At 73.1% G+C, this 56,675-nt stretch carries 51 protein-coding genes and 1 pseudogene (1 of these 52 running past the window's edge); 23 read left to right on the top strand and 29 right to left on the bottom strand.

The features are described 5' to 3' along the window. Positions 1-1,248, top strand: the 3' portion of a protein-coding gene (locus HN013_RS17250; protein WP_171167098.1) for a glycoside hydrolase family 3 protein. 321 nt of this gene lie to the left of the window's left edge; the window shows 1,248 of its 1,569 coding nt (coding positions 322-1,569); its start codon lies off the left edge, out of view; its stop codon occupies positions 1,246-1,248. 233 nt (positions 1,249-1,481) lie between these two features. On the opposite strand, the gene nagB is transcribed toward HN013_RS17250, so the two are convergent. Both nagB and HN013_RS17240 read right to left on the bottom strand, forming a co-directional pair. After that, on the bottom strand, positions 1,482-2,264 hold the full coding sequence (gene nagB, locus HN013_RS17245) for a glucosamine-6-phosphate deaminase (RefSeq protein ID WP_171167096.1): 783 nt from the start codon (positions 2,262-2,264) through the stop codon (positions 1,482-1,484). Between the two features lie 79 nt (positions 2,265-2,343). Next, positions 2,344-3,105: an SDR family oxidoreductase gene (locus tag HN013_RS17240; RefSeq protein WP_171167094.1), complete on the bottom strand. Its 762-nt coding sequence runs from the start codon at positions 3,103-3,105 to the stop codon at positions 2,344-2,346. Between the two features lie 84 nt (positions 3,106-3,189). Here HN013_RS17240 and HN013_RS17235 point away from each other — a divergent pair, with 84 nt between their 5' ends. Together HN013_RS17235 and HN013_RS17230 are read left to right on the top strand one after the other, a co-directional pair. Beyond that, complete coding sequence (locus HN013_RS17235) at positions 3,190-3,816, top strand: TetR/AcrR family transcriptional regulator (protein ID WP_171167092.1); 627 nt, start codon at positions 3,190-3,192, stop codon at positions 3,814-3,816. 405 nt (positions 3,817-4,221) lie between these two features. Continuing rightward, entirely contained in the window at positions 4,222-5,691 is a 1,470-nt protein-coding gene (locus HN013_RS17230; RefSeq protein ID WP_171167237.1) for a sensor histidine kinase, read from the top strand. A 152-nt stretch (positions 5,692-5,843) separates the two neighbouring features. Here the strand turns inward: HN013_RS17230 and HN013_RS17225 are convergent, their stop codons facing one another. Continuing rightward, complete coding sequence (locus HN013_RS17225) at positions 5,844-6,101, bottom strand: WhiB family transcriptional regulator (RefSeq protein ID WP_004937597.1); 258 nt, start codon at positions 6,099-6,101, stop codon at positions 5,844-5,846. 320 nt (positions 6,102-6,421) lie between these two features. After that, positions 6,422-7,390, bottom strand: coding sequence for a diacylglycerol kinase family protein (locus HN013_RS17220; protein WP_171167090.1), 969 nt, complete (start codon positions 7,388-7,390; stop codon positions 6,422-6,424). Between the two features lie 121 nt (positions 7,391-7,511). On the opposite strand from HN013_RS17220, the gene HN013_RS17215 reads away from it, so the two are divergent. Further along, entirely contained in the window at positions 7,512-7,997 is a 486-nt protein-coding gene (locus HN013_RS17215; protein ID WP_171167088.1) for a hypothetical protein, read from the top strand. A gap of 75 nt (positions 7,998-8,072) precedes the next feature. Here HN013_RS17215 and HN013_RS17210 read toward each other — a convergent pair whose 3' ends face one another. From HN013_RS17210 to HN013_RS17195, 4 genes are all read right to left on the bottom strand, one after another. Further along, a complete protein-coding gene (locus HN013_RS17210; RefSeq protein ID WP_171167086.1) occupies positions 8,073-8,984 on the bottom strand; it encodes an RNA polymerase sigma factor SigF in 912 nt (303 codons plus the stop codon). Positions 8,985-9,000: 16 nt separating this feature from the next. Continuing rightward, positions 9,001-9,417, bottom strand: coding sequence for an anti-sigma regulatory factor (locus HN013_RS17205; protein WP_171167084.1), 417 nt, complete (start codon positions 9,415-9,417; stop codon positions 9,001-9,003). Between the two features lie 199 nt (positions 9,418-9,616). Continuing rightward, complete coding sequence (locus HN013_RS17200) at positions 9,617-10,162, bottom strand: GNAT family N-acetyltransferase (protein WP_171167081.1); 546 nt, start codon at positions 10,160-10,162, stop codon at positions 9,617-9,619. Positions 10,163-10,291: 129 nt separating this feature from the next. After that, positions 10,292-10,555: a UBP-type zinc finger domain-containing protein gene (locus tag HN013_RS17195; protein ID WP_171167079.1), complete on the bottom strand. Its 264-nt coding sequence runs from the start codon at positions 10,553-10,555 to the stop codon at positions 10,292-10,294. 50 nt (positions 10,556-10,605) lie between these two features. On the opposite strand from HN013_RS17195, the gene HN013_RS17190 reads away from it, so the two are divergent. Beyond that, positions 10,606-12,207, top strand: coding sequence for a Na+/H+ antiporter (locus HN013_RS17190; protein ID WP_171167077.1), 1,602 nt, complete (start codon positions 10,606-10,608; stop codon positions 12,205-12,207). 65 nt (positions 12,208-12,272) lie between these two features. Here the strand turns inward: HN013_RS17190 and HN013_RS17185 are convergent, their stop codons facing one another. Further along, positions 12,273-13,226 (bottom strand): 1-aminocyclopropane-1-carboxylate deaminase/D-cysteine desulfhydrase, encoded by a 954-nt coding sequence (locus tag HN013_RS17185; protein WP_171167075.1) that lies wholly within the window; start codon positions 13,224-13,226, stop codon positions 12,273-12,275. A 78-nt stretch (positions 13,227-13,304) separates the two neighbouring features. Then, positions 13,305-13,883 carry an N-acetylmuramoyl-L-alanine amidase gene (locus HN013_RS17180; RefSeq protein WP_171167235.1) on the bottom strand — a complete coding sequence of 193 codons (579 nt, stop codon included), beginning with the start codon at positions 13,881-13,883 and terminating at the stop codon, positions 13,305-13,307. A 180-nt stretch (positions 13,884-14,063) separates the two neighbouring features. On the opposite strand from HN013_RS17180, the gene HN013_RS17175 reads away from it, so the two are divergent. The 3 genes from HN013_RS17175 to HN013_RS17165 all read left to right on the top strand — a co-directional run bounded on the left by HN013_RS17175 (position 14,064) and on the right by HN013_RS17165 (position 15,986). Further along, positions 14,064-14,975, top strand: coding sequence for a glutaminase (locus HN013_RS17175; protein WP_171167073.1), 912 nt, complete (start codon positions 14,064-14,066; stop codon positions 14,973-14,975). A gap of 79 nt (positions 14,976-15,054) precedes the next feature. Next, positions 15,055-15,279: a hypothetical protein gene (locus HN013_RS17170; RefSeq protein ID WP_171167071.1), complete on the top strand. Its 225-nt coding sequence runs from the start codon at positions 15,055-15,057 to the stop codon at positions 15,277-15,279. After that, positions 15,279-15,986 carry a helix-turn-helix transcriptional regulator gene (locus HN013_RS17165; RefSeq protein ID WP_171167069.1) on the top strand — a complete coding sequence of 236 codons (708 nt, stop codon included), beginning with the start codon at positions 15,279-15,281 and terminating at the stop codon, positions 15,984-15,986. Before HN013_RS17170 ends, HN013_RS17165 begins: the two co-directional genes overlap by 1 nt. 219 nt (positions 15,987-16,205) lie before the next feature. On the opposite strand, the gene HN013_RS17155 is transcribed toward HN013_RS17165, so the two are convergent. The 4 genes from HN013_RS17155 to tatA form a co-directional block, all read right to left on the bottom strand. Continuing rightward, a complete protein-coding gene (locus HN013_RS17155) occupies positions 16,206-16,595 on the bottom strand; it encodes a VOC family protein (protein WP_171167065.1) in 390 nt (129 codons plus the stop codon). Positions 16,596-16,714: 119 nt separating this feature from the next. Then, entirely contained in the window at positions 16,715-17,653 is a 939-nt protein-coding gene (locus tag HN013_RS17150) for a beta-ketoacyl-ACP synthase III (protein ID WP_171167063.1), read from the bottom strand. A gap of 176 nt (positions 17,654-17,829) precedes the next feature. Beyond that, on the bottom strand, positions 17,830-19,209 hold the full coding sequence (locus HN013_RS17145; RefSeq protein ID WP_171167061.1) for an alkaline phosphatase: 1,380 nt from the start codon (positions 19,207-19,209) through the stop codon (positions 17,830-17,832). A 95-nt stretch (positions 19,210-19,304) separates the two neighbouring features. Then, positions 19,305-19,565, bottom strand: a complete 261-nt coding sequence (gene tatA / locus HN013_RS17140) for a Sec-independent protein translocase subunit TatA (protein WP_171167059.1) — start codon at positions 19,563-19,565, stop codon at positions 19,305-19,307. Positions 19,566-19,770: 205 nt separating this feature from the next. Here tatA and HN013_RS17135 point away from each other — a divergent pair, with 205 nt between their 5' ends. Then, entirely contained in the window at positions 19,771-21,219 is a 1,449-nt protein-coding gene (locus HN013_RS17135; protein WP_171167057.1) for an LCP family protein, read from the top strand. Positions 21,220-21,416: 197 nt separating this feature from the next. Next, entirely contained in the window at positions 21,417-22,796 is a 1,380-nt protein-coding gene (locus tag HN013_RS17130; RefSeq protein WP_171167056.1) for a hypothetical protein, read from the top strand. 1,485 nt (positions 22,797-24,281) lie between these two features. Here the strand turns inward: HN013_RS17130 and mgtA are convergent. The 5 genes from mgtA to HN013_RS17105 all read right to left on the bottom strand — a co-directional run bounded on the left by mgtA (position 24,282) and on the right by HN013_RS17105 (position 29,278). Then, on the bottom strand, positions 24,282-27,014 hold the full coding sequence (gene mgtA, locus HN013_RS17125; RefSeq protein ID WP_171167054.1) for a magnesium-translocating P-type ATPase: 2,733 nt from the start codon (positions 27,012-27,014) through the stop codon (positions 24,282-24,284). Beyond that, positions 26,998-27,414 carry a metalloregulator ArsR/SmtB family transcription factor gene (locus HN013_RS17120; RefSeq protein WP_171167053.1) on the bottom strand — a complete coding sequence of 139 codons (417 nt, stop codon included), beginning with the start codon at positions 27,412-27,414 and terminating at the stop codon, positions 26,998-27,000. The genes mgtA and HN013_RS17120 overlap by 17 nt, the downstream gene beginning before the upstream one ends. Before the next feature lie 97 nt (positions 27,415-27,511). Beyond that, positions 27,512-28,204, bottom strand: coding sequence for an HAD family acid phosphatase (locus tag HN013_RS17115; RefSeq protein ID WP_171167052.1), 693 nt, complete (start codon positions 28,202-28,204; stop codon positions 27,512-27,514). 184 nt (positions 28,205-28,388) lie between these two features. Further along, on the bottom strand, positions 28,389-28,604 hold the full coding sequence (locus HN013_RS17110; protein WP_171167051.1) for a DUF5133 domain-containing protein: 216 nt from the start codon (positions 28,602-28,604) through the stop codon (positions 28,389-28,391). A 170-nt stretch (positions 28,605-28,774) separates the two neighbouring features. Further along, positions 28,775-29,278, bottom strand: a complete 504-nt coding sequence (locus HN013_RS17105; protein ID WP_171167050.1) for a MarR family winged helix-turn-helix transcriptional regulator — start codon at positions 29,276-29,278, stop codon at positions 28,775-28,777. A 106-nt stretch (positions 29,279-29,384) separates the two neighbouring features. Here HN013_RS17105 and HN013_RS17100 point away from each other — a divergent pair, with 106 nt between their 5' ends. Then, the gene (locus HN013_RS17100; RefSeq protein ID WP_171167047.1) at positions 29,385-30,317 is read left to right on the top strand and encodes an EamA family transporter; all 933 of its coding nucleotides are present in this window, start codon (positions 29,385-29,387) and stop codon (positions 30,315-30,317) included. Between the two features lie 141 nt (positions 30,318-30,458). Here the strand turns inward: HN013_RS17100 and HN013_RS17095 are convergent, their stop codons facing one another. Continuing rightward, positions 30,459-32,057, bottom strand: a complete 1,599-nt coding sequence (locus tag HN013_RS17095; RefSeq protein WP_171167044.1) for a TROVE domain-containing protein — start codon at positions 32,055-32,057, stop codon at positions 30,459-30,461. Positions 32,058-32,966: 909 nt separating this feature from the next. Here HN013_RS17095 and HN013_RS33050 point away from each other — a divergent pair. Then, on the top strand, positions 32,967-33,647 hold the full coding sequence (locus HN013_RS33050; RefSeq protein ID WP_171167042.1) for a hypothetical protein: 681 nt from the start codon (positions 32,967-32,969) through the stop codon (positions 33,645-33,647). A gap of 178 nt (positions 33,648-33,825) precedes the next feature. Here HN013_RS33050 and sodN read toward each other — a convergent pair whose 3' ends face one another. After that, on the bottom strand, positions 33,826-34,221 hold the full coding sequence (gene sodN / locus HN013_RS17080) for a superoxide dismutase, Ni (RefSeq protein WP_171167040.1): 396 nt from the start codon (positions 34,219-34,221) through the stop codon (positions 33,826-33,828). 149 nt (positions 34,222-34,370) lie between these two features. Between sodN and sodX the strand changes: the two genes are divergently transcribed. Then, positions 34,371-34,835: a nickel-type superoxide dismutase maturation protease gene (sodX, locus tag HN013_RS17075; protein WP_171167038.1), complete on the top strand. Its 465-nt coding sequence runs from the start codon at positions 34,371-34,373 to the stop codon at positions 34,833-34,835. Here the strand turns inward: sodX and HN013_RS17070 are convergent. From HN013_RS17070 to HN013_RS17055, 4 genes are all read right to left on the bottom strand, one after another. After that, on the bottom strand, positions 34,727-35,368 hold the full coding sequence (locus tag HN013_RS17070) for a CGNR zinc finger domain-containing protein (RefSeq protein ID WP_171167037.1): 642 nt from the start codon (positions 35,366-35,368) through the stop codon (positions 34,727-34,729). The two genes, sodX and HN013_RS17070, sit on opposite strands and share 109 nt — an antisense overlap. Positions 35,369-35,614: 246 nt before the next feature. After that, positions 35,615-36,376 (bottom strand): amino acid ABC transporter ATP-binding protein, encoded by a 762-nt coding sequence (locus tag HN013_RS17065; protein ID WP_283247570.1) that lies wholly within the window; start codon positions 36,374-36,376, stop codon positions 35,615-35,617. Continuing rightward, entirely contained in the window at positions 36,373-37,323 is a 951-nt protein-coding gene (locus HN013_RS17060) for an amino acid ABC transporter permease (protein ID WP_171167035.1), read from the bottom strand. The genes HN013_RS17065 and HN013_RS17060 overlap by 4 nt, the downstream gene beginning before the upstream one ends. Positions 37,324-37,354: 31 nt before the next feature. Continuing rightward, positions 37,355-38,317, bottom strand: coding sequence for an ABC transporter substrate-binding protein (locus tag HN013_RS17055; protein ID WP_171167033.1), 963 nt, complete (start codon positions 38,315-38,317; stop codon positions 37,355-37,357). Between the two features lie 606 nt (positions 38,318-38,923). On the opposite strand from HN013_RS17055, the gene HN013_RS17050 reads away from it, so the two are divergent. The 3 genes from HN013_RS17050 (at position 38,924) to HN013_RS17040 (ending at position 42,798) form a co-directional block, all read left to right on the top strand. Next, entirely contained in the window at positions 38,924-40,138 is a 1,215-nt protein-coding gene (locus HN013_RS17050) for an NADP-dependent malic enzyme (protein WP_171167030.1), read from the top strand. 241 nt (positions 40,139-40,379) lie between these two features. After that, complete coding sequence (locus HN013_RS17045; protein WP_171167028.1) at positions 40,380-41,342, top strand: zinc-binding dehydrogenase; 963 nt, start codon at positions 40,380-40,382, stop codon at positions 41,340-41,342. Positions 41,343-41,349: 7 nt separating this feature from the next. Next, on the top strand, positions 41,350-42,798 hold the full coding sequence (locus HN013_RS17040; protein WP_171167026.1) for a cellulase family glycosylhydrolase: 1,449 nt from the start codon (positions 41,350-41,352) through the stop codon (positions 42,796-42,798). A 552-nt stretch (positions 42,799-43,350) separates the two neighbouring features. Here HN013_RS17040 and HN013_RS17035 read toward each other — a convergent pair. The 3 genes from HN013_RS17035 to HN013_RS17025 form a co-directional block, all read right to left on the bottom strand. Beyond that, positions 43,351-45,192, bottom strand: coding sequence for an acyl-CoA dehydrogenase (locus HN013_RS17035; RefSeq protein ID WP_171167024.1), 1,842 nt, complete (start codon positions 45,190-45,192; stop codon positions 43,351-43,353). Between the two features lie 111 nt (positions 45,193-45,303). After that, the gene (locus HN013_RS17030; protein ID WP_171167023.1) at positions 45,304-46,233 is read right to left on the bottom strand and encodes a PadR family transcriptional regulator; all 930 of its coding nucleotides are present in this window, start codon (positions 46,231-46,233) and stop codon (positions 45,304-45,306) included. After that, positions 46,233-47,117, bottom strand: coding sequence for a DUF4097 family beta strand repeat-containing protein (locus tag HN013_RS17025; RefSeq protein WP_171167021.1), 885 nt, complete (start codon positions 47,115-47,117; stop codon positions 46,233-46,235). Before HN013_RS17025 ends, HN013_RS17030 begins: the two co-directional genes overlap by 1 nt. A gap of 179 nt (positions 47,118-47,296) precedes the next feature. Between HN013_RS17025 and HN013_RS17020 the strand changes: the two genes are divergently transcribed. After that, positions 47,297-48,145, top strand: a complete 849-nt coding sequence (locus HN013_RS17020; RefSeq protein WP_171167019.1) for a hypothetical protein — start codon at positions 47,297-47,299, stop codon at positions 48,143-48,145. A gap of 54 nt (positions 48,146-48,199) precedes the next feature. Here HN013_RS17020 and HN013_RS17015 read toward each other — a convergent pair whose 3' ends face one another. Next, positions 48,200-48,379 carry a DUF6104 family protein gene (locus HN013_RS17015; protein ID WP_004937694.1) on the bottom strand — a complete coding sequence of 60 codons (180 nt, stop codon included), beginning with the start codon at positions 48,377-48,379 and terminating at the stop codon, positions 48,200-48,202. Between the two features lie 155 nt (positions 48,380-48,534). Here HN013_RS17015 and HN013_RS17010 point away from each other — a divergent pair, with 155 nt between their 5' ends. From HN013_RS17010 to HN013_RS16985, 6 genes and pseudogenes are all read left to right on the top strand, one after another. Beyond that, a complete protein-coding gene (locus tag HN013_RS17010) occupies positions 48,535-48,921 on the top strand; it encodes a CU044_2847 family protein (RefSeq protein ID WP_171167017.1) in 387 nt (128 codons plus the stop codon). Then, positions 48,918-51,083 (top strand): trypsin-like peptidase domain-containing protein, encoded by a 2,166-nt coding sequence (locus tag HN013_RS17005; protein ID WP_171167015.1) that lies wholly within the window; start codon positions 48,918-48,920, stop codon positions 51,081-51,083. Before HN013_RS17010 ends, HN013_RS17005 begins: the two co-directional genes overlap by 4 nt. Before the next feature lie 178 nt (positions 51,084-51,261). Beyond that, entirely contained in the window at positions 51,262-52,266 is a 1,005-nt protein-coding gene (locus HN013_RS17000; protein ID WP_171167013.1) for a MoxR family ATPase, read from the top strand. A gap of 6 nt (positions 52,267-52,272) precedes the next feature. Beyond that, positions 52,273-55,512, top strand: coding sequence for an SAV_2336 N-terminal domain-related protein (locus HN013_RS16995; RefSeq protein WP_171167011.1), 3,240 nt, complete (start codon positions 52,273-52,275; stop codon positions 55,510-55,512). 124 nt (positions 55,513-55,636) lie between these two features. Continuing rightward, on the top strand, positions 55,637-55,879 hold the full coding sequence (locus tag HN013_RS16990; RefSeq protein WP_171167007.1) for a hypothetical protein: 243 nt from the start codon (positions 55,637-55,639) through the stop codon (positions 55,877-55,879). After that, positions 55,876-56,675, top strand: a pseudogene (locus HN013_RS16985) (hypothetical protein); the annotation flags it as partial. The gene HN013_RS16990 and the pseudogene HN013_RS16985, both read left to right, overlap by 4 nt.

The following is a 56,675-nucleotide window of genomic DNA, read 5'->3' as shown; positions in this document are numbered from 1 at the left end:
GGCCGCCGCCTCGCCGCCTGCGGCATCAACCTCAACTGGGCGCCCTCCGCCGACGTCAACTCCGACCCCGGCAACCCGGTGATCGGCGTACGGTCCTTCGGCGCCGACCCGGAACTCGTAGCCCGGCACACCGCCGCCTACGTCGACGGCCTCCAGGCGGCGGGAGTGGCCGCCTGCGCCAAGCACTTCCCCGGGCACGGCGACACCACCGTCGACTCGCACCACGACATGCCCCGGGTCGACGTGGACCTGCGCACCCTGCACGCCCGCGAACTGCTGCCCTTCCGCGCGGCCGTGGCGGCCGGCACCAAGGCCGTGATGAGCGCCCACATCCTGCTGCCCGCGCTCGACCCGCGGCTGCCGGCCACGCTCAGCCCGGCCGTCCTGCACGGCCTGCTCCGGGCCCCCGCCGACCGCGGCGGCCTCGGCTTCGACGGCCTGATCGTCACCGACGGCATGGAGATGCGGGCCATCTCCGCCGCCTGGGGCATCGAACGCGGCAGCGTCATGGCCCTGGCCGCCGGCGCCGACGCCATCTGCGTGGGCGGCGGACTGTCCGACGAGGACACCGTGCTGCGCCTGCGCGACGCTCTCGTCCGGGCCGTCCGCGAAGGGGAGTTGCCCGAGGAACGGCTCTCCGACGCCGCGGCCCGCGTGCGCGCGCTCGCCCAGTGGGCCTCGAAGGCGGCGGCGGGCGCACGGGAGGGGAGCGCGCCCGCCCCCGCGCCCGCCCCCGAGGCCGCCTCCGAAGCCACCCCCGAGGCCGCCCCGGAGGCCGCCCCCGCCCCGGAGGTCGGACTCCTGGCCGCCCGCAGGGCCCTCCGTGTGACCGCTTCCGCGGACCACACCCCGCTCGACGGGCCCGTGCACGTCGCCTCGTTCACCCCGGTGATGAACATCGCCGTCAGCGACGAGACGCCCTGGGGGGTCGCCGTCGAACTCGGCCGGCTGCTGCCCGGGACGACGACCGGTAGGTACGGACCGGACGAGGCGGACGCGGAGCGGGTGTTGCGGGCCGCGGACGGGCGCCGGGTGGTCGCGGTGGTGCGGGACGCGCACCGCCATCCGTGGATGGCGGCCGTACTCGACGGGCTGGTGGCGGCCCGGCCCGACACGGTGGTGGTCGAGATGGGCCTGCCGCAGGCCCGTCCGCTGGGGGCACTTCACGTCGCCACCCATGGTGCGGCGCGGGTCTGCGGGATCGCTGCCGCGGAGGTGATCGCGGGGGAGCCGGGCTCCCTCGGCTGACGCCATTGGGGGCTTGCCCCGGCCCCTCCCCCAGAGGAGGCACCCCATTCACCGTTTCCCGGGGGCAGGCCCCCGGCCCCCTCGCAACCACGCTGCACGCGGTTGTCCTCAAGCGCCGGACGGGCTGGAGTCGGGCGGCCGAAGTGCTCGGCCCCCGGCCCCCGGCCTCGGCCCCGATCCCCGCTCACCGCCTCCCGTGCCCCGGCGCCCGGTAAGTGCGGCCTGGGCGCGCCCTACAGCCCCTGCCAGGTCGGCTTCGCCGCGTACGTCGCGCGGAAGTAGTCGGCCAGCCGGAGCCGGGACGCCGCCGCCTCGTCCACGACCACGGTCGCGTGCCGGTGCAGCTGGAGCGCCGAGGCCGGGACCACCGCGGACACCGGGCCCTCGACGGTCTGGGCCACCGCCTCGGCCTTGCCCGCGCCGGTGGCCAGCAGCACCAGGTGACGGGCCTCCAGGATGGTGCCGATGCCCTGGGTGATGACGTGGTGGGGGACCTCGTCGATGCTGTCGAAGAACCGGGCGTTGTCCTGCCGGGTCTGCTCCGTCAGCGTCTTGATCCGGGTGCGGGAGGCGAGGGACGAGCACGGCTCGTTGAAGCCGATGTGCCCGTCGGTACCGATGCCGAGCAACTGGAGGTCCACTCCGCCGGCCTCGGACAGCGCGCGGTCGTACGCGTCGCACGCCCCCTGGACGTCCTCGGCGGTGCCGTCGGGGCCCATGAAGGAGGACTCGGTCAGCCCGAGCGGCTCGACGACCTGGCGCAGCACCGTGGAGCGGTACGACTCGGGGTGGTCGGCGGGAAGGCCGACGTACTCGTCCAGCTGGCAGATCCGGGCGCGCGAGGCGTCCAGGGAACCGGTACGGACCATGTCCGCCAGGGCGTCGTAGATGGGCAGCGGCGTCGAGCCGGTGGCAACGCCGAGCAGAGCGTCGGGCTTGCGGCTCAGCAGGGCGGCGATGGCCTTCGCGATGAGAGCGCCGCCTGCCTTGGCGTCCGGGACGATGACAACTTCCACGCTGGGGCCTGCCGATCTTGGGATTGGGGTGGTATAGACCAATCTAACAGAGGTGGACCCGGCGGGAAGGCCGCCCGCGCTACAGCAGTGTGCCGCCCGTCGCGTCGATCCACTGCCCCGTCACCCAGCGGCCCTCGGGGGAGGCCAGGAAGCCCACCACGTCCGCTATGTCCTCCGGGGTTCCCACCCGCCGCAACGCCGAGATCTCGGACATCGCCTTCCAGGTCGCCGCGTTCTCCGCGCCCCTCAGCCAGCTCGCGTTCATGTCCGTGTCGACGACGCCCGGGGCCACCGCGTTGACGGTGATGCCGCGCGCGCCCACCTCCTTGGCCAGGGTCATGGTGAAGACGTCCAGGGCGCCCTTGGACATCGCGTAGGAGATGAGCTCGGTCATGGCCGCCCGGCGGGAGAGGCCGGTCGAGATGTTGACGACGCGCCCGCCGTCCGGCATCCGCTCAAGCCCCAGCTTGGTGATGAAGAACGGCGCCTTGGTGTTGAGGCCGAAGACCTCGTCGAACTCCTCCGGTGTGGTCTCCCCGATCGGCTTGCGTGCCCCGCTGATCCCGGCGTTGTTGACCAGGATGTCCACCCCGTCCGCCTGGGCGTCGTAGGCCGTCCACAGCGCTTCGGCGTCGCCCGGCACGCCCAGCCGCGCCTGGACGGCGAAGGCCGAACCGCCCGCGGACTCGATCGCCGCGACCGTCTCCGCCGCGGCCCGCTCGTCGCTGCCGTAGTGCACCGCCACCCGGGCGCCGTCCCGCGCCAGCCGCTCCGAGATCGCCTTGCCGATGCCCCGGCTGCCGCCCGTCACCAGTGCCGTCCTGCCCGTGAGCGCGCCCATGGGAGCCGCCCCCCTTCTTTCTCTAGGGATCGTTACAGAAAGACAGTACCAGAGATTTTTGAGCGAGCGCTATAGAATTGCGGCATGGCGACCAAACAGCGGGGACGCCCCCGCTCCTTCGACCGGGCCACGGCCCTGGAGCAGGCGATCATGGCCTTCTGGGAGCACGGCTACGAGGCCACGTCCATCGCGGACCTCACCCGGACCATGGGGATCGGGGCCCCCAGTCTCTACGCGGCGTTCGGGGACAAGAAAGCCCTGTTCACCGCGGCCGTCGAGGAGTACGGCCACACCTACGGAGCCTTCGTCGGACGCGCCCTCGCCGAGGAGCCGACCGCGCGCCGGGGGATCGAGCGGATGCTGCGCGAGGCGGCCGTCGAGTACACCGCCCCCGGCCGGCCGCACGGCTGCCTCGTGATCTCGGCCGCCACCAACACCACCGAGGCGTCGGCGGACGTGGTGGCGTCCCTGCGCGAACAGCGCGAGGCGAACGTCCGGGCCATGGAGCGGGCCATCGAGGCCGACAAGGCGGCCGGGGAGCTGCCCGACGATGCCGATCCGCGCGCCCTCGCCCGGTTCGCGGCCGTCGCCATCCAGGGGATGTCCCAGCAGGCGCGCGACGGCGTGAGCCGTGAAGAGCTCGAAGCGGTGGCGGAGTTGGCCCTCCGGGTCTGGCCGGAAGCCCGGGCCGCCGAAACGGTTCGCCGGTGACCGGGACCGGGTGCGCCACGGGCCGCGGCGCCTGACAGGGACCCTCGACCCCGCCGGCACCGCAGCCCGGAGCTGATATCGACCGGTCCGGACCCGACGGGGTGTGCGGGCCCCGTGTCCGGAGCGGCCGACCGGAGGCCGCGGCGCGGTCAGGGCAGAGAGCGCCGGGCCTCGTGCCGCCCTCCTGTGCGGGGAGGGCGGAGCTTTACCTGTTCATTGTGGACTAGACCATTCGCTCCTGTCCATGCCCACGCGCCGGAACTCCGCGTGTCCCGGCGGGAAATCCACGATGTCGCACCCGAGGGGCCGGACGCCACCCTTCGTACATCACGCCTCCTCGTACCGTCGGGGCTCCACCGTGGTCGCGGCCGCGGAAAAGGAATTAGGCTCACAGCCGTGCCCTCCATGAACGACCTCGTACGCCAGCACACCGCCCTCGACGGCTCGGACCTCGAATGGCTCCACCTGCTGGTCTCGGAGTGGCAGCTGCTCTCCGACCTCTCCTTCGCCGACCTCGTCCTGTGGATCCCCACGCTCGACGGCACCCGTTACGTCTCGGTCGCCCAGATGCGCCCCAACACCGGCCCCACCTCGTACCAGGACGACATGGTCGGCCACCTCGTCCCGCGCGGGCGCCGCCCCATGCTCGACGCGGCGCTCGACGAGGGCCGGATCGTGCGCGAGGGCGACCCCGAGTGGCGCGAGGAGGTGCCGGTCCGGGTGGAGTCCATCCCGGTCCGCCGTGAGGGCCGGGTCCTGGGGGTCATCGCCCGCAACACCAACCTGCTCACCGTGCGGACGCCGAGCCGGCTGGAGCTCACCTACCTCCAGAGCGCCTCCGACCTCGCCCAGATGATCGCTGCCGGAACGTTCCCCTTCCCCGGGCAACAAGTCGACATGGACGCCTCGCCGCGCGCCGGCGACGGCCTGGTCCGGCTGGACGCGGACGGCATCGTCCAGTACGCCAGCCCGAACGCGCTCTCCGCCTACCACCGGCTCGGCCTCGCCGCCGACCTCGTCGGGCATCATCTGGGCGAGACCACCGCTCAGTTGGCACCCTCGCGCGGTCCGGTGGACGAGGGCCTGGCGAAGCTCGCCAGCGGCTGGGCGCCCCGCGAGTTCGAGGTCGAGGCCAACGGCGGCGTCATCCAGCTGAGGGTCATCCCGCTCAAACCCAAGGGGACACACATCGGTTCACTGGTCCTCCTGCGCGACGTCACCGAATTGCGTCGGCGCGAGCGGGAGTTGATCACCAAGGACGCCACCATCCGCGAGATCCACCACCGGGTGAAGAACAACCTCCAGACCGTCGCCGCCCTGCTGCGCCTCCAGGCCCGCCGCATCGGTTCTGCGGAGGGCCGTGAGGCGCTGGAGGAGGCGGTGCGCCGAGTCGGTTCCATCGCGATCGTCCACGAGACGCTCTCGCAGAACCTTGACGAGCGGGTGGAGTTCGACGAGATCGCCGACCGGGTGCTCGCCATGGTCGCGGAGATCTCGCCGGGCCGGGTCCGCACCCGGCGGACCGGGCGGTTCGGCGTGCTCGACGCGGAGGTGGCGACGCCGCTGTCCATGGTCCTGACCGAGCTGCTGCAGAACGCCCTGGAGCACGGCTTCGGCCCGGGGGAGCAGGGAACGGTCGAGGTCACCGCGGTACGCGGCGGAACCCGCGCGGACGCCCGGCTGCTGATCTCGGTCCAGGACGACGGCCGGGGACTCCCGGAGGGATTCGATCCGCACCGGGCCGGCAACCTCGGCCTCCAGATCGTGCGCACCCTGGTCGAGGGCGAGCTCGGCGGCCGGTTCGACATGGTGCCCGCTTCCGGGCAGGGCACCCGGGTCGTGCTCGACCTGCCCGTCCGGGCGGGGAAGTCCTGACCGTACCGCCCGTCCACGTCCCGCCCCCGGGCACAGCACTGAGCCCCGGACCGATGCGGTCCGGGGCTCAAAGCTTCACTGTGCGGTGCTGGTGGGCGCCCCCGTCACGTCAGGGGCACTGCGCGCTGCGGCTCGGGGGCCGAGGGGCGTCGTCAGGCGGTCGCGTTGCGAGCCCGGTTGCGGGCGGCGCGGCGCTTCATCGCACGGCGCTCGTCCTCGCTGAGGCCACCCCAGACGCCGGAGTCCTGGCCGGACTCAAGCGCCCACTGCAGGCACTGCTCCATCACGGGGCAGCGGCGGCAGACGGCCTTGGCTTCCTCGATCTGCAGCAGCGCAGGACCGGTGTTGCCGATGGGGAAGAACAGCTCGGGGTCTTCCTCGCGGCAAACGGCGTTGTGACGCCAGTCCATGGCTGCTCCATCTCCTCGTTATTGCGGCTACGTGGCTTGTGAATGTGAACGCTTTCACGAATCCCCCCGCAAGGGAAGGGCCGATATCCAGTCGAGACTGGCTGCGGTCCAGGAAAGAGAGAGGGGGTTCGGACAATCCGGGAAGCCGAGATGAGCGGCCGTCCCGATCGCCATGAAGAGACTCGCAAACCTCGGCGACGGATACAACCCCTTCTGGAAAGTTTTTTTTGATTCCTCGGTGTCAGCTAGGTCACAGCCGTACTTCCAGGGGGTGGAACCCAGGCTAAACGTTCGAGTGGAAGGACTTTAGGCCCTCACACTCACACAATCACACGCAGTGCACGGCGAACGCCTGTGAACGTCACGCTCTTACGCAGCCCCAGGTGGTCACCGTCCATCTGAAACGGGAGAGGGGCCTGCGAATGCAAGGTGAAGGAAGTCTGGTCATGGAGTGACACAGCGTGTCTGCCCTCGGGTCCGCGCTCCGGTGACGACGTCAGCAGTCGGCTGATGTGCCGGCCGGCCGTGAGGGTCGAGAGCTTGGTGAGTCCCAGCACGTCAAGAGCGGTGTCGAAGGACGCGCGGGGCAGCGCGTAGATCGGCCGATTGCCGAAGTACGTCCACGGCGAGGTGTTGCAGATTATCGACATGACGAGATTCGCGAGTGGCTCCTCGCCAGGTCGTTCGAGCGTGATCGTGCCGTGCCGACGGTTCGATTCGCCGAGGTACTGACGCATGAACTGTCGCACGTACAGGGAATGCGTCGAACGTTTGCCGCGCTCGCGCTGCTGCTCCACCCGGCCCACGACCCCGGCGTCGAAGCCGAAGCCCGCGCAGAAGGTGAACCAGCGGGCGGGCACCCCCTCGTCCGTACTGCCCGGGGTGCCGGCCGCGTGGCCGAGGCCGATGATGCGCTCGTCGCCGTCCCGCAGTGCGTCCAGCAGGGCGCCGGTGGCCTCGACGGCGTCGTTCGGCAGGCCCAGCGCGCGGGCGAAGACATTGGTGGAGCCGCCGGGCACCACAGCCAGGCGCGGCAGACCCTCCGGGTCGGGGCCGCGGTGCAGCAGCCCGTTGACGACCTCGTTGACGGTGCCGTCCCCGCCCAGCGCGACCACCAGCTCGGTGTTGCCGCTCTCCGCGGCGGCCCGGGCCAGGTCGCGGGCGTGCCCCCGGTACTCGGTGGTGGCGACCTCGAGCTTGAGGTCGCTGGCGAGGGCGTGCACCAGGACATCGCGCGTACGGGCACTGGTAGTGGTGGCCGACGGATTGACCACGAGAAGCGCACGCATGCGCGCCAGCCTACCTACCTGTCGGTACACGACCCACCTCAGGCCTCACCGTCCCGGCCGGTCACGTCGCCGGACCGACCGGGCGCGACCGGAAGGAACGGGGCGGGGCTACCCTGCTGGGGTGAGCAGCAAGCAGTCCGCGCCGAAGTCCGCCCGTAAGAGCGCCTCCCCCGAGCGCGGTGGGAGCAAGGCCCCCGAGGTCCCCGAGCCGGCCGGCCCCCGGCCCGCACGGCTGACGGCCGCTGCCTCGATCGCCGGCCTGGAAGGGCTGGCCCTGCTGGTCGGCGGGCTGTACATCCTGGTCATGGGGCTGCTGGGGAAGCCGGACAGCCCGCGACAGGCGATCACGGGCGGGCTGACCATGATCGCCCTGGCTCTGCTGCCGCTGGCCGCGGCCCGTGGGCTGCTGCTGCGCCGCCGGTGGAGCCGGGGCCCGGCGCTCATCACCCAGCTCGTGTCGTTCCCTGTCGCCTGGACGCTGATCAGCGGGGGCGGCGCCCTGATCGTCGCGGGCGTGCTGCTGGCGCTCGCCGCCGTGGTCACGCTGGCGCTGCTCGTGAACCCGACGGCGACCGAGGCCCTGGGTATCGGCCCGCGGGAGTCCTGACCGCGGGCTCCCGGGGGCGGGCGCCCGCGTCCGGTGCGGGACGGCGGACCGCTCCGCACCGCGGACGTACCGGGTCTACTCCTCGACGAGAAGGCGCTCGCGGAGCTGGGCGAGGGTGCGGGCGAGCAGCCGGGAGACGTGCATCTGGGAGATGCCGACCTCCTGGGCGATCTGCGACTGGGTCATATTGCCGAAGAACCGCAGCAGAAGGATCTTCTTCTCGCGGGGTGGCAGATCCTCCAGCAGGGGCTTGAGGGACTCGCGGTACTCGACGCCCTCCAGGGCCTCGTCCTCCGCGCCGAGGGTGTCGGCGACGGCGGGCGACTCGTCGTCCGTGTCCGGCACGTCCAGGGAGAGCGTGCTGTAGGCGTTGGCCGACTCCAGCCCTTCCAGCACCTCCTCCTCGGAGATGCCGAGGTGCTCGGCCAGTTCGTGGACCGTGGGCGCCCGGCCGTGCCGCTGGGAGAGCTCCGCGGTGGCGGTGGTCAGGGACAGCCGTAGCTCCTGGAGCCGGCGCGGTACCCGCACGGCCCAGCCCTTGTCACGGAAGTGCCGCTTGATCTCGCCGACGACCGTGGGCGTGGCGTAGGTGGAGAACTCCACCCCCCGGTCCGGGTCGAAACGGTCGACGGACTTGATCAGGCCGATGGTGGCGACCTGGGTCAGGTCGTCGAGCGGCTCGCCGCGGTTGCGGAACCGCCGCGCCAGATGCTCCACCAGGGGCAGATGCATCCGCACCAGGTGGTTGCGCAGCTCCGCCCGCTCGGGGGAGCCGTCGGGAAGCGACCGCAGCTGCGTGAACAGGGCCCGCGCGCCACTGCGGTCCTGCGGCTGCCGCTGCTGATGCTGCTGATCCATGTGGTCCGCCCGCTCCGGTCGGTCAGTCCCCTCATCCGGCTCCAGAGCCGTCGCGTCCCCCGGATGGTGCCGGGCGGACTGATGCGGGATGGCCGGGGTGCGTACTTCCCGCGACGATGCAGTACTCACGGAGCCCCCTCTTCCGTCACGGCTGCCCGGGGCCGGCGCCGCGCTTCTTGTGCAGGCTGATGCTGACCGTGCGGTCGTCCGCGACGGTGGAGTCCACCTCGCCGGCCAGGGCGGAGAGCACCGTCCAGGCGAAGGTGTCGCGCTCGGGTGCGCGGCCGTCCGTGGTGGGTGCCGAGACCGTCACCCGGAGCGCGTCGCCCACGAGGCGGAAGACGCAGCTCAGTACGGAGCCGGGCACGGCTTGTTGCAGCAGGATCGCGCACGCCTCGTCCACGGCGATGCGGAGATCCTCGATTTCGTCGAGGGTGAAGTCCAGTCGGGCCGCGAGACCGGCTGTCGCCGTCCGCAGGACCGACAGGTAGGCACCCGCAGCGGGCAGCCGGACTTCCACGAAGTCCTGGGTCGTCCCAGACTCGCCTGCGATGGGGGACACCCTCACCTCCAAGGTGACACAAGCTTCTTGAGCTTTGACGGGCGTCGGCCGTGCACCCCTCCGGGAGAGGATGGCACAAGGCCGCCGCGGCACATTTCCGGCTGCGACGCTATCGCGATCTGTGGGTCCGCGCCGCAGGCCCATGACTGTCACTCATGGTAAGCCCATGAGCACGGAAAGTGGCTAGGGGTCTGCGGTCTCAAATCGAAAGAGAAGTCGCCCTGTTGGGATTTTCGTCACTCTGCGCGAGTGCCGCAAGAGCGCGGAGCGGTTCACCCGATATCCGGTGCACCGTCCATTCGTCCATGGGCTCCGCGCCCAGTGACTTGTAGAAGCGGATCGAGGGTTCGTTCCAGTCCAGCACTGACCATTCGAAACGCTGATAGCCGCGTTCCACGCAGATCCGGGCCAGCTCGGCGAGGAGCGCCTTGCCGTAGCCCCCGCCACGCGCCTCGGGACGCACGTAGAGGTCCTCCAGATAAACACCGTGCGTGCCCGTCCAGGTGGAGAAGTTGCGGAACCAGAGCGCGAAGCCGAGCGGTCCGCCCGCCGGGGCGGCGCTGCCCTCCGTGACCGCGTCACTCTCCGCAATCAGGGCGAAGACCGCCGGGTGCGCCCCGAAGAGCGCCTCGTGCAGTTGCTCCTCGGTGGCCCGCGCCTCCTCCAGCTCCCGCTCGTAGGCGGCGAGTTCACGAATCATCGCGTGGAGGACGGGAACGTCGGCGGGCGTCGCGGGTCGGATCATGTGTGCATGCTAGCGGGCGGCACCGACAGTGCCCGGGCCGCGGGACCGCGCGGCCCGGTCGGGGTCAGGGGGAAGTCGGGGTTCTCTCAGGGAATATCAGGGGGACGTTCGACGGACCGGCGGGGAGCATCAAGGCAGCAGGTGCCGGTCGACGTAGCACCACCGCCAGGACTCGCCCGGCTCGAAGCTGCGCATCACCGCGTGGCCGGTCTCCTCGAAGTGGGCGGTGGCGTGGCGGTGCGGCGACGAGTCGCAGCACCCCACGTGCCCGCACTCCAGGCACAGCCGGAGCTGGACGGGGTGGCTGCCGGCCGCCGCGCACTCGGGGCAGGTCTCGCTCAGCGGGACGGGCTCGGGGCGCGGCAGCTCGGCGCAGTGCGGGCATTCGATCATGATGGCCAGACTAGAAGGTGAGGGAGCGGCATGGACATGGGTGGGCACCGATGGACGTGATGCCACTGCTGGTGCTGGTGGCGGGGAGCGCAGCCGTGGCGGGCGCCGCGCGCAGAACACCCGTGTCCGCGCCGCTGCTGCTGGTGGCGGCGGGGCTCGCCGTCTCGTACCTGCCCGGCGTACCGGACTACACCCTCGAACCGGACATCGTGCTGCCCCTGCTGCTGCCGCCGCTGCTGCACACCGCCGCGCTCGACAGTTCGTACCTCGACCTGCGCGCCAACGCCCGGCCGGTGGCGCTGCTCTCGGTCGGCTATGTGCTCTTCGCCACCCTCGCCGTCGGCTGTACCGCCTTTCTGGTGGTGCCGGACCTGCCGTTGACGGCGGCGCTAGTCCTCGGCGCGGTCGTGGCCCCGCCCGACGCCGTCGCCGCCACCGCGATCGCCCGCCGGCTGGGGCTGCCCTCGCGCATCACCACGATCCTGCAGGGCGAGTCCCTGGTGAACGACGCCACCGCGATCACCGCCTACAAGGTGGCCCTCGCCGCCGCCGTGGGCGAGGGTGCCACCTGGGCGGGCGGCGTGCGGGAGTTCGCGGTGGCGGCGCTCGGCGGTGTCGGGGTCGGGCTGGTCCTCATGGTGCCGCTGCACTGGCTGCGCAAGCGGCTGCGCGACCCGTTGCTCCAGAACACCCTCTCGCTGCTCATCCCCTTCGTCGCCTACAGCGCCGCCGAACAGGTGGAGGCGTCGGGCGTGCTCGCCGTCGTGGTGGTCGGCCTCTTCCTCGGACACCGTTCGTGGCAGGTGGACTTCGCCACGAGACTTCAGGAGGCGGCGGTCTGGAGGATGGTCGCCTTTATCCTGGAATCCGCCGTCTTCGCCCTGATCGGTCTTCAACTGCGCGTCGTGGTGGGCGGACTGGGGACGTATGGGGTGGACGAGGCGGCGAGGTATGCCGTCGCGGTCTTCCTCGCCGTGGTGGTCTTCCGCTTCCTCTGGGTCTATCCCGTCACGTTCCTGCCGCGCATGCTGTCCGCGCGGATCCGCGAGCGCGAACAGGAGACCACCGCCCGCGGCGCCTTCGTCGTCGGCTGGGCCGGCATGCGCGGGGTCGTCTCGCTCGCCATCGCCTTCTCGATCCCCGTCACCATCCATGGCGGCGACGCGTTTCCCGCCCGCAATCTGGTGCTGTTCCTCACCTTCACCACTGTGATCGGCACGCTCGTCGTCCAGGGCCTCACCCTGCCCCCGCTGATCCGCGCGCTCCGGCTGCGGGGCCGCGACCCGCGGTCCGTCACTCTCGCCGAGGCGCAGGCCCAGAGCGAGGCGTCCACCGCCGCCGAGCACCGGCTCGAAGAGCTCCTCGCCGACGACCGCAACACCCTTCCCCAGCCGCTCGCCGACCGGCTGCGCGCCGTCCTGGAGCGGCGCCGCAACGCGGTGTGGGAGCGGCTCGGCGCCGTCCACGAGACCACCGGGGAGTCGGCGGACGACACCTACCGGCGGCTGACCAGGGAAGTCATCGAGGCCGAGCGTGCGGTCTTCGTCGCCCTGCGCGACGCGCGGCGGATCGACGACGAGATGCTGAGGACGCTGCTGCGGCGGCTGGACCTGGAGGAGGCGGCGGCGTACCGGGAGGAGGCGGCGGAATGATCCGGTGGCGCGGAACGATTCGGTGGCGAGCGGGAGGAGCCGGGAGCGGACGGCGTCCGCGCGGATCAGTCGCCGGGCGCGTCCGGAGTCGGATCGGGGCCGCCCGTGATCACGGCCGCGGCCGTCGTCCCGGGCGCGAAGGCACCCTCCTCGGCAAGTGTCGTCAGGCCGTACAGCGCCTTGGCCACGTACAGCCGTTCCGGCGGCAGACCGTGGCGGGCGGCGAAGTCGTCGGCGAAGGCGTCCAGTTCCGGGGTGGCGCGGGCGTAACCGCCGCAGTGGAAGCGGTCGTCGAGCGACCAGTTGCCCCGCCGGCCGCCGAAGGCGGCGGTCTGCAGCCGCTCGACCTCCGCGCCGAGGAAGCCGCCCTTGAGCACGGGGAAGCCGAGGGCGCGCGGCCCCTCGCCCAGCCCGGCGGCCAGCCCGGCGAGCGTCCCGCCCGTGCCGCAGGCGACGCCGGCCACGTCGCCGGGGCCGAGGACGGCGCGGAGTTCGCGGCCGAGCACCGCGCAGCCGTGGACGGCGGCGGCGTTGCTGCCGCCCTCGGGGACGACGTGGCAGCCGCCCGCCCCGAGCGAGGCCAGCACCTCGGGCTCGGTCTTGCGCCGGTAGGTGGCCCGGTCCACGAAACGCAGGCGCATGCCGTCGGCCGCGCAGCGGGCCAGCGACCAGTTCAGCGGGCGGTCGGCCAGCTCGTCGCCGCGCACGACACCGATCGTGGCGAAACCGAGGAGGCGGCCCGCGGCCGCGGTGGCCCGCAGGTGGTTGGAGTAGGCGCCGCCGAAGGTGAGCAGGGTGGACCGGCCGGCGGCCGCCGCCGCGCGCAGGTTGGGCTCCAGCTTGCGCCACTTGTTGCCGGGCAGCCGGGGATGTATGAGGTCGTCCCGCTTGAGGAGCAGCCGTACGCCGCGGCGGGTGAACCGCTCGTCCGCCAGTTCGGCGACGGGGGACGGCAGCAGGGGCCGCAGGACCACGGGGTCCAGGGAGGCGCGGGAGTCGAGGGAAGACGGGCCGGTCACCCTCCCATTGTCGGGGACTCCTGGGTCGGGAACTCATCGGCCGGGGACTTCTCCGGGGACGCCTCGCCCGCCCGGTGGTCAGCCGAGCCGGTCGCGGATCCGCCGGCGCAGCCGGTCCATGGTGAAGCCGCGGGGATCGATCTTCCCCGGGCGCCATTCCAGATGCCCGATGACGGACCGCTCGGTCCAGCCGTGGTGCCGGCAGACCGCGGCCGCCGCCCGTTCGACCGCCTCCAGCTGGGCCTCCGGCCAGGGATCCGCGCCGTTGCCGAGATTGACGCACTCGAAGCCGTAGAAGTGGACGTTCCCGTCGGAGCCGGTCCGCCGCGGGGGCGGCAGGCGCTGCTCCGCGACGACGGCCCGCAGGACGTCCGGGTCCCCGCCGCCCGCGTGGTTGGCGCGCCCGCAGCCGACGAGATGGACCCGGGCGTCCTTGCCGATGACGCCATGGCACAGGGGGCCGGGCAGGGCGTCGGTGCCGTTCCAGCAGAGCCGGACGGTGGAGTCGGTGCCGGAGGTGGCGGTGTGGTGGACGATGACACCGTGGACCGGACCCCAGGGGCCGTGCCCGGCGCGGTTGTGGGTGCGCCAGCCGGGCACCTCGACGACGGTGGAGCCCTCCGCTCTCAGAGCGGTGAGCAGTTCCCCCGCGGACATGGGTCGGGCCACGGTCCGTGCTCCTCGGCGGTCCGATGGCGTACGCCCTGTCGCTTACGCCTGAATGGCCCCGTTCTACCGAAAAGTTCGCAGGTGATCGGGGCGTTCGGATATCGTGCGAGCCGATTCGGCCGCAGGCCGGACGTCGCACACCGGTACGGAGACAGAAAGCGCACGCCAGTGGACTACCAGGCCGTCCTCGAAGAGGTCGCCGCGTTCGCGCGCCCGCTGGTGGGCCGCGGACAGGCGGCGCAGTACATCCCGGCCCTGGCGGGGGTGGACGCCGGCCAGTTCGGCATGGCGGTCGCCGACGTCGACGGCGGTGTGTACGGCGTGGGGGACTGGGAGCGGCCGTTCTCCGTGCAGTCCATCTCCAAGGCGTTCGGCCTGGCGCTCGTCCTGGCCGAAGGCGGGGACAGAATCTGGGAACGGGTCGGAACCGAACCGTCCGGAAATGCCTTCAACTCCCTGGTCCAGCTCGAATACGAGAACGGCATTCCGCGCAATCCGTTCATCAACGCCGGCGCGCTGGTCGTCACCGACCGGCTCCAGACCCTGACGGGCGACGCCAGCACCACGATGCTGGAATTCCTGCGCGCGGAGAGCGGCAATCCGGATGTCTCCTTCGACCCCGCCGTCGCGAAGTCGGAATCCGAGCACGGCGACCGGAACGCGGCCCTCGCCCACTTCATGGCCAGCTACGACAACCTCGACAACCCCGTTCCCACGGTGCTGGAGCACTATTTCTGGCAGTGCTCCATCGAGATGAGCTGCCGGGACCTGGCCCTGGCGAGCGGCTTCCTCGCCCGCCACGGTCTGCGCACCGACGGCACCCGGCTGCTGCCCCGCCGGGAGGCGAAGCAGATCAACGCGGTGATGCTGACCTGCGGGACCTACGACGCGGCGGGCGATTTCGCCTACCGGGTGGGCCTGCCGGGCAAGAGCGGTGTGGGCGGCGGCATCATTGCCGTCATACCCGGGCGCTGCACGCTCTGCGTGTGGAGCCCGGGGCTGGACGCCCGGGGGAACTCGGTGGCGGGTGTCGCCGCGCTGGACCACTTCACCACCCTGACGGGCTGGTCGGTGTTCTGACCGCGGCCCGCCGGCGCCGGTGGCGCCCCCGCGGGCCCCGGCGCATCGTGGATCACGGGGAGAACCAGGAGGAGGCCGTATGGAACACGAGTTGCGCGCCGAGTACGCGGACGGCAGCTCCCCGGACGACATCGACCCCGCGGTCAAGACATGGCACGTGGTCCGTGAGGTCGACGGCGGGACCGCGATGTGCGGCCGAGAGCTCGACCCGGCCGCGGCTGTCCGCTCCGTGGAGCTCTGGGGCACGGGAAAGGTCCCCATCTGCCACTCCTGCGGGGCGCTCTACCTGCGGGAGTCGCCCTAGTGACCTACCGCGAGCGGCCCTCGCGAGCGGTGGCCGGGGCGGTCCTGTGGACCCGCGCGGATGTCTCGTCGGACCCCGTGCGCGTCCTCCCGGACGGCTGCATGGACCTCATCTGGGACGGCGGACGGCTGCTCGTGGCGGGCCCAGACACCCAGGCACACCTCACGGACGCCGCGCCGGGCGCCACGTACACGGGGATGCGTTTCGCCCCCGGCACCGCACCGGCCCTGCTCGGTGTGCCCGCCCACGAGCTCCGCGACCTGCGGGTCCCCCTGGAGGACCTGTGGCCCGCGCGTCGGGCCCGGACCGTCGTCGAACGCGTTGCGGAGGCACCCCTGCCCGGGCGCGTCCTGGAGGAGATCGTGCGCGGGAGCGCCGCGGACGCCCCCGAGCTCCTGACCGCCCCCGACGCCGTGACCGCCGCCGTCCTCGCGTCCGCCCGGCGCGGCGAGCCGGTGGCCGTACTGGCCGACCGGCTGGGCCTGAGCGAGCGGCAGGTGCACCGGCGTGCCCTGCGCGCCTTCGGGTACGGGCCGAAGACCCTGGCCCGGGTGCTCCGGGCGAACCGGGCGCTGGAGCTGGCACGCGCCGGAGTCCGGTTCGCGGACGTGGCGGTCGCCTGCGGGTACGCGGACCAGGCGCATCTGGCGCGGGAGGTGCGGGGGCTCACCGGCGTCACCCTCGGGGAGCTCGTCCGGGGGCACTGAGGTCAGGGGCACTGAGGTCAGGGTGCCGAGGCCATGGGACTGAAGCCCGGGGCGCTGAGGCCCGGGGCGCTGAGGCCAGGGGTGCTGAGGCCAGCGGACCGAAGCCCGGGGTGCTGAGGCCATGGCTCCCGGCCCCGGGGCAGGGGCGCTGAGACCACGGCACCCGGGCCGCCCGGACCGCCGGGGCCGTGCTCGGGCGCCGGCCGGGCCGGAGGGCGCCTACAGGGCCGCGAACAGGTCGATCGAGTTCCCGTCCGGGTCCAGCACGATCGCGTACCGCTGTCCCCAGACCGCGTCCCACGGCTCCTTGAGCCCCCGGTAGCCGGCGCCCGTCAGGTCGGCCCAGACCTTGTCCACCTCGGCCGGGCCGGCGCACGCGAAGCCCAGGGTCACACGCCCCGGGCCGGAGGAGAGCGCGGTGTCGGGGTCGAAGGAACGGTACGTCTCGTCGGTGTCCCACAGCAGCCGCAGGCCGCCCGGCAGGACGTGCTCGACGTGCGGCAGGGCGTCGGCCTCCGCCGGGACGTCCAGGCCGAGGCGGCGGTAGAAGGCGAGAGAGGCGGCCATGTCCGCGACGACGAGGCCGGTGCAGTCGAATCGAGGTGTCATGCGATCACCGTATGCGGCATCACGCCGGCCGGTCTTGAACGGATCGGACACCCCGGTCGACCTCCTGACCGGGCCGGGCAGGACTGGGCCGGTCAGGACCGGGCAGGACCGGGCCCGGGTCACGGGCAGCGGATGACCTGGCCCGCGTACGAGAGGTTGCCGCCGAAGCCGAAGAGCAGCACCGGCGCGCCGGACGGGACCGCCCCGCGTTCGACGAGCTTGGACAGGGCGAGCGGGATGCTCGCGGCCGAGGTGTTGCCGGACTCGGTGACGTCCGTGGCGATCACGGCGTTGACGGCGCCGATCCTGCGGGCGACCGGTTCGATGATGCGAAGGTTCGCCTGGTGGAGCACGACCGCCGCCAGCTCCTCGGGCGCGACCCCGGCCCGCTCGCACACCGACCGGGCGATCGGCGGCAGCTGGGTGGTGGCCCAGCGGTAGACGGACTGGCCCTCCTGGGCGAACCGGGACGGGGTGCCCTCGATGCGGACGGCGTGCCCCATGTCCGGCACGGACCCCCAGACCACCGGGCCGATGCCCGGCTCGTCCGAGGCGGTGACGACCGCGGCGCCCGCGCCGTCGCCGACGAGGACGCAGGTCGAGCGGTCCGTCCAGTCGACCACGTCCGTGAACTTCTCCACGCCGATGACCAGGGCGTTCCTGGCCGCCCCGGCACGGATGGCGTGGTCGGCGGAGGCCAGGGCGTGGGTGAAGCCGGAGCAGACGACGTTGACGTCCATGACGGCGGGGGCCGGGAGCCCCAGTCGGGCCGCGACGCGGGCGGCCGTGTTCGGGCTGCGGTCCACGGCGGTGCAGGTGGCGACGAGGACGAGGTCGACGTCGGCCGGGTCGAGCCCGCTTGCGGCGAGCGCCTTGGCGGCGGCCTCGGAGGCCATCGCGTCGACGGTCTCGTCGGGTCCGGCTATCCGCCGGGTGTGGATGCCCACGCGGGAGCGGATCCATTCGTCGCTGGTGTCCACCATGGCCGCGAGCTCGTCGTTGGTGAGGACGGTCGCGGGCTGGTAGTGACCGAGGGCGATGACGCGCGACCCGGACATCGGTGGTTCCTCCTGGGGCGAATGATCCGAACCCCCAGTGTTGACCCCACCCGTCCCGGGAGCGAGGAGAATTCCACCAACGTTCCGGCGGGATAACTGGCACAACCCACAGGAGAGCCCGTGGGGCCCGGCCTCCGGAGCTTCCTCCGGCCGGCCGGGCCCCAGGGGTCCGGTGATCAGCGCAGGGAGAGCGCCGTCCGGAGGGTGGTGAAGAGCTGGGTCTGGTCGGTCACCCCGAGGACGCGCTCGGCCTGCGGGCCCTGGGCGGCGATACGGACCTGGGTGCCGGTGTGCTCCTGGGACTTGCCCGGGGTGTTGGTCGAGTAGTTGACCTTGAGCTGCTGACCCTCGTTGGTGACCAGCGTCGAGGACAGACCGGGCGGGGTGGCCTCCAGCGGCACGATCTGGCTGGTGTGGCCGTGGTCGGCGGTGGTGACGACCAGGGTGTCCGGGTGCTGCGCGGCGTAGGCGCGGGCGACCTTCACGGCCCGGTCGAGGGCCGCGGTCTCGCCGATCTGGCCGCAGGGGTCGGCGGCGTGGTCGCGCTTGTCGATCGAGGCGCCCTCCACCTGGAGGAAGAAGCCCTTCTTGCCCCGCTGCTTCTGCTCCAGCAGCTGGAGGGCCTTCTTGGTCTGCTCCTCCAGGCTGGGGGTGCCGGCCTTGCGCTCCGGGTTGTCCGTCGTGCAGCGCTGCGGCGCGGTGCCGCCCTGGGCGGCGGCCTTGCCGGTCCACTCGACCGGGACGTTGCCGGGGGCGAAGAGGCCGAGGACGGGCTTGCCGGACCGTGCCTTGCCGAGGCCCTTGGCGTCGGTGACCACCTGGTAGCCGAGCTTCTCGGCCTGCTGGGTGACGGTCAGGCCCTTGTACCGGCCCTCGGTGACCTTCTGGTCGAAGCGCTGCCTGCCGCCGCCCAGCAGCACGTCCACCTTGTGGTTGACGCTCTGCTCGGCGATCGAGCCGGGACCGCCCTTGGCGACCGTGTCGTTCGGGCACTCCTTCATGTCGGCCGGGCCCTGGCAGCTGCGGTCGGTGGCGTGCGAGGCGAGGACGGCCGGGGTGGCGTCGGTGAGCTCGGCGGTGGTGACGCTGCCGGTGGCGAGCCCGTTCCGCTGCGCGAGCTCCAGGATCGTGGTCATCGGCTTGTCGCTGCCCGGCGTCTTGGATATCCGGCCGTTGACGGTCTTGTGGCCGGTCGCCCAGCCGGTGCCGCTCGCCGCCGAGTCCGTGACGTAGTCCGGCTTGCCGTTCTTGTCCACCGCGTAGGTGGTGTAGGCGCCGGTCATCGGGAACTTGTCCATGTTCAGTCGGCCCGCGGCGCCCACGGTGTAGTCCCGGGCGAGGGTGATCTCCGAGTCGCCCATGCCGTCACCGATGAGCAGGATGACGTTCTTGGCCTTCTTGGGACCGTGGACCCGGTCGGCGACGGCCGAGTCGGCCGTCCGGTCCGTGCGGCCGCCGCCGTCGGACGCGGAGGCCGCGGCCGGCACCGCGACACCGGCGACGAGCAGTGCGGCGGCGCCCCAGGCGAGACGACGCCCGTACGGACGAGAACCCATGGTGTTTTCCTTCCTCGTGGGCCGGCGGTGTGCCCGGCCGCAGGAAGCTCACCAAGCGAGGGTGTACGGGAGCGCAATACCAGGTGACGGCGAGGTCAGCGGGAGCTGTCAACAGCGGTGGGGGTGATGGGGCTTCCACTGCTCGACGCGTTCGACGTGCTCGACGCGTTCGACGCGGGGGTGGACGCGGGGGCGGGCGCGGGATCGTTCTTCATGGCCCTGGCCTCGCTCTTGAGGATGCGCGCGGACTTGCCGAGGGCGCGCGCCATGTCGGGCAGCTTCTTGGAGCCGAAGACCACGACGAGGACGACCAGGACGACCACGAGGTGCCAGGGTTCGAGGGCGTTGCGCAGCACGACGGCCACCTGCTTTCTCTGTGCTTCCGGGTTCCGCGATTCCGGTTTCCGTGTTCCGGTCCGCGGGCGGCCGTACCGCCGCGCGGCTCGGACCATCATACTTGCAGAATTGCGCAATCGAACAACCAAAGGTGACTTCTGCCCGTCTCTGGGGATGAGAGGAACAAGGGCCGGACGGGGCGGGACGGCGGATGGGGGCACGGGTATGAGCGGGGGAGGCGGGAGGGGCGCCGGGGGCTTCGGCACCGCGTCGCTGGTAATCCTGGTGCTGCTGGTGGCCGCCGCCGGATGGACCTACCTGCGGCTCGACGGCAACCTCGGCGTCTTCGACGCCGACGGCATCGCCCGGGACCGGCCCCGCGGCACGGCCGCCGGCAGCAACGTCCTCGTCATCGGCTCCGACTCGCGCGCCGGCGGCAACCGGGACCTGGGCGGCGGCACCGGGCGGACCGGCCGCTCGGACACGGCCTTCCTGCTGCACGTGTACGGGGACGGCGAACGGGCCGCCGCCGTCTCCATCCCCCGGGACGCGCTCGTGGACATCCCGCCCTGCCGGCTCCCCGACGGCAGCTGGACGGCCGCCCGGAGCCGGGCCATGTTCAACTCCGCCTTCTCCGTGGGCGGTACGGCCGAGGGCAACCCGGCCTGCACCCAGAACACGGTCGAGAAGCTCACCGGGCTGCGCGTCGACCACACCGTCGTCGTTGACTTCGCGGGCTTCGCCGCGATGACCGACGCCGTGGGCGGCGTCGAGGTCTGCGTGCCCCAGGACGTCTACGAGGGCGACCTCGACCCGCACCGCGGCGCCCGCGGCGACCTCCTCTTCAAGAAGGGCCGGCAGACCGTCTCCGGCCGGCAGGCACTGGACTACGTACGGGTCCGGCACGGCATCGGCGACGGCTCCGACATCGGGCGCATACGCCGCCAACAGGCGTTCGTCGCCGCACTGATCGAAAAGGTGCGGGACCGGGGCCTCGACCCCACCACGCTGCTCCCGCTGGCGAACGCGGCCACCAAGTCCCTGACCGTGGATCCCGGGCTGGGCTCGGTGGACAAGCTGCTGTCGTTCGCGACGTCCCTGAAGGGCATCGACCCGCAGGACATCACGTTCGTCACGATGCCCTGGCGTTACGAGGGCGACCGGGTGGCGGTCGTCCGGTCCGAGGCCGACGCGCTGTGGGGCGCGCTGCGGGAGGACCGGGCGATCAAGGGCGGGGGCGCGGGGGATGGGAAGGGCGGAGGTCCGAAGGGCGGTGGCGGTGGCGGGAGCGCCGGGGCGGGGCCGGGGTCGGGGGCGGGTGTCCGGGTCTCCGTCGTCAACGCCACACACGTCGACGGGCTCGCGGCCCGGGCCTCCGGCCTCCTCCAGCGGCACGGCTACACGGTCACCCGGGCCACCACGGCCGAGGGGCGCGACGAGGGCACCACGGTGATCGAGTTCGGCCCGGGGCAGGCGGGGCGCGCCCGGACCCTGGCCGGGCTCTTCCCCGGGGCGTTCGTCCGGGGCGCCGCCGAGCAGGGCATTTCCGTCACCCTCGGGCGGGATTTCGGATCGTCGGGGTCGAAAGAGACGGCCGGGGAGGTGACCGGGGCGACGGCCGAGGCGACGCGGTCGGCCGACGGCAACCCGTGTCCCGGTCTGTCCTATGGGTGACAGGAGAACGGGTGACGGGGGAGGGGTGACATGAGAGCTCAGGGGGAACCGAGTGTCTGAATAGTCCGTTGTATTGGTAAACGCAGAGTAAGTTCGTGATCTTGATGAATGACTTCTCCCTCCCATTCCTCCGGAAATCCGGCAAGGGTTCTCGCCCTGCCCCACCTGCCCTACCTCTCTGCCCGAGGAGCACCACCATGCCCGCCACCCCCAGGGCGTTGCCCAGGCCCCTGTCGGCCCTCTTCGCAGTGCTCGTCGCGGCTCTGCTGCTGGTGGCCGGCTCGGCTGCCCTCGCCCCGGCCGCCCATGCCGCCACCGGACTGAACGAGGTGGCCGCCGGGCTGAAGAAGAGCCCGGTCTACGTCGATCCCCGGGCCTCCGCCCAGCTGTCGTCGGCCGACGCCGACGCGCTGGCGAAGAAGATCAAGGACGCGGGCAAGCCGGTGTTCGTGGCCGTGCTGCCGGACGCTCCCGAGTTCCCGCAGGGAAGCGTCCTGAAGGACCTGCGGACCGAGGTCGGCATCAGCGGCGTCTACGCCATCCGGCTCGGCGACAAGTTCAACGCCGGCGCCGACCGCAAGGTGATGTCCAACAACGCCGTGGTCAATCTCCGGGACTCCGTCCGCCGCAACGACAACGCCAACGCGAGCACCGAGCTCAACGCCTTCGTCGACGGGGCGATCAAGACCGCCAAGGGCCACGCCCCGAGCTCCTGGGGCGGCTCCGACTCCGGTGACGGGTCCACCGGACTGATCGTCGGCGGCGCGGTCGTCGTCGCCGGCGCGGGTGGGGCCTACGCCCTCTACCGGCGGAACAAGAAGAAGCGCCAGGAGCGCGAGCGCGCCGAGCTGGAGGCCCTGCGGGTCGTCGTCGACGAGGACATCACCGCGTTCGGCGAGGAACTGGACCGGCTGGACTTCTCCCCCTCGGAGACCGGCGCCACCGACGCCATGCGCCACGACTACGAGCAGGCCCTCGACGCGTACGAGGAGGCCAAGCGCCGGATCGCGGCGGCGACCAGGCCGCAGGAGGTCACGGCCGTGACCGAGTCCCTGGACAACGGCCGGTTCGCCCTCGCCACCCTCGCCGCCCGCCGCACCGGCGCGCCGCTGCCCGAACGCCGGCTGCCCTGCTTCTTCGACCCCCGGCACGGTCTCTCCGTCGAGGACGTCGAATGGGCGCCCCCGGGCGGCGCCCCCCGCACCGTCCCCGCCTGCCGCGCCGACGCCACCCGGGTCGCCGACGGCGAGGAACCCATGTCCCGCACGGTGCAGACCGCCCAGGGCCCGCAGCCGTACTGGAACGCCGGCCCGGCCTACGCCCCCTGGGCGGGCGGGTACTTCGGCGGCGGCATCCTCCCCGGCCTCCTCATGGGCACCATGCTCGGCAGCATGCTCAGCGGCCCCGCCTACGCCTCCGACTTCGGCGGCGGCGGAGGCGACAGCGGCGCCGAGGGCGGTGACTACTCCGGCTCCGACTTCAACTCCGGCGACTTCGGCGGCGGTGGCGGTGGCTGGGGCGACGGCGGCGGCTTCGGCGGCGGGGACGGGGGAGGGTTCGGCGGCGGGGATTGGTGATTCCCCGGTGGGCCGAGTGGTGTGCTGACCGGTGTGCTGCGGAGGGTGCGGGCCGGTGGGTGGGGCGGCTGCGGTGGGCGGTCTACATGGCCGGTGCTTGGCCGCCCACCCCCCTTTCGTCGTTGCGCGCGTGTTGAAAAACGGCGGGCTGCGGAGGGGGAGCCCCGGCGGTGAAGTGCCGGTGTGTGGGTGGGGACGGGGTCGGTGGGCGGTTTACATGGCGGGTATGTGGCCGACCGTCCCTCTCGCCGTTGCGCGCGCCCAAAAGCGGCTGGCTACGGAAGAGGGGGCGCGCGGTCGGGCGTCGTCGGCCGTCTCCGAGCCGGTGGGTGGGGCGGGGTCGGCGAGGGGTTTACGTGGCGGGTGCTTGGCCGTCTGCCGGTTTCGTCGTTGCGCGTGCCGAAATGCGGCGGGCTGGGCAGGAGCGGGGGGTGGCGGCGAGCCTGGGTTGGCCGGTGCGGGTCTCTGGGGGCTGGGGTGGTGTGGCCGGTGGGGTGCGGGGTGTTGGTGGGCCGAGGCGTGGGCGGGAGTGGTGGATTGGGGCGGGTTTTCGGGCCGACACGCTGTGTTCGGCCGCCCGGATCTACCGGTTGTCGTCCCAGTGCCGCTGGCCGGACGGCCGGCCCGGCTGCATGCCTCTTCCCTGTGGATGGCCGGGTGGTGTGGTGAATGAGGTGTGTGGGGTTGGTGGGCTCGGGGTCGGACGGAAGTGGTGGATTGGGGCGGGTTTTCGGCGCGACACGCCGTGTTTGGCCGCCCGAATCTACCGGTTGCTGTCCCGCTGGCCTGGCAGCCGGACGGTCATCCTGGCTGCATGCCTCTTCCCCGTGAATGGCCGGGGTGGTGTGGTGAATGAGGCGAGTGGGGTTGATGAAACCGGGGCCGGATGGAAGTGGTGGATTCGGGCGGGGTTTCGGCGCGACACGCCGTGTCCGGCCGCCCGGATCCACCACTTCCCGTCCCACCGGCCCGCAAGCCGGACAACCGGCCCCGGGCCGCCCGCCCACCTCCTCCGTAGCCAGCCGCTTTTGGGCGCACGCAACGACGAGAGGGACGGTCGGCCGACCACCGGCCATGTAAACCGCCCACCGCTGCCGCCCCCACCCCCACACCCGCACTTCACCGCCGGGCTCCCCCTTCCGTAGCCAGCCCGCTTTTGGGCGCGCAACGACGAGAGGGACGGTCGGCCAATTACCCGCCATGTAAACCGCCCACCGACCCCGCCCCACCCACATACCAGCACTTCACCGCCGGGGCTCCCCCCTCCGCAGCCAGCCGCTTTCAACACGCGCGCAACGACGAAACGGGGGTGGACGGCCGAGCACCCGCCATGTAAACCGCCCACCGCTGCCGCCCCACCCACCGGCCCAGAGACGGCCGACAACCCCCGCCCGCGCACCCCCTCCTCCGCAGCCCGCCGCTTTTCTACACGCGCGCAACAACGAAACCGGAGGCGGTCGGCCAAGCACCGGCCACGTAAACCGCTCACCCCCGCCGCCCATAGCGGGCCCGGGCTACTGCCAGACCCGCGCCGTAGAGAGCGAGGACAGTGGCGAGGAGGAGGTAGGAGAGGGGTGGGAGGGTGGTCATGGAGAGGGTGGGGCCCAGGGGGGAGAGGGGGAGCAGCAGGCCCACGACGGCCAGGGCGGTGGTGGCGAGCCGGATCGGGCCGGGGGTGCGGCCCTCGGCGGCGTGGCGGCCGGAGCGGAGGAGGAGCATCACCATGGCCTGGGTGAGCAGGTTTTCCGTGAACCATCCGGCGTGGAAGGCTTCTTGACCGCCGTCGTCCCCCAGTGAGCGCACCGCGAGGGCGAGGACGGCGAAGGTGGCGAGGTCGGCGGCGGCGTTGAGGAGGCCGAAGACCGTGACGAAGCGCAGGAGGTCGCGCGGGCGCAGGCGGGCCGGCCGGCGTATCGCCGTCGGGTCGGGGCGGTCGAAGGCGAGGGCGAGCTGGGCCGCGTCGAAGCACAGGTTCTGGACCAGGACCTGGGCGGGGAGCATCGGCAGGAACGGCAGGAGCAGCCCGGCGACGAGCATGGCGATGACGTTGCCGAAGTTGGACGACAGGGTGATCCGCAGGTACGCGGCGATGTTGCCGGTGCTGTGCCGCCCCGCGGTCACCGCCCGGTCGAGGGCGGTGAGGTCCTTGGAGGCGAGGACGACATCGGCCGCCTCGCGCGCCACGTCGACGCCCGTGCGGGGGCAGATGCCCACGTCGGCGGCGTGCAGGGCGGCCAGGTCGTTGACGCCGTCGCCGAGGAATCCGGTGGTGCGGCCGTCCGCGCGCAGGGCCCGGACGACGCGGGCCTTGTGGTCGGGGGTGCAGCGCGCGAAGACCGTCGTACGGGCGGCGAGCCGGGCCAGCTCCGGGTCGGTGAGGGTGTCGACGCGGGCGGCGGTGACCACCTCGCCGGGGTCGAGGCCCAGGTCGCGGCAGACGCGGGCGGCCGTGCCGGGGTGGTCGCCGGTGAGCACCTTCACGTCGATGCCCCGCTCCGCGAGGACCTCCAGTGCCTCCGCGGCGGTGGGGGCCACGGCGTCGCGCAGGGCCAGGAAGCCGGTGAAGTCCAGACCGCGCTCGTCGGCGGGCCCGTAGGGGCGGGTGCGGGGCGGGCGTTCGGCGCGGGCTACGGCGAGCACGCGGAGCCCGTCCGCCGCGAGGTCCGCGGCCCGCCGCGCCAGCCGTGCGCGCTCGGCGGGTTCGAGGGCGCAGCGCTCCAGCACGTCCTCGGGGGCGCCCTTGACGACCAGGACGTGGACGCCGGAGAGGCCGAACCGCGGGTCGCCGGTCCGCCGGACGACGGCGGTGGACAGCGGGCGGCCCGGGGCGCAGGGGAGGGCGGCGACGCCTTCGTACTCCTCCTCGGCGGCCACTAGGGCGTCTCCCGCCGCGTCGAGCACGGCCTCGTCCAGCGCGTCGGGCATGGGGAGTTCGGCGAGGTGGAGCGTCCACAGGGCGTTGACGGCGGCCCAGTGCACCACGTCGTGGCCGTCCCGGCCGTGCGCGTCCTCGGCGTGGTCGAGGACGGGCCGGTCCTGTGTGAGGGTGCCCGTCTTGTCCACGCACAGGACGTCGACGGCGCCCAGGTCGTGCAGGGCGGGGAGGCGCCGTACGATCACCTCGCCGCCGCGCGCGAGGCCGGCGGCACCGCGCGCCAGCGCCGCCGTCACCACCACGGGCAGCATCTCGGGCGTCAGCCCGACCGCCACCGCCACGGCGAACGGCACCGTCTCCAGCCCCCGCCCGCGCAGCAGCGCGTTCGCGACCAGCACGAGGGGCGCGGTGAGCAGCATGAACCGGATCAGCGTCCAGGCGATGCCGTTGACCGAGCGGTCGAACGGGGTGACGCGGTGCCCCCGCGCATCCCTCCCCGCGCCGGGGAGGGCTCCGGAGAGCCTGGTGGCGGCACCGGTCGCGACGACGACGCCGGTGGCGGTCCCGGAGACGACGCTGCTGCCCTGGAAACAGAGGTGGGTGGGGTCGGGGTGTTGCGGTTCCGCCACGTCGTCCGGGTGGTCCGCCGGCGGACTGCTGACGTGTGCCCGCCCCGCCGGTACGAGCGTGAGGGACGGCGCGCGGCCGCTCCCGGACGACGATGTACTGTCCCGCCCGCTGTCGCCCTCCGTGGCGGCTCCTGGGCTGCCCTCCGCAAGGTCCCGCGCCCGTTTCCGCGCCGGGGCCGACTCGCCCGTCAGGGCGGCCTCGTGGGCCGTCAGCCCGGTCGTGCGGAGCAGGCGGAGGTCCGCCGGGACGAGGTCGCCGGGGGCGAGGAGGACGATGTCGCCGGGCACGAGTTCGCCGACGGGCAGTTCGCGCTGGGCCGGGGGCGCGTCGGGCGCGGGGCGGCGGCGGACGGTGGCGGTGGTCGCGACGAGGTCCCGCAGGGAGGTCGCCGCGCGGTCCGCGCGGTGCTCGCCGGCGGTCCGCAGGGCACAGCTGACCGTGACGAGCACGCTGATCACACAGGCGGTGCCCCAGGAGGCGAGCGCCGCGGAGACGATGCCCAGACAGAGGAGGACGGCGGTGAACGGGTCGCGCAGACCGCGGCCGAACCGGCGCGGCAGGCCGGGCGGACGGTGGCCGGGGAGGACGTTCTCGCCGTGGCGCGCCAGCCGGCGGACCGCCTCGTCCTCCGTCAGCCCGCGCGGGCCGCTCTCCAGCTCCCGCAGCGCGTGAAGGGTGGAGCCGGCGTGGCCGCCGTCAGGCGCCCAGGCCACGGAGGCGTCCGGAACCGGCGCCGGCCGCCCGGGACCGGGGCGCGGTGTCGGCCCGGCGGTCGGAGAGCTGGTCGACCATGAGGCGGACGATGGTCACCACGTGGGGGTCGTCCACGAGGTAGACCATGCGGCGCCCTTCGCGCCGCGACCGCACCAGCCCGGCGAGCTTGAGCTTCGCGAGGTGCTGGCTGATCGCGGGCAGCGCGCCGCCCACCCGCTCGGCCAGTCCGGTCACGTCGCTCTCACCCTGGGCCAGCGCCCAGACGAGGTGCAGCCGGGCGGGGGAGGCGAGCAGCCCGAACGCGGCGGCCGCCTCGCTCAGCACCTCCGCCGACGGGTCCGCGGCACTTCGTTCGACGGCCCCCTCGGGGCTCTCGAATCCGCCGACGCCTGCCGCCACTGTCGTTCTCCCGTCCCTGTCGGGCGTCACCACGCCCGCGGGGGACCAGTCTAGGCAACGCCGCGACCGGCGCCCCGGGAACGTCCGGGCGGTGGGGTCAGGAGAGCTTGCCGTCGTAGTCGGGGAGCTTGACGGTGAGTTCCGCGTGACCGCCGGACAGGTCGGTCGTGTTGTTGCCGATGTTCGCGATGATCTTGTAGCCCCTGGCCTCGATCTTCGCCCGCTCCGCGGTCTTGTACGAGCTCACGTCGCGGAAGAGGTCCGGGAGGCGGCGGACGGCCAGGCCGTCGACCGGATAGCCCACGCGCTTGAGGTTGTCCTCGGTGACCGACCCGATGATGCGGGGGCGCGCGGTGACGAAGAAGACGGCCGCGCCGCGCTCGTGGGCGTACCGGACCAGGTCGCGGACGGGCGCGACGGCCGGGGTGGGGTACGTCCAGTGGAAGTCGGTCTCCAGCGAGGTGTTGTCGATGTCGAGGACGACGGCCTGCTTCTCGGTGTGCGCCTTGGCGGTGCGCTCGCGGACGTGGGGCGTCGCGCGGTCGACCGCGGCCCGTACGTCCCGCTGCCAGGTCGCGTAGTCGACGCCCTTGAGGCCGGCGGTGCCGGAGGTGTGGGCGGTGGCGAGCGCTGTGCTCCCGGTCGTCGGGGTGTTCCCGGTCGCCGGGGCGGTGGCGGAGGAGGGGGTGGAAGCGGCATGGGCGGGTGCGGCGGTTGCGCCCAGGGTGGCGAGGGTGGCGGCCGCGGAGAGGGCCACGGCGGCGCGGCGCGCCCGTATGGATGCGGTCATGGCGGAGATGATCACATCCCTCTGTGGCCAGTGGGAAGCGTGGGGTTGGACGGCGGGTGACGCTTCGGTTCCGGCGGAGACCCCGAGAGCCCAAGGGGCCCAGGCGGGGCGCCCCCGTTCCCTCCTTGGTGGCGCCCCCGCCCCTGGGAGCCCCCTCCCGGTACCTCGTCCCCCCCCGGCCGCCTCAGGCCGCCGGCGTCAGGCTCCCGCCCTCCGCGCCGAGCACCCGTGCGGCGACCGCCAGGGCGTCCTCGATCCGGCGGGTGCCGGTGGTGACGCACAACGTGTACGCCGCGTCGTCCACCTGTCGGCGCGCCGGGGCGTCGGACGGGTCGGCGGCGGCCAGGGCCGTGTACCGCTCCACGAGGTTGTGCAGGACGGCGGGGTGGGCCATGAGCATGAGATCTCTCCTCGTTCCGGGGGTGTGGCGCCGAGAGCCGGCGACGGTGTCATGGGACCACGGGGGCGGCTCAAGTGACGTGTATCGGGAGGGAGTTCGTCAGTTGAGCAGGCGTAGGTGACGGGCAGCCCGACGAACTCTCCGACGGGCTGCCGCCGTCCCGGCAGGTGTCACTCCAGCCGCTTGTCCCCCAGGGACACCAGGAGCACTCGCAGTGCCTCCGCCACGCGGTCGTTCTCCTCGCGGCTCAGGGAGGAGAGGAGCCGTTCGCCGTTGGCCGCGTGCAGGGTGATCAGTTCGTCCATGAGCGCGTGGCCGCGGTCGGTGAGCCGGATGCGGACCGTGCGGCGGTCGCCGGTGTCGCGGACCCGCTCGACCAGGCCCTTGGCTTCCATCCGGTCCACCCGGTTGGTGATCGCGCCCGAAGTGACCATGGTCGCGCTGGTGATGGCTCCGGCGGTCCGCTCGTAGGGCGGGCCGCAGCGGCGGATCGTGGAGAGGACGTCGAACTCCCAGACCTCAAGGTCGTGTTGGGCGAAGAACGACTTGAGCTCCTTGTCGAAGAGGCGCGAGAGGCGCTGTACCCGGCTGATCACGCCGGTCGGCCAGACGTCGACGTCGGGGCGCTCACGCCCCCACTGCTCGATCACGCTGTCCACTGCGTCGATGGCCATGCGGTATCTCTCCCTTGAAAGTCTCAACGTTCAGATACTTGACGTTCAGATTAGCCTCATGCTGTTATTTCAACGTTGAGATTATCAACCTTGAGGGGAGAACAACATGCAGGCGACGACCACGCCCGCGCCGGCCACCGCGGCCCAGGGGAGCACCCACGGTGCCGCTACGAAGACGGCCGGTCCTGGTTCGAATCCGCAGGACCTCCTCCTCACCGCACTGGCCCCCGCCAGCTGGGCCACCGTCTACGCGGTGACCGCCGCGCTGCTCCCCGACAATCGCCCGATGCTCGCCGCGACCCTGCGCGCCCTGCCCGCCGGCCTGGTCCTGCTCGCGGTCAACCGCAAGCTGCCGCACGGCGCGTGGTGGTGGAAGTCCACGGTCCTCGCCGTCCTCAACTTCGGCGCGTTCCTCCCGCTGATCTTCTTCGCCGCCTACCGGCTGCCCGGCGGGGTGGCCGCCACGATCGGTGCCGTGCAGCCCCTGATGGTGGCCGGTTTCTCCCTGCTGGTGCTGCGGCTCCGCACCTCGCTCCCGGTCCTGCTGGCAGCGGTGGCGGGGGTCGGGGGAGTGGCCCTGATGACCCTCACCGGGCAAGCCGCCCTCGATCCGCTCGGTGTCGCGGCGGCGTTGCTCGCGGTGACGCTGATCGGCCTGTCCATCGTGCTCACCAAGAAGTGGGGCAGCGGTGAGAGCCCCCTGGTCATGACCGGCTGGCAGCTCACCATCGCCGGGGTGCTCCTCGCCCCCTTCACCCTGCTGTCCGAGGGCCTCCCGTCGCACCTGACCGGCGCCAACGTCGCCGGTTACGCCTACATCGGCATCGTGGCCACCGCGGCCGCCTACCCGCTCTTCTTCCGCGGCATCGGGCGGCTGGCCCCCACCTCGGTCTCGCTGCTCAGCCTCGTCGGCCCGCCGGTCGCCGCGGTCATCGGCGTGGTGGCCATGGACCAGGCCCTCACCCTCTGGCAGGTGGCCGGCCTCGTGATCGCCCTGGGAGCGGTGGTCGCCGGCCAGTTCCTGAGCCGCAAGGGCTGACGTCCCCCCCCGGGGCGGCCGGGGCAATCGCGCCGCCCTGCAACAGGAACGGGTCCGCAGGTCCATTGGACCTGCGGACCGTCGTCGTGCCGGACGGCGGGGGGCACGGGGGGCGCTCAGCTCACCGCTCGGGAGGCCCGCTCACCGCTCCCACGGCCACGCCGCGTCCCGCCCCGCCTCCAGCAGCGGAACGGCGCGGAAGGACGCGTCGCTCAGACCGCCGAAGGTGTGCCGGTTGCCGGTGCCCGAAGGCCCGTGACCGGTGCGGTAACCGGCGAGGTTCCAGGTGTAGACGGGGACGTCGGCCGGGATCAGCGAGGTGGCGTCGCTGTGCGTACCGAAGCCGGCCTGCTCGTCGGTGACGATCACCACGCGGTCGTGCCCCGCGTAGTGCCGGCGCACAGCGCCCGCGGTGTCCGTGCCGCCGAGGTTGCCGAACCGCTCCGTCGCGCGCAGCACCGAGTCACCGGCGGCCAGCGGGACACGGCGGCTCGTAGAACCGAACTCCACCAGGTCGGCCGAGGCCGCGCGGAGCGCGATCGCCGTGCCGAAGACGGCGGCGCTGTCCGCTCGGTTGAGCTGCGTCCGTGCGCTGATCCCGTCGAACATCGAGGCCGAGCGGTCCACCAGCACCAGCGTCCGGCCCGGCAGGGACGGCACATTGGCGAGGGAGTGGGACAGCGCCCGCTCCAGGGCCTGGCCCCAGCGCAGCGAGGAGGTGTGCCGGTGGGCGGCCAGGTAGCGGAACGGGAACTGCCGGGAACGCGCCACCTCCGCCGGGTCGGAGATCCGCGCGGCGACGTCGGCGGCGACCTCGTCGCCCACCCCGGCCTCGTCGAAGTTCCGCAGGTTGCGCACCAGGGCCATGGTGCCCATGGACGGGATGACGGCCTCCCAGGCCGCCCGGTCCATCGGCCCCTGGAGCCAGCCGGCCAGCGCCTCCCACGTCATGCCTGCCCGGGCCAGCCGCTCCGCGCCGCCCGGGCCGGTGAGCACGGCCCGCCGCTCCTCGACGGGGACGGCCATCAGCTCCCGGTGCGCGATGAGCACCGGGTCCGAGACCGGCGGTACGGCGTCCTCCGGGTGGTGCCGGCGGTCCAGCGCGTAGCGGAACAGCTCGCCCTGCCAGGGCTTGTCCGGATCCGGGGTCGGGTGCACGACATTGAGGACGTCCCCGAACCGGTACCCCTTGCTCGCGGTGTCGTACTTGAGCAGCGCCTTGCCGTGGTACAGCCGCCGTACCGCGTCGGACACCCCGCGCTTGACCGGCTTCGGGACGGCCCGTCCGAACCGCGACGTCCAGTAGCCCAGCATCTCGCCGGGCTCGTCCGCGCGGAGCAGCACGGACGCGATGACGGCCCGGTTGCCGTACGGGCCGTCGCCCGGCGCAGCTTCCTCGCCCGCGGCGAGCCGCGCGTGGACGAACTCGGCCGCGCCGACGAGCGACGCCGTGCGCATGGCGCCGTCCGTGCGCAGCCAGCGCAGCAGCCGCGCCGTCCACTCCGGGGCCTCGACGGCGAGCCGGCGCACGAGGCCGGTGAACCGGTCGTCGCGCCGTCCGCCCTGCTCGTAGAACGTGTCGTGGCCGACGGTGTCGGTCACGGCCAGCAGGAACAGCTCACCGCGCGCGTCGCGCAGATGTCCTGTGCCGCCCTGGTGGTTGACGGTCGTGGCGCCCGTCGTGGTGACGGGCGAGGCGGGCGCCGCGCGGTGGTTCGCGCGGGTGTTGAAGCGGGCCATGGAGGAGAAATCCCCTCTCGTGTCGCGTGGGGCGTGTCGTCGTACCGCGCAATCGCACGGCGTCCGACGCGCCCCGTGGACGGATGGAGGGGAGGACGAACGGCAGCACGGAGCGCCCGAGATCGAGTGGTCGCGGATTGCCCGCCGGAGTGGGCTGCACGCCGCCGGTCCCGTTCGAACGGGACCGGCGGCGTGCGGGAGTTGAACCCGAAGTAGCCGCGAACCGGCGCACCGGGCGCTCCGGTGCCGCGCCTCCCGAGATCTGGAACGGCCGCGGCGCGTTTCTTCAAAGGAAGGAGCCGTGGCCTGCGCACCGGGAGGTGCGTATGAAGTTGCGCTCTCCCGAGATCGAAGTCGGAGACGGTACAAGGTGCTCTGCCGTTGAGCTACCGGAGCCGCGAGCCCCGAACGGGATTCGAACCCGCAACCACCCGTTCCCAAAACGAAGTAGCCGTCCCCTGCGCACCGGGAGATGCGTGAAGCGATGCCCCCACTCTGCCCGGCCGAAGCGCCGGGGGCAACGGAAATATCCCGACGAGTGCGCGGCAGGCCAACTGCCCTCCCCAGCAGGCCCGTCCGGCCGCCACCGCCCGGAGCCGGCCCACCACCCACCCGGCCGTCCGGACCCAATTCCCGTCCCACTGGCCGGAATTAACGCGCCACGGCGTCCGGGAGGAATGTCAATCCGGACAGGAGCCCGGAAAGCCCGGCTTCCACCCTGATTTCCCCGGAACTCCTGGGAAGTCCTGGGAACTCCCGCGAGCCTTCCCCGAAACCCCTACCACCCCCGATATCCGCGATATGCGCATTCCGCGCCCCTCATGACATCCGCCGAGCCGCCTATGCGTACACTCGATGGCCGCTTACGGGTTCCTGAAGAGGAATGCATCACCGACAACGGGGGAAACCTTGCTCACGCACATCACCACCGCCGCACCACGCCGTGCCGCGCTCGCCGCCGGAGCCGTACTGGCCGCCCTGGCCCTGACCGCCTGCGGCTCGTCCGACGGAGGGAAATCCGACTCCAAGTCCGACTCCGCGAAATCCGACTCCGCGAAGTCCGGCTCGTCCTCGTCCGGCACCGGCAAGTCGGGCGGCGCGTCGGGCGACAAGGGCGACACCGGTTCCCAGGAGCTCGCGGCCGGCCAGGCCAGCCCGGAGGAGCAGGAGCTGGAGTCGTCCGGCAAGAAGGGGAATTTCGTCGTCACCGGCCAGAAGGTGGTGATGGGCAAGCCCGAGAGCCTGCAGGGAGGCTCGGACGCCAAGAAGTTCGCGGGGAAGACCGTCGCCTTCGCCTACCTCAAGGTCAAGCTGGCCGACGGCGACGCCCCGATGAAGCCGCCCATGATCAGCACCAGCATCGGCACCCTGACGGCGGACAAGCAGCCGGGGCGGCCACTGATCACCATGAGCCAGCTGCCCGGCACGCCCGCCGACTGCCAGGACGCCGACTACGCGAAGCTCTGGAAGAAGGGCGAGGAGCGCACCTTCTGCGAGCCCTTCGTGGTGCCGCAGAACGTGAAGGTCACCCACGTCACCTTCCGCCGGGGCTTCTACAAGGAGCCCCTGAAGTGGGCCCTCGCGAAGTAGCGCCGGGGGACACCGGCCCCGGCGGCCGACGACGACGGCCCCCGCGCCCGGCGTGAACCGGGCGCGGGGGCCGACGTGACGGACCGCTCAGGCCTTCTTGGTCTCCCAGAAGATCTTGTCGATCTCGGCGATGAGCTCCAGCGCCTTCTCACCCGTCTNGGCCGACGTGACGGACCGCTCAGGCCTTCTTGGTCTCCCAGAAGATCTTGTCGATCTCGGCGATGAGCTCCAGCGCCTTCTCACCCGTCTTCGGGTCGGTCGACGCCTTGGCGGCGCTCAGCGCCTTCAGGGTGTCATTGACCAGCTGGTGCAACTGGGGGTACTTCTCGAAGTGCGGGGCCTTGAAGTAGTCGCTCCACAGCACCGAGACGTGGTGCTTGGCGAGCTCCGCGCGCTGCTCCTTGATGACCGTGGCGCGGGCACGGAAGTGGGGGTCCTCGTTGGCCTGGAACTTCTCCTGGACGGCCTTGACCGACTCGGCCTCGATGCGTGCCTGGGCCGGGTCGTACACACCGCAGGGCAGGTCGCAGTGGGCGCTGACCTTCACCTTGGCGGCGAACAGGCGGGAAAGCATAGTGGTGCTGTCCTTCCTCGTGATCGTCTTCTCAGGTGCGAGATTACTCGGTGTGGGAAGGCTTTTCCCGAGCACCCCGTGGGGCTTAGGACAAAAGACCGGTGTCAGGCCGGTCCCGAGTGGAGACGGACCGGGAGTGAGGTGCCGAGGTGCAGGAGCGACTGGACGAGCGCGGGCAGGGGCTGGACCGCGAGCGTCGCGGCCTGCTGCGGATCGGGCTGGCCGAGGTCTACAACCCGTCGATGGTCCCGACGCTGAACCCGGGGGACCAGCTGGTCGTGCAGTACGGCGCGAGCGTGCGGCCGGGGGACGTGGTGGTGCTGCGGCATCCGTTCCGGCAGGACCTGCTGATCGTCAAGCGCGCGGTGGAGCGGCGCGACGGCGGCTGGTGGGTGACGGGGGACAACCCGCTGGTCGAGAACGACAGCCGTGAGTTCGGCGCGGTGCCCGACGAGCTCGTCGTGGCCCGCGCCTGGATGCGGCTGCGGCCGCCGCCGCAGGCGGGTCAGCGTTCGGCGACGGCCCTGCTCTCGTGGGCGGCCTCGGCCGTACGGCCGGTGCGCTCCGCCGGGCTGCTGGGGCTGCCGCTCTCGCGGCGCTTGCGGGCCCGGTAGGCGGCGACGTTGGCCCGGGTGGCGCAACGGTCGGAGCAGTAGCGGCGCGACCGGTTGGTCGAGGTGTCGAGGTAGGCGTTGCGGCACGGCGGGGCCTGGCAGATGCCCAGCCGGTCCACGCCCAGCTCCGTGAGGTGCACGGCGAGGCCCATGCAGGCCGTCGCCGTGTAGCCGGCCGCCGAGTTGGCCGCGTGGTCGGCGATGTGCAGGTGCCAGTCCGGGCGGCCGGCCTCGTCGCGGACCTGGTGGCCGGAGATCTGCGGGCTGACGGGGAACTCCATCAGCAGCGCGTTGAGCAGGTCCACGGCCCGGACCTCCTCGCCCTCGGCGGCCGCCTCGAAGACCGCCCGCAGCCGCGCCCGGACGCCGCGCAGCCGGGTGACGTCGCCGTCGGTGAGTCTCCGTCCCATCGTCGAGGCGGGGCCGAACAGCTCCCGGGCGGCGTCGAGCGAGGTCAGGGTGTCGGTGCCGCGCGTGGGCTCTTCGGTGTTGACCAGCCGGACGGCGTAGTCCGAGTACGAGGCCAGTTCCACGGGGGGTCCTTCTGTGGTCGGCCCTGGGGCCGGGCCCGGGTGGGTAATGGATGTCGGTGTAACGAGGGTATTACACCGTACGCACGCCGGGGTGGACGGGCAGCGCATTCCGGCCGCGCGCGGGCGTCGGTGAACGCCGCGCGGGCGTCGGTGAACGCCGGACGGCGGCCGCGCGGAACGGTGTTCCGTGCGGCCGCCGTACGCGTGTGCGGTCCGTCGATCGGCCGGCGGGTGGCCGGCCCGGGGTCACAGCACCTTGGACAGGAAGGACTTCGTCCGTTCGTGCTGCGGGTTGGTCAGCACCTCGCGCGGGTCGCCGGACTCGACGACGACACCGTTGTCCATGAAGACGATCGAGTCGCCGACCTCCCGGGCGAAGCCCATCTCGTGGGTGACGACCACCATGGTCATGCCGTCCTCGGCGAGGTCCCGCATCACGTCGAGGACGTCGCCCACGAGCTCAGGGTCGAGCGCCGACGTGGGCTCGTCGAAGAGCATCAGCTTGGGCTCCATCGCCAGCGCCCGGGCAATGGCGACCCGCTGCTGCTGGCCGCCGGAGAGCTGGGACGGGTAGTTGCCGGCCTTGTCGGCGAGGCCGACGCGGTCGAGCAGCTTCAGGGCCCGCTCCCGGGCGACGGACTTGCTCTCGCGCTTGACCTGAACCGGTGCCTCCATGACGTTCTCGACGGCCGTCATGTGCGGGAACAGGTTGAACCGCTGGAAGACCATGCCGATGTCACGGCGCTGGGCGGCGACCTCGCGGTCCTTGAGCTCGTAGAGCTTGTCGCCCTGCTGGCGGTAGCCGACCAGATCGCCGTCGACGTAGAGCCGGCCGCTGTTGATCTTCTCCAGGTGATTGATACAGCGGAGGAACGTCGACTTGCCGGAGCCGGACGGGCCGATGAGGCAGAACACCTCGCGCGGGGCGACCTCCAGGTCGATGCCCTTGAGGACCTGGACGGAACCGAAGGACTTGTGCACGCCCTCGGCCTTCACCATGGCGGTCATGAGGTACCTCCGGCGACACCTTGGTGGTTGAACGTGAACCAGTTGGCCTTGATCTGCTGCCAGGGCGTGAGCGGCAGCTGCCGCAGCGTGCCCCGCGCGAAACGGCGTTCCAGGTAGTACTGACCGATGCTCAGCACGCTGGTCAGCACCAGGTACCAGGCCGCGGCGAGGAAGAGCATCTCGACCGTGCCGCCCGAGGTCTGGCCGACGTTGGTGGCGGCCTGGAGCAGGTCGTAGTACTGCACCGCGATGACCAGTGATGTGGTCTTGAGCATGTTGATGAACTCGTTGCCGGTCGGCGGCACGATGACGCGCATCGCCTGCGGCAGCACCACCCGGCGCAGCGTCCGGGTGTGGCTCATCCCGAGCGCGTGCGCCGCCTCGGTCTGGCCCTCGTCGACCGACTGGAGGCCGGCCCGGCAGATCTCCGCCATGTACGCGGCCTCGTTCAGGCCGAGCCCCAGCAGGGCGGCCAGGAACGGGGTCATGAAGGACGCCCAGTAGTCCTTGTAGATCGGCCCGAGGTTGATGAACTCGAAGACCAGTCCGAGGTTGAACCACAACAGCAGCTGGACGTAGACGGGTGTGCCGCGGAAGAACCAGATGTAGAACCAGGCGACGGAGGAGGTGACGGGGTTCTTGGAGAGTCGCATCACCGCCAGGACGACGCCGAGCACCACGCCCACCACCATCGACAGGATGGTGATGGTGATGGTGTTGCGGACGCCCTTGAGGATGTCGGCGTCGAAGAAGTAGTCGGGAACGGCACCCCAGTTGATCTTTCCCTGGGCGAACGCGTTGATCAGCAGGCCGAGGACGGCGACGGCCAGGACGGCCGAGATCCAGCGGCCGAAGTGACGTACTGGGATCGCCTTGATTTCCTCGGGGGCGGTGCGGGGAGCCTTGGCGTCCTCGGGCTCCGGCACCTTGTCCATGTCTATGGGCACGACTGTGGCCTTTCAGCGAGCGGGCAGTGCGTCAGGAACCGCCGTTGATCCTGGCTTCCTTGATGGCGCCCGCCTTGACGTTCCACTTGTCGAGGATCTTCGCGTACTCGCCGCTCTTGATGATGTTGTCCAGGGCGGCCTTGATGGCGTCCCGGAGCTGGGGGTCCGTCTTGGGGATCGCGATGCCGTAGGGCGCCGCCTCCACCTGGTCGCCGACGATCTCGAAGTCGTTGCCGCCGCCGGAGGTCTTCACCGCGTAGGCGGCGACGGGGAAGTCGCTGGCCCCGACGTCGGCACCGCCGCCGCGCAGCCGGGTCTGGGCGAGGACGTCGGTGTCGAACGCCTCGATGGAGATCTTGTCGCCCTCGCACTTCTCGGACTGGGCCAGGGCGAGGTCGTGCGAGACGGTGCCGCGCTGGACGGCGACCTTCTTGCCGCACAGGTCCTTCCAGTCCTTGATCCCCTGCGTCTTGCCCTTGGGTGTGTAGAGGGAGACACCGGCCTGGAAGTAGTCGACGAAGTCGAGGCCGTCGGTGACCTTCTTCTTGGTCTTCGGGTCGACGCCCTCCTGCCGGTCCTTGGTGTCCGTCATGGCCGACATGGCCACGGCGTACCGCTTGGAGCGGAGGCCGGCGACGAGGGCGTCGAACTTCGAGTTGTTGAACTCGAAGCGGACCCCCAGCTGCTTGCCCAGGGCGTCGGCGATGTCGGGGTCGAGGCCGACGGTCTTGCCGCCGTCCTTGTACTCCACCGGGGGGTAGGCGATGTCGGAGCCGACCTGGATGACGCGGGAGCTCTTGACGGACTGCGGCAGCTTGTCGAACAGCGGTGCCGAGGCCCCGGCGGACGACGAGTCGCCGCCGCCGTCCTTGGACTTGTCCTTCGTCTGGTCGCCACAGCCGGTCAGCAGCAGGGCGCCGGCGACCGCGATCGCGCCGGCGGCGGCCAAACGACTCCTGGCGGCAGCCGGGCGGGGGGTGGTGCTTGCGGTCATTGCTGGTTCCTCCTGCGGGTGAGGGGATAGCCGACTCTTCACACGGAATTCACGCGGGTCACCTCCCAGGCCATCAGCACACTTCGTCGGCTGCCGCGACCTGTGGTGGTTGGGGCATCTTGCCATCTGGACTACACCGTTCGGGGGGCCAGCAATGTCAAAATCGGATAACGGGATGATCCGGTTGCAGTTTCGGGATGTTCAGGTCGTAGTGCGTTGAATGATCGCTTCCGTTCGTTCTCGGAGAGAGATGCATCTCACGAGCCTCACGTCTCACTCCATGGACTCGGAGCAACAGTTGACACCGATTTCCGGCCGAGATGGGCGTGGCAGGGCAGAGAACGCCGGATCTCACTCGTCGGCCGTATCGCTCATCCGGTAGAAAGGGCCCTTACCCCCCGCACCCGGGGCTCAGGGCGCGCCCGTGCAGCGCGCCCGGTGTTCGCACTCCCCGCACCGCGCCTCGCGCGCGGACCGGCGGACCGTCGATGAGACGGTCGCGCCACTCCCCGGCCACCGCCGGGGAAGCGGACACCACGCCCGACCGTCCCGCACTCCAGGGGCGGATATACCCTCGATGGAAATCTCGACAAAGGGGTCAAGAAAGTGGCAGCGGAGATCGTCAATCCTCGTAGCGGGAGCAGTGCCGAGGAGGGTGCTCGGGACGAGCCCTTCGATCCGGCCTTCGCGCTGCACCGGGGCGGCAAGATGGCCGTCCGGGCGACCGTTCCCGTGCGGGACGCGGACGACCTGTCCCTCGCCTACACACCGGGCGTCGCCAAGGTGTGCACCGCGATCGCGGAACAGCCGGAACTCGTCCACGACTACACCTGGAAGTCCCAGGTCGTCGCGGTCGTCACGGACGGCAGCGCCGTCCTCGGCCTGGGGGACATCGGGCCCGAGGCGTCCCTGCCCGTCATGGAGGGCAAGGCCATCCTCTTCAAGCAGTTCGGCGGGGTGGACGCGGTGCCGATCGCGCTCGACTGCCGGGAGGTGGACGACCTCGTCGAGACCGTCGCCCGGATGGCGCCGTCCTTCGGCGGGATCAACCTGGAGGACATCTCCGCCCCGCGCTGCTTCGACGTCGAGCGGCGCCTCCAGGAGCGGCTGGACATCCCGGTCTTCCACGACGACCAGCACGGCACCGCCGTCGTCACCCTCGCCGCCCTGCGCAACGCCGCCAAGCTGACCGGACGCACCCTCGGTGACCTGCGCGCCGTCGTGTCCGGCGCCGGGGCGGCCGGCGTCGCCATCGCCCGCATCCTGGTCGAGGCGGGCATCGGCGACGTCGCCGTGTGCGACCGCAAGGGCATCGTCTCCCGGGACCGCGAGGACCTGACGGACGTCAAGCGCGAGCTGGCCGGGTTCACCAACAAGGCGGGCGTCGTCGGGTCGCTGGAGTCCGCCCTGGACGGCGCCGACGTCTTCATCGGCGTCTCCGGTGGCACCGTTCCCGAGCGCGCCGTCGCCACGATGGCGCCCAACGCGCTGATCTTCGCGATGGCCAACCCGAACCCGGAGATCCACCCGGACGTCGCCCACCGGTACGCGGCCGTCGTCGCCACCGGGCGCAGCGACTACCCCAACCAGATCAACAACGTGCTGGCGTTCCCCGGGATCTTCGCGGGGGCGCTGCAGGTGCGCGCCTCGCGGATCACCGAGGGGATGAAGCTGGCCGCGGCCGAGGCGTTGGCCGCGGTGGTGGCGGATGAGCTGAGTGCGGACCGGGTGATTCCGTCGCCGTTCGACGAGCGGGTCGCTCCTGCGGTGACCGCCGCTGTTGCGGCTGCGGCGCGGGCGGATGGGGTTGCGCGGCGGTAGGGCTTGCGGCGGGGGCCGGGGGGTGTGCCCCGGCCCTCCCACCAGAGGGGGCACCCCCAACGGGCTGAAGTCAGCCCGTCCGGCGCTTGAGGACAAGCGGCGAAGCCGCTTTCGCAGGGGTGCGGGGCGCTCCCCGCAGAAACGGAGAAAGGGCGGGACCGGGGCACCCCCTCCGTGACGCGAGCCGAGTCACACCGCGCCCCCGTTCCCCGGACCCCCGTCCCCCCGCTAGGTTCGCCTCATGTTCGCCGCCTATGCCGCACGCATCGACCGGGACCAGCCACTGAACGGGCTTGAGTTGGGCGAACGCCCCGAGCCCGGGGACAGGCCCGGATGGACGACCGTCACTGTCAAGGCCGCTTCCCTCAACCACCACGACCTGTGGACGCTGCGCGGGGTGGGGATCAGCGAGAAGGCGCTGCCGATGATCCTGGGCTGCGACGCCGCGGGCCTGGACGAGGAGGGCAACGAGGTCGTCGTCCACTCCGTCATCGGGCAGACGGGCCACGGGGTCGCGCCCGACGAGCCGCGCTCGCTGCTCACCGAGCGCTATCAGGGCACGTTCGCGGAACGGGTCACGGTGCCCACGTGGAACCTGCTGCCGAAGCCGAAGGAGCTGTCCTTCGAAGAGGCCACCTGCCTGCCGACCGCCTGGCTGACCGCCTACCGGATGCTGTTCACCAACGCGGGGGTACGCCCCGGACAGAGCGTCCTGGTCCAGGGGGCGGGCGGCGGGGTGGCCACGGCGGCGATCGTGCTGGGCGCGGCCGCCGGGCTGCGGGTCTTCGCGACGAGCCGGGACGAGGCGAAGCGGCGGCGCGCCGTGGAGCTGGGCGCGGAGGACGCGTTCGAGCCGGGCGCGCGGCTGCCGCACCGGGTGGACGCGGTCATCGAGACGGTGGGCGCCGCGACCTGGTCGCACTCGGTCAAGTCCCTCAAGCCGGGCGGCACGCTCGTCATCTCCGGCGCCACGAGCGGGCCGAACCCGCCGGCCGCGGAGCTGACCCGGGTCTTCTTCCTGGAGCTCAAGATCGTCGGTTCGACCATGGGCAGCAAGGAGGAGCTGGCGGACCTGCTGGAGTTCTGCGCGGCCACCGGCGTCCGGCCGGTGATCGACTCCGTGCTGCCGCTGGACCGGGCGCGCGAGGGGCTCGAAAGGATGGCCGAGGGCGAGCTGTTCGGGAAGGTCGTCCTGACGGTATGACCGTCGGATGCGGACGAGACGCCTGCGCGGCACGTGGCCCGTCGTGGCCGCGGTGCTGGCGCTGCTGACACCTGTCGCACCACTCGTACCCCTGACCCCCGCCGCGGTCGCGGCACCGGCGGCCGCGCCGGGCGACGGCATCCCCCCGCTGACCGACGACAGCGGGCGGACCCTCACCCTGCGCGGCTGGAACCTCGCCGACAAGGAGCACCGCGGCGACCGGGCCCTGGAGGACATCACCGAGCGCCACCTCCGGGACCTGTCGGCCCGGGGCTTCGACTTCGCCCGGCTCGCGGTGTTCTGGGACGACCTGGAACCCCGGCCCGGCCGGTACAGCGAGCGCTATCTGCGGAAGATCGAACGGATCCTGGACTGGGCGGCCCGGTACCGCGTCCGGGTCGTGATCGACGCCCACCAGGACGTCTACGGGCCCGCGTTCGGCGGCCACCGGGGCATCCCCGAGTGGGCCACCCGCACCGACGGACTGCCGTACCGGCCGCACCCGGACGACTGGTTCGCCGAGTACTTCGAGCCCGGCGTGCAGGCCGCCTTCGAGCACCTCTACGAGGACGCGGACCTCCGGCGGGCCCAGCAGCGGATGTGGCGGGTGCTCGCCGGCCGGCTGGCCGGCCACCCCGCCGTGTACGGCTACGACCTGATCAACGAGCCGATGGGACGGCTGCGCCCGGGCGAGGACCTGCCGACGGCCGCCCGGCGCGTGGAGGCCACTCAGGTCACGGCCATGTACAACCGCCTCGTCGCGGCGATCCGCACGGTCGACCGCAGGCACCGGATCTTCGTCGAGCCCACCCCCGTCGTCGGCGAGGGCGTCCCGACCGCCCTCGGCCGGATCGAGGACCCGGCCGGCCGGATCGTCTACGCGCCGCACTTCTACGAGACCTCCATGGAGACCGGCGCCGACTACGACCCGGCGGCCCGCTGGATCGAGCGCTACGAGGCGGCCGTCGTCCACTACCCGCGCGAGCGGCGGATCCCGGTCGTGGTCGGCGAGTGGGGTCCGCCCGACAGCACCCTGCCGAACATGGGCCGCTACTACGCGGACGCGCTCGCCTCCCTGGACCGGTACGGCTCCGGCTGGGCGGGCTGGACCTGGTGCTACGGCGGCGGCTACTGCGCCCTCGACCGCGAGGGCCGCTTCCAGCGGCACAAGGAGGGCACGGCCCGGCCGTACGCGCCGGCCGTGGCGGGCGACGTACGGAACGCGTCGTACGACCCCCGGGACGGCGGCTACCGGCTGTCCTACACGGCCTCGGCGGCGGGCGGCGGCAGGACCGAGCTGACGCTGCCCCCGTCGCCGCGCGGCTGGCGCGTCACGGTCTCCGGACCGGCCCGGCCGGACACGACGCGCGTCCGCCCGGACGAGCGGGGGCGGATCACGGTGCGCGCCCGGCCCGGCGCCGTGGTCGAGGTGGTGGCACGACAGGGCGAACCCTGAGGCGCGAGCGCGGATCCCCTACGGGCGGACCCCGGCGCGGCCCCGAGGACTCCGGGGCCGCGTCCCGTCCGGGTGTACGACGATCACGGGGCGGACGGGCAGGGTCTTGGTCACGGCCGCCTCGCGGCGGCGGTGTCCCTGTGACCCCCGCGACGCGAGAGGGCGACTGGCAGCCCTGGGACGCCGCAGCCCATCGGAGGCAGCCTTGAGGAACCTGGGCCACCCCCGCGCCCAACCGACGTTCCACTGGGCCAAGTTGTGCGTCGACCGGTGCGCGCCGCCATCTCGCCGCGCCACCACCACGACCCGGTGACCGACACGGTCCGGGTGAGAATCGTCGGCACGTCGCTGTTCGGTCGTACCTCCGGCTCCGCCGGGCCTCCGAGGTCACGGTGGTGGCGATCGCCGTCATGGTCGCGCTGCCCGGCTCTTCCCGGCACGGCAGACGGCCGGACAGGCCGCCCGCGGCCCGCTGTTGCGCGTCGTCGTCGCGAAGGCGAACGGCCGCCCGGTTCGCCCGCGTTCGCGGGCCGGAAGGGCTGAGCGCCGCCGCTAGCCACCCACCGCCGTCCGCCCCGTCAGCATCGGCAGGGACGCCAGGTGCTCCTCCGGGACGTCGAAGGCCTCCGTGAGGACGGACAGGTGGGGTGCGAGCCGCGCGGTGAGCCGGGCCGTGGCCTCCGGCAACGCGCGGACCTGGCCGTCGGTGAGGGCCCGCTCGGCGAGGAGGAGTCCGGCGCGCGGGCCCACCTGCCTCAGCAGGAACAGTGCGCACAGATCGTCCAGTACGGACCGGGTGCCGGGGTCGGTCACACGGGCACGGACCGCCGTGAACGCGTCGGCGGCGAGACCCACGGCGTGGGTCTCGACCAGGTTCAGGGCGGCGTCGGAGGCGTTGTTCCAGCGGGCGAACGCGTCCTCGCGCCGGGTGCCGGTGCCGCGCAGGTCGCGGCGGGCGGCCAGGTGCCAGTGGCGTTCCGCCGCGGCCAGCGCGCGGCGCAGGAAGTCCGGGTCCGCCGGGTCCTCCGCGCCGGTGGCCTCCACGGCCCGCGGCGCCGGCTCCCGACCGAAGATCATTTCGGCACCGGCCTTGCACCAGACCGCCAGGTTGTCGCCCTCGGCGGTGATCGCGCCCTCCGCGTTGGCGGGGTACTCCGCGAGCCCGTTCACCGGGAACAGCGCCCGCGCGCCGCAGCGTTCGCGGCACTCGACGGTGATGTCCCGGGCCTGCCAGGTGACCCAGCCCTTGACCACGGCCACCAGGCGCTCGTCCTCCGCGCGGTCGGCGGGTGACGCGGCGGCGGGCGCGGCGTCGGCCCACCGCGCGGTGGCGTACCGGTGGAGGAACGTCATCGCGTAGGCAGTTGCCACGCGTTCGAGCAGCCGGGCGTGGTGGCTGCGGTGCGCGACCAGCGGGACGGGGCGTCCGCCGGGGCCGGAGACGTGCCGCAGGTGGCCATAGCGGGTCGCGATCGCGAGCGCGGCCCGGGAGCCGCCCAGGGTGCTCGCGCTCATGCACAGCTTGCCCGTCGTCACCCGGCCGATGGCGTGCAGGAAGCGCTTGCGGGTGCTGCCGACGGCACTGGTGAACGTACCGTCCGGCGACAGCCGTCCGTGCGCCCCCTGGAGCAGCGCGGTGCGGGGCAGGCGCACATGGTCGAAGGCGGTCACGCAGTGGTCGACCGGGCTGCCGACGCGCTCCGGCAGTGGCTCCACGGTGATGCCCGGCAGGGGCCGTCCGTGGTGGTCGGTGAGCGGCGTGAGGAAGAGGAAGGCGCCCTCGTCGCGGTCCCCGACGAGCAGCCGGGCCGCGACGACGGCCGTCTTGGCGCCGCCCGCAGGACTGGTGTTGGGCATGTACTTGCGCGCGCCCGGGTTCGGGGTGTGCAGGACGAACGCGTCGTGCTCGCGGTCGTACCGGGCGACGGTCTCCAGCGCGGCGGCGTCGTTGCCGTGCGCGTCCTCGGTGCACAGGAAGGTGCCCGTGCGGGCGAGGGACGTGAAAGCGCCCAGGTCGCGGGGCGGCGAGGCCTCGTCGTCGAGCAGGCTGCCGAGGAACAGGTTGTAGTGGATCCCGGCCACGGTCGCCGTCGCCCCGTCCACGACCGAGGCCCACTCGTGCAGCGAGGCGAGGGCGCGCGGGTCGCTCGCCAGGTTCTCGGCGGGTACGGGCAGTTCGTCGTTCAGCGCCCGCAGCCGCCGGTAGGCCAGCCGCCACCGCTCCTCGGCCGGCGCGTCGCCGGGGTGGCGGAACAGGTCGGCCGAGACGGCCTTGCGCCAGTGCGCGTGGAGGTCCGTGTCGGAGGGGCCGTCCAGGAAGAGGAGTTCGGTCAGACGGGCCCGGTCCGGGACGGGGGTGGGGTTGGGGGAGGGTGAGGCGGCGTTGATCGTCATATCGGATTCATCGACTGGGCGGGCCGGAGGAAACGGCCTTCGTCCTGCCGATGCTGATCATTCTGGGGTGACCTCGTGCACCCGCCGCCGCCTCACATCATGACCCGGGCGTCACTTCCGCAGCACCGAACCCACCCGTACCACCGCCTCGGCCAAGTGCGCACGGCACTCCGCCAGTTGGTCCGCGGTCACGCCGTGGTCCCGTGCCGCGTCGCGGATCTCGTCGCGGAAGCGGTCCAGGAGGCGGTCCAGGTCACGGGCCGGGTCCGTGGAGCGGGTGTCGTCCGCCGACGCCCACTCGGGAGCGTCCGCGCGGTCGACGCGCACCGAAGGGCCGGGCTCGCGCGGGCCGCCGCCCGCCAGGGTGCCGAGTTCCTTGGCGAGGGCGCTGACGCCCTCCATAAGACCGGTCGGCCAGTCGCCGCGCCGCGCGTGCTCGCGGACCTGCTCCTGGACGCGCTCCGTGATGCGCAGCATCTCGTCCCGCGTGTGCTCCTGCGCCCGGCGCGCCTGGTGGCGGGCCTGCTGGGCCTCCTCGCGGGCGCGGCGGCTCTCTTCCTTTGCTCGGCGCGCCTGCTCCTTCCACTCCTCCTTGACCCGGCGCAACTCCTCCTTCATGCCCGTGAGGGGGTCGCCGGCGCCGGTGCCGTCCGACCGGAGCCGGCCCGCCGCCTCGCGCATCTCGCGGCGGAGCGCCCCGGCCGCGCCGCGGACGTCCTCGCGGATGTCGTCGGCGAGGGCGGTGACGGAGTCCTGGATCTCGCGCTCCAGCGCCTCCAGTTCGTCCTGGCGGCCGGTGAGTTCGGCGCGGCCCGCGTCGGTGATCGCGTAGACCTTGCGGCCGCCCTCGGTGGTGTGGCTGACCAGGCCCTCGGCCTCCAGTTTGGCGAGCCTGGGGTAGACGGTGCCGGCGGACGGGGCGTAGAGGCCCTGGAAGCGCTCCTCCAGCAGCCGGATGATCTCGTAGCCGTGGCGCGGCGCCTCGTCGAGCAGCTTGAGCAGGTAGAGGCGCAGGCGGCCGTGGGCGAAGACGGGGGGCATCAGAGGGCCTTTCCCTGGGCGGGCGCGTCGGAGCCGTCCGCGGCCGGCGGCCGGTGCAGCAGGGCGACCGCGCCCGAGACGGAGGTGACCTTGATCCGGCTGCCGTCGGGGGTGCCGAGCTCGCCGTTGATGTGCTTGCCGGCCCACTGGCCGCCGACGCGCAGTTCGTGGAAGGCGCAGGAGACGGCGCCGGTCGCGGTGGCGGCCTCCACCACGGCGTCCACCGGCCGGGGCAGCCGCAGGGCGACGTCGCCGGAGACGGTGGTGAGGTCGAGGGTGAAGGTCCGGCTGTCGGTGCCGGTGCCGGCGCCGTCGGGTTCGGCGCGGTCGATGACCATGCTGCCGTTGACGGACTCGGCCTTGACCGTCCCGCTCCGGTTCTCGACGAGGGTGAGGTCGCCGGAGACGGAGTTGAAGCGGAGCGTCCCGGTGAGCGACTGGGCCTCCAGGCCGCCCGAGACGCTCTCGGCGCGGACCGGCCCGGTGAGGCCGACGAGGGTGGTGTCGCCGGTGACGCCGCGGACGTCCGTGGCCCCGGAGACGCCGGAGACGACTGCCGAGGCGCCGACCACCCCGACCTTGACGCGGGTGTCGGCCGGGACGGCGAGCGTCACGGTGGCGCTGCGCTGCCAGCCCTTGCCGTCCAGCCAATTGAGGAAGCCCTTCCAGGGCAGGTCCTCATAGCCGACCGTGAGGGTGCCACCTTTGAGGGTGACGACGAGCGGCGGCCCGGAGACCGCCGACAGCTCCAGCCGGGCGGGTCCCGCGTCGGTGCCGACGACGTTGACGGTGCCGTTGACCAGGCGCACGTCCAGGGCCGTGACCGGCTCGTCGAAGGTCAGATTCTGCGGTGCGGTCAGCGACCACTCCGATGGTGTCGACATCCTGGGCCTCCTGTGGCGTGTGTGCCGGTGCGGGCGGACGCGAGAGGTGCGGCCGCCGCGGGGTGCCGCGCGGCTGCCGCGAGACACACAACATATCGCGTCTTATCGCGTCTGACAGTGAACACGATATATCGCGGATCGTGGAAGTCAAGGCCGACCGCTTGGCATAGCGTTGACGCATGTCCGCTACTGATCCCGCCACTGATCACATCCCGGCCGCGGGACTCCTGCTGCTCTGCCGGGCCGCGCCCGACCGCGTACGACCCGCCGCGCAGCTCCTGCGGCGGCCGATGCTGCTGGCCCCGGCGGGCGAGGGGTGGAGCGTCCTGGTGCCCGCGGAGGAGTCCTGGCGCGAGGCCGGCACCCACCTCGCCGCGGTCGCGGCGGACTGGGCGCACGCGCTGACCGTGGCCGAGAGCTGGCCGGTGGTCGGGCTGTGGTGGGACGAGGACGGCGCGGGGTTCGTGGTGGCGGCGGGCTTCCGCCGCACGGTGGGCCACACCTGGCTCGCGGACGGCACCCCGCTCGGCGAGGAGGAGGCGCTGACCGCCCTCCGGACCCGGCTCGGCCTCGACCCCGTGCTCGACGGGGCGGCGTTCGACCGGCTGACGCAGCCGGATGCGGAGGCCGACGGGGCCGCCCGCGTCCTGGGCCTGGCGGCGGTGCTGGCCCGGGCGGGGCTCCAGCTCGGCCCCGGTCTCGTCCCCGGCCTGGCCGCCGGCCGGCTCTGCGAAGCGGCCGGTCTGCTGCCGGACGCCGAGCCCGTGGACTGGCCGGGCTGGCGGGCCGCGGTCTGCGGGGGGCTCGACGCGGCGGAGCACGGCGTGCTCGGCGCCTGGACCCGCGGCCCCCGCGCCCGTGCCCTCGGCACCGCCGAACTCGCCGCGGGCGTCGCCCTGCTGGCCTGGTCCCGGGGCGGCGCGCGGCGCGGGTGGCGGGCGGCCGGGGCGGCGCTGGTCGCGGACGGCGCGCTGACCCTGCTGTACGACCGGTGGCGGGCGGGGCGGGACGCGGGCCAGGGGGTGTGAGGCCGCGCCCGAGCCCCGCGACCCGCTCGTTGTTCGTCGTCCTCGTCTACTCGTCTACTCGTCGTCCTCGTCGTCCAGGCGCGCCAGCCACGTCGCCAGTCGCTCCACCGGCACCTCGAAGTCCGGGTTGAGGTCCACGAAGGTGCGCAGCTGTTCGGCGACCCAGCCGAGGGTGACCTCCTCCTCGCCCCGTCGGTTCTCCAGCTCCTCGATGCCGCGGTCGGTGAAGTACAACGCTCTCTCCGTCAACAGGGGTCAGGGATCGTCCCCAGGATAGGCGGGGTCCCCAGGCCCCGGGAGCCAGCGTTGGCCACGGCCTCTCGCGCCCGTCACGTCCGAGGACTAGCCTGCTGCATCATCGCGGCAACGGCGCGACGACGGGGGGAAACGTGACGGACGGGATCACCCAGGTGCGGCTCGACGACGGCACGGTCGTCTGGGCCAGGATCAGCGAGGCGCAGGAGCTCCGCGGCGGACCCCGCGGCGGTTACCAGGACTCCACGGGCGCGCGCCGCGTGGCCCGGCTGGCGAGCGGGCTCGCCGACACCGTGCGGGGCGTCGTCGACTCGCTCCGCATGGGCGTCGCGGCGGCGCGGCCGCAGGAGGTGCAGGTGCAGTTCGGCATCGAACTGTCCGCCCAGTCGGGCCAGGTGATCAGCCTGATCACCGACGCGGGCGGCAAGGCGTCGATCAATGTGACGCTCACCTGGAAGGAGAGCGGGCCGGGCGGCCTCGGCCCCGACCCCGGAACGCCGACGACCCCCAGCACTCCTTGAACCCCCACGAAGCCACCGTGCACCGGTCCGTCGTCCGCATCTCCGCGTCCGGCGGCGCGCCCGAAGGTGCCGGACCGGAAGGCGAGGACGACGGGTTCTGGGGCACGGGGTTCTACATCGCCCCCGGCTGGGTCCTGACCTGCGCCCACGTGGTGGGGAACGGAGGCCGCGGCGTCCTGGACGGCACCACCACCCTCGACGTCACGGACAGCGGCGAGCGCGTCCACGCGGGCAAGGTCGTCTTCGCGCTGCCGCGCCCGGACGACCCCGACGACCCGCCGCAGCGCTGGCCGCTGCCCGACCTCGCCCTGATCGAGGTCGCGGACGCGCGCGACGCCGAATGCCTCTGGATCAGCGACCGTTCGGCGATCGTCCCGGCCCCCGTCGCCGTGTACGGCTGGTCGCGCGAGACCGGCGAGCTGGGCTGGCGCTACGGCACCGGCACCGCCACCGGCGGGGACGGCGGCGGCAAGGCGATGCTGCTGCGCGGCGAGATCCCCGTGGAGGGCTGCTCCGGAGGGCCCGTGCTGGACACCGGCCGGGGCGCGGTCATCGGGGTGAGCAAGGGGCGCGGCGAGCGGAACGGGCTCGCGGTGCCGGTCACGGCGCTGCGCCGGATCGCCAACGACCGCCCGGGGCGCGACCGGCTGCAGTCCGTCCTCCGCGCCCACGACCGCTACCACCTGCGCCACTACCGCGCCGTCGGCACCGGCCGCAGCTGGACCGGCATCCAGAAGACACTGCGGCCGACGGCCGACGGCTTCACCCCGGTGCTGCGCACCCAGCTGTTCGCCCGGCTCGCCGAACTGACCCAGCCCGGCACGCCCGGTGAGGTGATGGCCCTGGTCGACCAGGCGAAGAGCCGGGTGATCCAGGACCCGTACCAGCCGGGCGTCGAGCACGACCCGCGCACCTGGCGGGAGGGCGTCGGCCTGCTGTACGACCTGCGGGACGGCACCGAGGGCCGCGCCGACCGCGCGGACTGGCCGGGCGGCGGGACGGGCCCCGGGCGGGACCTGGAGCTGGAGGCCGTCCTGCTCTACACCGCGTGGGTCGCCGCGTCCGTCAGCCGGCTCGCCGACCCCGCCGACGTCAAACCGCTGAACGACCTGGCCGGCTGGCTGACCACCCAGGCGGACGCCCTGCAGGACGTGATCCGCAAGGAGGTCCACCGCATCCTGCACGGCCGCTCCGCCCCCGACCCGGAGCGGCCCGTGCCGGCCGAGGGGGTCGACCTGGTCAAGGGCCGTCCGGGGCCGGTGGAGCCGCCCGAGGAGACCGAAGTCCACGCCCGGGCCGACGTCCTCGTGGAGGTCGACGGCCTGATGTACGGCGACCGCTACCCGTGGCGCGTCAAACTGCTTGGCCAGGACGACCGGATCACCCCGCTCTACGACGACGCCCACGGCGCCCGCCGGGCGGCCCTGAGCGAGGCGCTGCGCGAACCGATAGCCGAGGCGCTGCGCCAGGGCGACGTGGGGGAGCACCTGGCGGCGCTCCAACTCATCCTGCCGCGCGAGCTGTTCGACGAACCGGTGGCCTCCTGGCGGCTCGTCCCGCCCGGCACGGACGACGACGGCCTCGACCCGCACACCATGCCGCTCGGACAGCGCCGCGTCGTGGTCGTCCGGGACCGGCGGCGCCGGGACGGGCGCGACTTCCCCGAGTGGCAGCGGCGGTGGAACGGCTGCGCGGCCGGGCCGATGACCGCCGTGCCGCTGCGCAAGGAGGTGCCCGTCGCCGGACACGGCGCGCGCCGGCCGGAGAGCAAGCACGCCGCGTACGCCCGGCTCTCGGACGCGGACCCGGCCGCCGTGCCCGTCTACTGCGGTCCCGTCTCGCACGGCGCGGGAGCCACGGCCCTGGACGCCGCGCTCGCCGCCGGGCACGCGGTGGTGATCTGGCGGGGATGCGCCGGGGAGCACACCGATTGCGTCGAATTCCACGAGCAGGTCGCCCGACTGGTGTGCGAGGCGCACACGCCCGAGGGACTCCACCGCCGGCTGCGCAACCTCCGCATCCGCTGCGCCGATCCGGAGGCACCGGACGAGGACGCCCGGTGGGCGCGGTCCATCGCACTGCTCCTGGATCCGCCGGAGCACCCGCCGCCGTCCGGTCCGCCGCTGTCGGCGCCGGGTATGCGCCCGGGAGACGGTCCATGAGGGTGTTCCGGCGGGCTGACAGGGAAGTGTCAGGGAAAAGACGGAGCACGACGGAAAGGCTCGGCATGCCGCGCCCGGACCGGTACCGTCGTCCGGGGAGCGGAAGCGGCGACGGCGGACGCGTGGGGGCCCGGCCGGTGCAGGCCGGGGGAGCCACGCCGGCAACGAGGAGCCCGATGTGAACGATTGGCGCATCTACCGGGGAGCCGGCCTGCCGCACGACGGCGTGCGGCGATTGCCGCCGCCACCCCCGTGGCGCGACTTCGCAGCGGCCGGGCCCGACACCGGTGCCGGCACCGATCCGAGCGCGGCCCGTCGGCTGGGGGTGCAGCGCCGTCTGGTGGAGAACCACCACCCGCGGCCCGAGGAGGTCGAGGCGGTCAACGCCGCGCTGTACCTGCGCCGTCCGCTGCTGGTGACGGGGACGCCCGGAACCGGGAAGTCCACTCTTGCCCACGCCGTGGCCTACGAGCTCAAGCTGGGGCGGGTGCTGCGCTGGCCGATCGTCAGCCGCTCCACCCTGCGGGACGGCCTCTACCACTACGACGCCATCGCCCGGCTCCAGGACGTCCAGCTGGAGCGGGCCGGGGCGGACGTCGGCGAGCGCCACTCGATCGGCTCCTACCTCCGGCTGGGCCCGCTCGGCACCGCCCTGCTCCCCGCGGAACAGCCCCGGGTGCTGCTCATCGACGAGCTGGACAAGAGCGATCTCGACCTGCCCAACGACCTGTTGAACGTGCTGGAGGAGGGCGAGTTCCGGATCCACGAGCTGGAGCGGATCGCCGAGCGCGAGCCCGAGGTCGAGGTGGGCACGGACGACGGCGGCCGGGCCGTGATCCGCGACGGCCGGGTCCGCTGCACCACCTTCCCGCTCATCGTCCTCACCTCCAACGGCGAACGCGACTTTCCCGCCGCCCTGTTGCGCCGCTGTATCCAGCTCGACCTCGAACCGCCCGGTGAGGAGCAGCTGACCGCGATGGTCCGGGCGCACCTGGGGGACGACGCCGTCACGGACGGCGACGAGCTCATCCAGCGCTTCCTGCGGCGCGAGCCGGGCGAGGTCGTCGCCGCCGACCAGCTGCTCAACGCCCTGTTCCTCACCCAGCACGCCCCCAGCACGGAACGCGTCACACGCGAACGGCTCGCCGACATGCTGATGCAGCCGCTGGACCGCCCGAGGTGATGAGCGATGACGGCGCCCCCCGAGCCGTGGTTGGAAGAACTGGTCGGCAGGCTGCGGGCCGGTGCCGGCGACTTCACCGCGGAGGAGATAGCCGACGCGGTCTGGCTGGCCGGCCGGATGACCCCGGACCCCGGGGCGCGGACCCCGCCCGGGGACGGAACCGAGCGGCCGGCGGACGGTGAGGGCGCCGGCGGCGCCCTCGACGGCCGGACCACCGGGGCTCCGGCCGCGGACCACGACCGGGACACGCGCACGGCCCGCAGGCCGTCGGCGGGCGGCGGGGAGCCGGCCCCCGAGGGCTCTGTGGCCGTGCACACCGGTGTCCGAGGGACGGGGGAGACCGGCCGGAGCGGCACGGGCGACGGTGGCCGGGGCGTGGAACGCGTCTTCCCCGTCCGGGTGCCCAGTGCCGCGTCCCTGCCCGGCCTCCTGGACCTCCAGCGCGCCCTGCGCCCGCTGCGCGGCTACCGGTCGCTGGCCGCGCCCGCCCGCGGGCCGCTGGACGAGGACGCCACCGCCGACCGCGCCGCGCGCACCGGCGTCGTGCACCCCGCATACCACCGGGGCGAACGGCAGGCGGCGGCGATGCAGCTGCTGATGGACACCTCGTCCTCCATGGTCGTCTGGGAGCGGATGCTGGACGAACTCGAACAGATCTGCTCGCAGTTGGGCGTCTTCCGGGACGTCCGGGTGCGCTATCTGCACCGTGCCACGGACGGCACGCCGTTGATCGCCACCTCGGCGGCCGGCGGTTCCGCCGACCCGTCCCGTCAACGACCGCGCACCGCCGATCAGTTCCTCGACCCCTCGGGCCGCCGCCTCACCCTGGTCATCAGTGACTGCGTGGGCCCCCTGTGGCAGGAGGGGCAGGCCCAGCGGCTGCTGCACCGCTGGTCGGCGACCGCCCCGCTCGCCGTCGTCCAGCCGTTGCCACCCCGGCTGTGGCCGCGCACCGCGCTGCCCGCCGAGGCCGGGACGCTGACCCGCGACCCGATGTCCGGCGGACGGCTGGGCTTCGAACCCGACGCCTTCGGACGCCCGCCCGGCCCCGGCGCCCTCCCCGTGCCCGTCCTGCTGCCCGTCCGCGAGGCGCTGGGCGCCTGGGCCAAGCTGCTGTCCGGGCACGGGCGCACCTCCGTGCACGGCGCGGCCGGCTGGGTACTGCCCAGGCACCCGCCCCTCACACCGCCCGCCGGCGGCGGGCCGGGGGCCGACGCCCCGACCGCCGCCGCGCGGCTGCTGGCGTTCCGCGCGACGGCCTCGCCCGGCGCCCTGCGGCTCGCGGTGCACCTCGCGGCCGTCCCGCTGGCGCTGCCCGTGATGCAGCTGGTCCAACGGGCGATGCTGCCCGACACCGGGCCCATGGAGCTGGCCGAGGTGCTGCTCGGCGGGCTGCTCTGGCGGGTGCCCGCCCCGGCGGGGGCCGACGCCGGGACCGGGCCCTGGTACGAGTTCGCCGACGGCGTCCGCGAACTACTGCTCCAGTCGCTCGGCGTGGGCGAGGCCACCCTCGTCCTCAAGCACTGCTCCGAGTACGTGGAACGGCACTTCGGCAGGAGCGCCCGCAACTTCTCCGCGCTCGCGGTCGCGCGGCTCTCCGGCCGCCCGCTGCCCGACAGCGGCACCGACGCCCCGGACGGGGCCGATCCCGCCCCGGAGCCCGAGCTGTTCGCCCAGGTCCCGGCCCGGGTCGTGCGCTGGTACCGGCCGACGCCGCCGGAGACCGGGCCGGTCGGCGAGGCCGAGGGGCTGCTGCGGCTCTGGCACGACCAGGGCGACCCCGCCCTCCTGCGCGAGGCGCGCGAACTCGTCGCCCCCCTGGCCGCGGGACCGCTCACCGGCGACGGCCGCGACGAGGGGGTACGGGCCCGGCTCGTGCTCGGCGGCGTCCTACGGGCCCTGGCCGGCACGGAGTCCGTCCGCGACGACCCGGCCGGCCGGCGCGGACTGCTGGACCGGGCCGTCGTACTGCTCACCGAGGCCCACGCGCACACGGCCCCCGGCACCCCGCCGCACACCGCGTCCGGCCTCGAACTGGCCGCCGCGCACTGGGCCCGCTGGCGGACCGACGCCGACCGCGCAGGACTCCTCGCCGCCGAGACGACCCTGCGCGGCCTGCCCGCCGGGACCGACCGGCGGCTGCGCCTGGGCCGGGTCCTCCTGGCACTCGCCGAGTCCGGGACGGAGTCCCGGATCCCGCGCGCCGCCGAGGCCGCCGTCGAACTCCGCGCCGCCTGCGAGCTGCTGGAGGCCGAGGACGCGCCGGACGGGCGGCGCTGCGCCGCCCTCCTCGACCTCGGCCGGGCCCTGCGGCTGGCCGGCGAGCCCGCCGACGCCGCGCTCTCCGTCCTCGCCCGTGCCGAGGAGGCCGCCGCGGACGGGCTCCAGTCGCTGTACGCACGCGTCGAACAGGCCCGGGTGCACTCCGACGTGGCCGACTGGCCCCGGGCGGACGAGGCGTACACGGCCGCCGTCGCGCTGACCGGCCGGGACAGCCCGCGGCGGTGCGATCTGCTCACGGAGTGGGGGGAGTTGCTTCTCGGGCGTGCGGAGGCGGGGGAGGCGGCGGGGATGGCTGAGGTTCCCGGGTCTGCCGGGCCGGTCGCGTCTGCGGGGTCCGCCGCGTCCGCCGGATCCGGTGGGCCGGCCGGATCCGTCGGTGCGGCTGGGGCGGGCGGGGCAACGGGAGCCACCAGGACAGCTGTTGACTCCCGGACGGTCACCCGCGCCGAGGCCGTCCTCCGCGAGGCGTACGCCGTGAGCCCCGGGCGCTCGCCGCGCCGCCCGCGCCTCCAACTGCTGCTGGGCCGGGCCCTGCTGCTGCGCTTCCGGCGGCTCGGTTTCCTGCCCGACCTGTACGAGAGCTGCCACCTGCTGGAGCAGTCCGCCCGCCGGGCCCCCGAAGGGGCCACCCGGGCCGAGGCGTGGCTGGAGCTGGGCACGGCCCGGCTCGCCCTGCGGGAGCGCTCGCCCGGCGTGCCGCTGGCGGACGCGGCCGACGCGTTCGCGGCGGCGGCCGAGGAGGCGCGCCGGACGTCCGGGGGCGAACCCGGTTCCGTCGTCGCCGCGCGCGCCTCGCACCGCTACGGCGAGGCCCTGGAGCGGATGGGGCTGTTCCGGCAGGCGCTGACCGCGTACCGGGCCGCGGCGGGGGAGTGGCGCGATCTCACCGCCCGGCTGGCGGACGTCTCCTGGGACGAGGTCCGGGCCACCCGGGAAAGTGTCGCCCGCCTTTCCGGCGGATGACCGTACCTGATCCGAACGGGTTTCCGGATTGCGGTGCCCGGGAAGAACCGAGCAGCCGCGAGGGGGCCGTCAACCGGAAGTCCGGCGGGAGCCGCGGCAGGACCGCGGCGGGGAGGAGCAGAGGGTGCCCAAGCACAGGAACGCCGTTGCGTCGGGCCCTGCGGGCGGAGCGGGGGCAGCGCCGCCGCTGCCCGACCTCCGCGGCGTGGGTCTGCGCAGCCTGCGCGGGCTCCAGGATCCCGGCCTCGCGGCCGCGGTCGAGAGCACGCTCCGGCGCCCGGCCGAGCTGGAGGAGACCTGGTACTCCAGCGGTGCCCAGGGCGGCCGTTTAAGGGAGCCCGCGGGGGCCGGCGGGGCCCGCGCGTGACAGGCGGAGCGCCGGCCGGGGAGACCGGCGAGGGAGCGTCATCCGGCCAACCGCGCTGCCTCGCGCCCCCGCTCCCCCCGGACCCCGACGGCAGCGGCGGACGGCTGCCGCTCGCCGTCCGGCTCGTACCGCAGGCCGCGCTGGACCGGCTGGCCCGGACCAGGGCCACCGCCGATGACCTCGTGCTCCTGCTCGGCGCCCTGCACAGCAGACGCCTGGTGCTGCTCAAGTCCCTGCTGACCCGCCTGGAACGGCACCCCGGTGCCGTGCCCGCCCGTTCGCTGGAGCGCTTCGAGGCGCACTGGCGGCTGCTGGAGCGCGCGGAGCTACGGGACGCGCCGGCCGTCCGGGACACCCTCGACTACCCGTCCGTCGGCAACTGGCTGGCCCGCGCGCTGGCCGCGCCCGACGGCGCCCCGCTCGCCGGCGAGCTGGACCACTTCGGGGCCGTCGCCGCGGCGGCCGCGCTCCGCTCGGGAGCCGGGTTCACGGTCGAACTCGCCGCCCCCGCGGGCGGCCTGGCCCTCCCGGGCATCGGCCTGCTGACGACCGGTGACCGCGTCGTCCGGCTCACGGCCCGCGCCCGCACCGCCCGGCTGACCTCCGCGCGGGACGGCCACCGCACCGGCCCGGTGCTGCTGCGCGGCGCCCGCCGGGTCACCGGCGCCGGAACGGGGTGGCACGGCCTGCGCCGGCTCCCCGGCGGCGACGCCGTCCTGGACGACCTCGACCCCTACCGCGCCCCGGCCGGCGGCGTGGGCCGGGCCGCCCTGCCGCCCTCCGACCGCGCCGCGGG

It is taken from the genome of Streptomyces sp. I05A-00742 (assembly GCF_013055795.1).
Classification (GTDB): Bacteria; Actinomycetota; Actinomycetes; order Streptomycetales; family Streptomycetaceae; genus Streptomyces.
The sequence above is the reverse complement of the archived record's forward strand: the minus strand, read 5'-3'. Positions and strand labels throughout refer to the sequence as shown.

Bases quoted from the DNA above. Each gene is read 5' to 3' on its own strand.
- HN013_RS17155 (WP_171167065.1), bottom strand. From the start codon at position 16,595: ATGACACCTCGATTCGACTGCACCGGCCTCGTCGTCGCGGACATGGCC.
- HN013_RS17040 (WP_171167026.1), top strand. From the start codon at position 41,350: ATGCGGACGAGACGCCTGCGCGGCACGTGGCCCGTCGTGGCCGCGGTG.
- HN013_RS17105 (WP_171167050.1), bottom strand. From the start codon at position 29,278: ATGGCCATCGACGCAGTGGACAGCGTGATCGAGCAGTGGGGGCGTGAG.
- HN013_RS17020 (WP_171167019.1), top strand. From the start codon at position 47,297: ATGTCCGCTACTGATCCCGCCACTGATCACATCCCGGCCGCGGGACTC.
- HN013_RS17110 (WP_171167051.1), bottom strand. From the start codon at position 28,604: ATGCTCATGGCCCACCCCGCCGTCCTGCACAACCTCGTGGAGCGGTAC.
- HN013_RS17130 (WP_171167056.1), top strand. From the start codon at position 21,417: ATGCCCGCCACCCCCAGGGCGTTGCCCAGGCCCCTGTCGGCCCTCTTC.
- HN013_RS17115 (WP_171167052.1), bottom strand. From the start codon at position 28,204: ATGACCGCATCCATACGGGCGCGCCGCGCCGCCGTGGCCCTCTCCGCG.
- HN013_RS17045 (WP_171167028.1), top strand. From the start codon at position 40,380: ATGTTCGCCGCCTATGCCGCACGCATCGACCGGGACCAGCCACTGAAC.
- HN013_RS17145 (WP_171167061.1), bottom strand. From the start codon at position 19,209: ATGGGTTCTCGTCCGTACGGGCGTCGTCTCGCCTGGGGCGCCGCCGCA.
- HN013_RS17100 (WP_171167047.1), top strand. From the start codon at position 29,385: ATGCAGGCGACGACCACGCCCGCGCCGGCCACCGCGGCCCAGGGGAGC.
- HN013_RS17095 (WP_171167044.1), bottom strand. From the start codon at position 32,057: ATGGCCCGCTTCAACACCCGCGCGAACCACCGCGCGGCGCCCGCCTCG.
- HN013_RS16995 (WP_171167011.1), top strand. From the start codon at position 52,273: ATGACGGCGCCCCCCGAGCCGTGGTTGGAAGAACTGGTCGGCAGGCTG.
- HN013_RS17225 (WP_004937597.1), bottom strand. From the start codon at position 6,101: ATGGACTGGCGTCACAACGCCGTTTGCCGCGAGGAAGACCCCGAGCTG.
- HN013_RS17025 (WP_171167021.1), bottom strand. From the start codon at position 47,117: ATGTCGACACCATCGGAGTGGTCGCTGACCGCACCGCAGAATCTGACC.
- sodN (WP_171167040.1), bottom strand. From the start codon at position 34,221: ATGCTTTCCCGCCTGTTCGCCGCCAAGGTGAAGGTCAGCGCCCACTGC.
- HN013_RS17195 (WP_171167079.1), bottom strand. From the start codon at position 10,555: ATGATCGAATGCCCGCACTGCGCCGAGCTGCCGCGCCCCGAGCCCGTC.
- HN013_RS17220 (WP_171167090.1), bottom strand. From the start codon at position 7,390: ATGCGTGCGCTTCTCGTGGTCAATCCGTCGGCCACCACTACCAGTGCC.
- HN013_RS17035 (WP_171167024.1), bottom strand. From the start codon at position 45,192: ATGACGATCAACGCCGCCTCACCCTCCCCCAACCCCACCCCCGTCCCG.
- HN013_RS17030 (WP_171167023.1), bottom strand. From the start codon at position 46,233: ATGCCCCCCGTCTTCGCCCACGGCCGCCTGCGCCTCTACCTGCTCAAG.
- HN013_RS17065 (WP_283247570.1), bottom strand. From the start codon at position 36,376: ATGACCGCCATGGTGAAGGCCGAGGGCGTGCACAAGTCCTTCGGTTCC.
- HN013_RS17150 (WP_171167063.1), bottom strand. From the start codon at position 17,653: ATGTCCGGGTCGCGCGTCATCGCCCTCGGTCACTACCAGCCCGCGACC.
- HN013_RS17180 (WP_171167235.1), bottom strand. From the start codon at position 13,883: ATGTCCGCGGGGGAACTGCTCACCGCTCTGAGAGCGGAGGGCTCCACC.
- HN013_RS17200 (WP_171167081.1), bottom strand. From the start codon at position 10,162: ATGATCCGACCCGCGACGCCCGCCGACGTTCCCGTCCTCCACGCGATG.
- HN013_RS17190 (WP_171167077.1), top strand. From the start codon at position 10,606: ATGGACGTGATGCCACTGCTGGTGCTGGTGGCGGGGAGCGCAGCCGTG.
- HN013_RS17170 (WP_171167071.1), top strand. From the start codon at position 15,055: ATGGAACACGAGTTGCGCGCCGAGTACGCGGACGGCAGCTCCCCGGAC.
- HN013_RS17240 (WP_171167094.1), bottom strand. From the start codon at position 3,105: ATGGGCGCGCTCACGGGCAGGACGGCACTGGTGACGGGCGGCAGCCGG.
- HN013_RS17230 (WP_171167237.1), top strand. From the start codon at position 4,222: ATGAACGACCTCGTACGCCAGCACACCGCCCTCGACGGCTCGGACCTC.
- HN013_RS17135 (WP_171167057.1), top strand. From the start codon at position 19,771: ATGAGCGGGGGAGGCGGGAGGGGCGCCGGGGGCTTCGGCACCGCGTCG.
- HN013_RS17235 (WP_171167092.1), top strand. From the start codon at position 3,190: ATGGCGACCAAACAGCGGGGACGCCCCCGCTCCTTCGACCGGGCCACG.
- HN013_RS17055 (WP_171167033.1), bottom strand. From the start codon at position 38,317: ATGACCGCAAGCACCACCCCCCGCCCGGCTGCCGCCAGGAGTCGTTTG.